The sequence below is a fragment of the Halorhodospira neutriphila genome (assembly GCF_016584055.1).
Lineage (GTDB): Bacteria > Pseudomonadota > Gammaproteobacteria > Nitrococcales > Halorhodospiraceae > Halorhodospira > Halorhodospira neutriphila.
The window spans coordinates 1-54,713 of record NZ_NRSH01000001.1 but is presented as its reverse complement, the minus strand read 5'-3'; the positions used below and the strand labels follow the sequence as shown (position 1 = coordinate 54,713).

At 62.9% G+C, this 54,713-nt stretch carries 54 protein-coding genes, 3 tRNA genes and 3 pseudogenes; 35 read left to right on the top strand and 25 right to left on the bottom strand.

Annotated features, from left to right (window positions below):
* The 4 genes from holA to CKO13_RS00290 all read right to left on the bottom strand — a co-directional run.
* Positions 1-755: DNA polymerase III subunit delta (gene holA / locus CKO13_RS00305; RefSeq protein WP_200255694.1), on the bottom strand; the 755-nt coding region annotated here is incomplete at its 3' end.
* A gap of 2 nt (positions 756-757) precedes the next feature.
* Complete coding sequence (locus CKO13_RS00300; RefSeq protein WP_200255693.1) at positions 758-1,252, bottom strand: LPS-assembly lipoprotein LptE; 495 nt, start codon at positions 1,250-1,252, stop codon at positions 758-760.
* Positions 1,249-3,711, bottom strand: a complete 2,463-nt coding sequence (gene leuS, locus CKO13_RS00295) for a leucine--tRNA ligase (protein WP_200255692.1) — start codon at positions 3,709-3,711, stop codon at positions 1,249-1,251. Before leuS ends, CKO13_RS00300 begins: the two co-directional genes overlap by 4 nt.
* Positions 3,712-3,891: 180 nt before the next feature.
* Positions 3,892-4,464, bottom strand: coding sequence for a coiled-coil domain-containing protein (locus CKO13_RS00290; protein WP_200255691.1), 573 nt, complete (start codon positions 4,462-4,464; stop codon positions 3,892-3,894).
* Positions 4,465-4,828: 364 nt separating this feature from the next.
* Between CKO13_RS00290 and CKO13_RS00285 the strand changes: the two genes are divergently transcribed.
* Together CKO13_RS00285 and CKO13_RS00280 are read left to right on the top strand one after the other, a co-directional pair.
* The gene (locus CKO13_RS00285) at positions 4,829-5,614 is read left to right on the top strand and encodes a DUF1194 domain-containing protein (RefSeq protein ID WP_200255690.1); all 786 of its coding nucleotides are present in this window, start codon (positions 4,829-4,831) and stop codon (positions 5,612-5,614) included.
* Between the two features lie 127 nt (positions 5,615-5,741).
* A tRNA-Gly gene (locus CKO13_RS00280) sits at positions 5,742-5,816 on the top strand.
* 123 nt (positions 5,817-5,939) lie between these two features.
* Here CKO13_RS00280 and CKO13_RS00275 read toward each other — a convergent pair.
* The 4 genes from CKO13_RS00275 to CKO13_RS00260 are packed head-to-tail and all read right to left on the bottom strand — an operon-like array spanning position 5,940 to position 12,240.
* Complete coding sequence (locus CKO13_RS00275; protein ID WP_200255689.1) at positions 5,940-9,041, bottom strand: efflux RND transporter permease subunit; 3,102 nt, start codon at positions 9,039-9,041, stop codon at positions 5,940-5,942.
* Complete coding sequence (locus tag CKO13_RS00270; RefSeq protein WP_200255688.1) at positions 9,034-10,281, bottom strand: efflux RND transporter periplasmic adaptor subunit; 1,248 nt, start codon at positions 10,279-10,281, stop codon at positions 9,034-9,036. The genes CKO13_RS00275 and CKO13_RS00270 overlap by 8 nt, the downstream gene beginning before the upstream one ends.
* On the bottom strand, positions 10,278-11,660 hold the full coding sequence (locus CKO13_RS00265; protein WP_200255687.1) for an efflux transporter outer membrane subunit: 1,383 nt from the start codon (positions 11,658-11,660) through the stop codon (positions 10,278-10,280). Before CKO13_RS00265 ends, CKO13_RS00270 begins: the two co-directional genes overlap by 4 nt.
* 13 nt (positions 11,661-11,673) lie before the next feature.
* Positions 11,674-12,240, bottom strand: coding sequence for a zinc ribbon-containing protein (locus CKO13_RS00260; RefSeq protein WP_200255686.1), 567 nt, complete (start codon positions 12,238-12,240; stop codon positions 11,674-11,676).
* A gap of 241 nt (positions 12,241-12,481) precedes the next feature.
* Here CKO13_RS00260 and parS point away from each other — a divergent pair, with 241 nt between their 5' ends.
* From parS to CKO13_RS00205, 11 genes are all read left to right on the top strand, one after another.
* A complete protein-coding gene (parS, locus tag CKO13_RS00255; protein ID WP_200255685.1) occupies positions 12,482-12,934 on the top strand; it encodes a type II RES/Xre toxin-antitoxin system antitoxin in 453 nt (150 codons plus the stop codon).
* Positions 12,935-12,937: 3 nt separating this feature from the next.
* Positions 12,938-13,417 carry a type II RES/Xre toxin-antitoxin system toxin gene (locus CKO13_RS00250; RefSeq protein WP_200255684.1) on the top strand — a complete coding sequence of 160 codons (480 nt, stop codon included), beginning with the start codon at positions 12,938-12,940 and terminating at the stop codon, positions 13,415-13,417.
* Positions 13,418-13,609: 192 nt separating this feature from the next.
* Positions 13,610-13,858: a FitA-like ribbon-helix-helix domain-containing protein gene (locus CKO13_RS00245; RefSeq protein ID WP_200255683.1), complete on the top strand. Its 249-nt coding sequence runs from the start codon at positions 13,610-13,612 to the stop codon at positions 13,856-13,858.
* The gene (locus CKO13_RS00240) at positions 13,855-14,283 is read left to right on the top strand and encodes a type II toxin-antitoxin system VapC family toxin (RefSeq protein ID WP_200255682.1); all 429 of its coding nucleotides are present in this window, start codon (positions 13,855-13,857) and stop codon (positions 14,281-14,283) included. Before CKO13_RS00245 ends, CKO13_RS00240 begins: the two co-directional genes overlap by 4 nt.
* A gap of 198 nt (positions 14,284-14,481) precedes the next feature.
* Positions 14,482-14,727, top strand: a complete 246-nt coding sequence (locus CKO13_RS00235) for a DUF6364 family protein (RefSeq protein WP_200255681.1) — start codon at positions 14,482-14,484, stop codon at positions 14,725-14,727.
* Positions 14,728-15,062: 335 nt separating this feature from the next.
* On the top strand, positions 15,063-15,554 hold the full coding sequence (locus tag CKO13_RS00230) for a hypothetical protein (RefSeq protein ID WP_200255680.1): 492 nt from the start codon (positions 15,063-15,065) through the stop codon (positions 15,552-15,554).
* The gene (locus tag CKO13_RS00225; RefSeq protein ID WP_200255679.1) at positions 15,545-15,880 is read left to right on the top strand and encodes a nucleotidyltransferase family protein; all 336 of its coding nucleotides are present in this window, start codon (positions 15,545-15,547) and stop codon (positions 15,878-15,880) included. The genes CKO13_RS00230 and CKO13_RS00225 overlap by 10 nt, the downstream gene beginning before the upstream one ends.
* Before the next feature lie 119 nt (positions 15,881-15,999).
* Positions 16,000-16,437 (top strand): type VII toxin-antitoxin system MntA family adenylyltransferase antitoxin, encoded by a 438-nt coding sequence (mntA, locus tag CKO13_RS00220; protein WP_200255678.1) that lies wholly within the window; start codon positions 16,000-16,002, stop codon positions 16,435-16,437.
* On the top strand, positions 16,403-16,816 hold the full coding sequence (gene hepT, locus CKO13_RS00215; RefSeq protein WP_200255677.1) for a type VII toxin-antitoxin system HepT family RNase toxin: 414 nt from the start codon (positions 16,403-16,405) through the stop codon (positions 16,814-16,816). Before mntA ends, hepT begins: the two co-directional genes overlap by 35 nt.
* Before the next feature lie 168 nt (positions 16,817-16,984).
* On the top strand, positions 16,985-17,389 hold the full coding sequence (locus CKO13_RS00210) for a MarR family EPS-associated transcriptional regulator (protein ID WP_200255676.1): 405 nt from the start codon (positions 16,985-16,987) through the stop codon (positions 17,387-17,389).
* Positions 17,390-17,434: 45 nt separating this feature from the next.
* The gene (locus CKO13_RS00205; RefSeq protein WP_242467806.1) at positions 17,435-19,237 is read left to right on the top strand and encodes an ABC transporter ATP-binding protein; all 1,803 of its coding nucleotides are present in this window, start codon (positions 17,435-17,437) and stop codon (positions 19,235-19,237) included.
* 8 nt (positions 19,238-19,245) lie between these two features.
* Here the strand turns inward: CKO13_RS00205 and CKO13_RS00200 are convergent, their stop codons facing one another.
* Positions 19,246-20,223, bottom strand: a complete 978-nt coding sequence (locus CKO13_RS00200) for an IS481 family transposase (RefSeq protein WP_200255675.1) — start codon at positions 20,221-20,223, stop codon at positions 19,246-19,248.
* A gap of 232 nt (positions 20,224-20,455) precedes the next feature.
* On the opposite strand from CKO13_RS00200, the gene rfbF reads away from it, so the two are divergent.
* The 19 genes from rfbF (at position 20,456) to CKO13_RS00105 (ending at position 38,153) form a co-directional block, all read left to right on the top strand.
* Complete coding sequence (rfbF, locus tag CKO13_RS00195; protein WP_200255674.1) at positions 20,456-21,226, top strand: glucose-1-phosphate cytidylyltransferase; 771 nt, start codon at positions 20,456-20,458, stop codon at positions 21,224-21,226.
* 80 nt (positions 21,227-21,306) lie between these two features.
* Positions 21,307-23,331, top strand: a complete 2,025-nt coding sequence (locus tag CKO13_RS00190; protein WP_200255673.1) for an FAD-dependent oxidoreductase — start codon at positions 21,307-21,309, stop codon at positions 23,329-23,331.
* Positions 23,324-24,325, top strand: a complete 1,002-nt coding sequence (locus tag CKO13_RS00185; RefSeq protein ID WP_200255672.1) for a glycosyltransferase family 2 protein — start codon at positions 23,324-23,326, stop codon at positions 24,323-24,325. The genes CKO13_RS00190 and CKO13_RS00185 overlap by 8 nt, the downstream gene beginning before the upstream one ends.
* A 171-nt stretch (positions 24,326-24,496) precedes the next feature.
* Positions 24,497-24,682 (top strand): hypothetical protein, encoded by a 186-nt coding sequence (locus CKO13_RS00180; protein ID WP_200255671.1) that lies wholly within the window; start codon positions 24,497-24,499, stop codon positions 24,680-24,682.
* The gene (locus CKO13_RS00175) at positions 24,679-25,083 is read left to right on the top strand and encodes a polysaccharide biosynthesis C-terminal domain-containing protein (protein ID WP_200255670.1); all 405 of its coding nucleotides are present in this window, start codon (positions 24,679-24,681) and stop codon (positions 25,081-25,083) included. The genes CKO13_RS00180 and CKO13_RS00175 overlap by 4 nt, the downstream gene beginning before the upstream one ends.
* Before the next feature lie 10 nt (positions 25,084-25,093).
* Positions 25,094-26,095 (top strand): UDP-N-acetylglucosamine 4,6-dehydratase (inverting), encoded by a 1,002-nt coding sequence (gene pseB, locus CKO13_RS00170; RefSeq protein WP_200255669.1) that lies wholly within the window; start codon positions 25,094-25,096, stop codon positions 26,093-26,095.
* On the top strand, positions 26,092-27,249 hold the full coding sequence (pseC, locus tag CKO13_RS00165; RefSeq protein WP_200255668.1) for a UDP-4-amino-4,6-dideoxy-N-acetyl-beta-L-altrosamine transaminase: 1,158 nt from the start codon (positions 26,092-26,094) through the stop codon (positions 27,247-27,249). Before pseB ends, pseC begins: the two co-directional genes overlap by 4 nt.
* On the top strand, positions 27,237-28,109 hold the full coding sequence (locus CKO13_RS00160; RefSeq protein ID WP_200255667.1) for an aldo/keto reductase: 873 nt from the start codon (positions 27,237-27,239) through the stop codon (positions 28,107-28,109). The genes pseC and CKO13_RS00160 overlap by 13 nt, the downstream gene beginning before the upstream one ends.
* The gene (locus tag CKO13_RS00155; RefSeq protein ID WP_200255666.1) at positions 28,106-29,008 is read left to right on the top strand and encodes a Gfo/Idh/MocA family oxidoreductase; all 903 of its coding nucleotides are present in this window, start codon (positions 28,106-28,108) and stop codon (positions 29,006-29,008) included. Before CKO13_RS00160 ends, CKO13_RS00155 begins: the two co-directional genes overlap by 4 nt.
* Entirely contained in the window at positions 29,005-29,763 is a 759-nt protein-coding gene (locus CKO13_RS00150) for an SDR family oxidoreductase (protein WP_200255665.1), read from the top strand. The genes CKO13_RS00155 and CKO13_RS00150 overlap by 4 nt, the downstream gene beginning before the upstream one ends.
* A complete protein-coding gene (locus tag CKO13_RS00145) occupies positions 29,757-30,593 on the top strand; it encodes a cytidylyltransferase domain-containing protein (protein WP_242467810.1) in 837 nt (278 codons plus the stop codon). Before CKO13_RS00150 ends, CKO13_RS00145 begins: the two co-directional genes overlap by 7 nt.
* The gene (locus tag CKO13_RS00140; RefSeq protein WP_200255663.1) at positions 30,580-31,557 is read left to right on the top strand and encodes an N-acetylneuraminate synthase family protein; all 978 of its coding nucleotides are present in this window, start codon (positions 30,580-30,582) and stop codon (positions 31,555-31,557) included. Before CKO13_RS00145 ends, CKO13_RS00140 begins: the two co-directional genes overlap by 14 nt.
* Entirely contained in the window at positions 31,557-32,249 is a 693-nt protein-coding gene (locus tag CKO13_RS00135) for a PIG-L deacetylase family protein (protein ID WP_200255662.1), read from the top strand. The genes CKO13_RS00140 and CKO13_RS00135 overlap by 1 nt, the downstream gene beginning before the upstream one ends.
* Positions 32,246-33,340 (top strand): UDP-2,4-diacetamido-2,4,6-trideoxy-beta-L-altropyranose hydrolase, encoded by a 1,095-nt coding sequence (gene pseG / locus CKO13_RS00130; protein WP_200255661.1) that lies wholly within the window; start codon positions 32,246-32,248, stop codon positions 33,338-33,340. Before CKO13_RS00135 ends, pseG begins: the two co-directional genes overlap by 4 nt.
* Positions 33,341-33,946: a UDP-4-amino-4,6-dideoxy-N-acetyl-beta-L-altrosamine N-acetyltransferase gene (gene pseH / locus CKO13_RS00125; protein ID WP_200255660.1), complete on the top strand. Its 606-nt coding sequence runs from the start codon at positions 33,341-33,343 to the stop codon at positions 33,944-33,946.
* Positions 33,909-34,574 carry a formyltransferase family protein gene (locus tag CKO13_RS00120; protein ID WP_200255659.1) on the top strand — a complete coding sequence of 222 codons (666 nt, stop codon included), beginning with the start codon at positions 33,909-33,911 and terminating at the stop codon, positions 34,572-34,574. The genes pseH and CKO13_RS00120 overlap by 38 nt, the downstream gene beginning before the upstream one ends.
* 12 nt (positions 34,575-34,586) lie before the next feature.
* On the top strand, positions 34,587-35,648 hold the full coding sequence (locus CKO13_RS00115) for a GNAT family N-acetyltransferase (RefSeq protein WP_200255658.1): 1,062 nt from the start codon (positions 34,587-34,589) through the stop codon (positions 35,646-35,648).
* A gap of 7 nt (positions 35,649-35,655) precedes the next feature.
* A complete protein-coding gene (gene pseI / locus CKO13_RS00110) occupies positions 35,656-36,741 on the top strand; it encodes a pseudaminic acid synthase (protein WP_200255657.1) in 1,086 nt (361 codons plus the stop codon).
* Entirely contained in the window at positions 36,738-38,153 is a 1,416-nt protein-coding gene (locus tag CKO13_RS00105; RefSeq protein ID WP_200255656.1) for a glycosyltransferase family protein, read from the top strand. The genes pseI and CKO13_RS00105 overlap by 4 nt, the downstream gene beginning before the upstream one ends.
* A 281-nt stretch (positions 38,154-38,434) precedes the next feature.
* On the opposite strand, the gene CKO13_RS00100 is transcribed toward CKO13_RS00105, so the two are convergent.
* From CKO13_RS00100 to CKO13_RS00075, 6 genes are all read right to left on the bottom strand, one after another.
* The gene (locus CKO13_RS00100; RefSeq protein WP_200255655.1) at positions 38,435-39,412 is read right to left on the bottom strand and encodes an IS1380 family transposase; all 978 of its coding nucleotides are present in this window, start codon (positions 39,410-39,412) and stop codon (positions 38,435-38,437) included.
* 87 nt (positions 39,413-39,499) lie between these two features.
* Positions 39,500-41,188, bottom strand: a complete 1,689-nt coding sequence (locus tag CKO13_RS00095; RefSeq protein WP_200255654.1) for an IS1634 family transposase — start codon at positions 41,186-41,188, stop codon at positions 39,500-39,502.
* Positions 41,189-41,322: 134 nt separating this feature from the next.
* Entirely contained in the window at positions 41,323-41,736 is a 414-nt protein-coding gene (locus tag CKO13_RS00090) for a transposase (protein WP_200255653.1), read from the bottom strand.
* 324 nt (positions 41,737-42,060) lie between these two features.
* Positions 42,061-42,507: a hypothetical protein gene (locus CKO13_RS00085; RefSeq protein WP_200255652.1), complete on the bottom strand. Its 447-nt coding sequence runs from the start codon at positions 42,505-42,507 to the stop codon at positions 42,061-42,063.
* A gap of 96 nt (positions 42,508-42,603) precedes the next feature.
* Complete coding sequence (locus tag CKO13_RS00080) at positions 42,604-43,893, bottom strand: helix-turn-helix domain-containing protein (protein WP_200255651.1); 1,290 nt, start codon at positions 43,891-43,893, stop codon at positions 42,604-42,606.
* 419 nt (positions 43,894-44,312) lie between these two features.
* Positions 44,313-45,080, bottom strand: coding sequence for a hypothetical protein (locus tag CKO13_RS00075; protein ID WP_200255650.1), 768 nt, complete (start codon positions 45,078-45,080; stop codon positions 44,313-44,315).
* A 580-nt stretch (positions 45,081-45,660) separates the two neighbouring features.
* Between CKO13_RS00075 and CKO13_RS00070 the strand changes: the two genes are divergently transcribed.
* The 3 genes from CKO13_RS00070 (at position 45,661) to CKO13_RS00060 (ending at position 46,741) form a co-directional block, all read left to right on the top strand.
* Complete coding sequence (locus tag CKO13_RS00070; RefSeq protein ID WP_200255649.1) at positions 45,661-45,891, top strand: hypothetical protein; 231 nt, start codon at positions 45,661-45,663, stop codon at positions 45,889-45,891.
* Positions 45,892-45,934: 43 nt separating this feature from the next.
* Positions 45,935-46,054 (top strand): hypothetical protein, encoded by a 120-nt coding sequence (locus CKO13_RS13035; protein WP_420827047.1) that lies wholly within the window; start codon positions 45,935-45,937, stop codon positions 46,052-46,054.
* A 93-nt stretch (positions 46,055-46,147) separates the two neighbouring features.
* Positions 46,148-46,741 carry a tyrosine-type recombinase/integrase gene (locus tag CKO13_RS00060; protein WP_200255648.1) on the top strand — a complete coding sequence of 198 codons (594 nt, stop codon included), beginning with the start codon at positions 46,148-46,150 and terminating at the stop codon, positions 46,739-46,741.
* A 177-nt stretch (positions 46,742-46,918) separates the two neighbouring features.
* On the opposite strand, the gene CKO13_RS00055 is transcribed toward CKO13_RS00060, so the two are convergent.
* From CKO13_RS00055 to thpR, 10 genes and pseudogenes are all read right to left on the bottom strand, one after another.
* Positions 46,919-46,995, bottom strand: a tRNA-Arg gene (locus tag CKO13_RS00055).
* A 48-nt stretch (positions 46,996-47,043) separates the two neighbouring features.
* A tRNA-Ser gene (locus tag CKO13_RS00050) sits at positions 47,044-47,133 on the bottom strand.
* A gap of 44 nt (positions 47,134-47,177) precedes the next feature.
* On the bottom strand, positions 47,178-47,405 hold the full coding sequence (gene csrA / locus CKO13_RS00045; RefSeq protein WP_200255647.1) for a carbon storage regulator CsrA: 228 nt from the start codon (positions 47,403-47,405) through the stop codon (positions 47,178-47,180).
* A gap of 46 nt (positions 47,406-47,451) precedes the next feature.
* On the bottom strand, positions 47,452-48,705 hold the full coding sequence (locus tag CKO13_RS00040; protein ID WP_200255646.1) for an aspartate kinase: 1,254 nt from the start codon (positions 48,703-48,705) through the stop codon (positions 47,452-47,454).
* 63 nt (positions 48,706-48,768) lie between these two features.
* On the bottom strand, positions 48,769-51,363 hold the full coding sequence (gene alaS, locus CKO13_RS00035; protein WP_200255696.1) for an alanine--tRNA ligase: 2,595 nt from the start codon (positions 51,361-51,363) through the stop codon (positions 48,769-48,771).
* Entirely contained in the window at positions 51,360-51,854 is a 495-nt protein-coding gene (locus CKO13_RS00030; RefSeq protein WP_338034546.1) for a regulatory protein RecX, read from the bottom strand. The genes alaS and CKO13_RS00030 overlap by 4 nt, the downstream gene beginning before the upstream one ends.
* Positions 51,851-52,279: pseudogene (locus tag CKO13_RS12870) on the bottom strand (recombinase RecA family protein); the annotation flags it as partial. The gene CKO13_RS00030 and the pseudogene CKO13_RS12870, both read right to left, overlap by 4 nt.
* Positions 52,280-52,303: 24 nt before the next feature.
* Positions 52,304-53,395: pseudogene (locus CKO13_RS12865) on the bottom strand (hypothetical protein); the annotation flags it as partial.
* Positions 53,387-54,001: pseudogene (gene recA / locus CKO13_RS12860) on the bottom strand (recombinase RecA); the annotation flags it as partial. The pseudogenes recA and CKO13_RS12865, both read right to left, overlap by 9 nt.
* Positions 54,002-54,173: 172 nt before the next feature.
* The coding region (gene thpR / locus CKO13_RS00005; protein WP_200255645.1) for an RNA 2',3'-cyclic phosphodiesterase at positions 54,174-54,713 on the bottom strand (540 nt) is incomplete at its 5' end.

Below are 54,713 nucleotides of genomic sequence, written 5' to 3'. Positions count from 1 at the left end.
GCCAGGGCCCAGAGGATCAGCGGCGGCTGCACCCCCTCCTCCTCCAGGGCGGCGAGGATGCGCAGCGCCCGCGCCAGCTCGCCGTCGAGGGCGGCGTCGGCCAGGTCGTCGACCCCGTAGCGGGCGCTGTCGGCGAGGGCCTGCTCGGCCTCCCCGACCCCCACCGCGCCGGCGCCGACGAGCAGCCGCAGCTTCTCCACCGCCTGATCGGCGGCGAGGAGGTTGCCCTCGGCGCGCTCGGCGATGAGCTCGACGGCCTCGCGCTCCGGCGCTAGCCCGCCCCGGCGCAGGCGCTGCTCGACCCAGCGCGGCATCTGCTCCGCCGGCACCGGCCAGCAGTAGACGAAGACCCCCGCCTCGGCCAGCGCCCGCGCCCAGGCCGACTCCCGGCCCGAGCGCTCGAGCCGGTTGCAGGTGACCAGCAGCACCGTATCCGGCGGCACCGCCCGACAGTACGCCTGCAGCGCCTCGGCGCCCTCGCGGCCCGGCTTGCCCGCGGGCATGCGCAGCTCCAGCAGCCGCCGGTCGCCGAACAGCGAGGGCGTCCCCGCCGCCTCGGTGAGCCGGGACCAGTCGAAGCCGGCCTCAACGTCGAGGACCTCGCGCTCGGTATAGCCGGCCTCCCGGGCCGCACGGCGCACCCCGTCCGCCGCCTCGCGCTGGAGCAGCGGCTCCTCGCCGGCGATCAGGCACACCCGGGGCAGCTCGCCGGCCTCGAGGCGGCGGTGGAGGGCCTCCGGGCGCTCGGCGGCCATCCCTACAGCGCCTGGAGCCGCAGCATCAGCATCTGGACCGCCTCGTCGCGCAGCTCCGCGGCCAGCTCCGCCTCCCGGGAGCGGCGCTGATCCGCCCCGCCCGCCGGGTCCGTGAAGCGCCGCTCGGCACCCGCCGTCTCCCGGGCGATCAGCGCCTCGCCGCCGGGCTCGCGGACGCTGTAGTCGATCCGGTAGCGCAGCCGGTACTCCCGCTCCCCCTCGCTGACGCCCACCGAGACCGCCTCCCGGCTCGAGCCCTGGCCGTGGAGCGTCAGCACCAGGTCGGCAGCCTCCGGGCCCGAAGCCAGGCGCCCGCCGGCCCCCTCGACGCCGCTGCGCACGGCCCGGCGCAGCGCCGCGCTGCCGGCTTCGTCCACCACCTGGACCGCCTGCCCGTCGAGGGAGAGCCCGCCGGAGCCGCCGCGCAGCTGCCAGCCGCAGGCGCTGAGCGCCCCGGCGAGGAGGGCGACCAGGGCCAGGCGCCCCAGACGCCTCAAGAGCCGACCACCACGTTGACGAGCTTGCCGGGCACGAAGACGACCTTCTTGAGCTCTTTGCCCTCGACGAAGCGCTGGACGTTCGGCTCGGCCAGGGCCGCCTCGCGGGCCTGGTCCTCGCCGGCGTCGGCCGGCAGCGTCACCCGGCCGCGCAGCTTGCCGTTGACCTGGACCACCAGCTCCACCGCGTCGCGCTCGAGGGCCTGCGGGTCGGCCTGGGGCCAGGCGGCGTCGACCACCGGCGTCTCGTGGCCGAGGGCGTGCCAGAGGTGGTGGCACAGGTGCGGGGTGATCGGCGCGAGCAGGAGCACCGCCGTCTCCAGGCCCTCCTGCATCACCGCGCGGCCGGCGTCGCTGGCGTCCCCCTGCGCCTTGCCCAGGGCGTTGGAGAGCTCCATGACCGCGGCGATGGCGGTGTTGAAGGTGAAGCGCTTGCCGATGTCGTCGGAGGCCTTGGCGATGGTCTCGTGGACCTTGCGGCGCAGGGCGCGCTGCTCGTCGCTCAGCGCCGCCGGCTCGAGCGCCGGCGCCGGGCCGCCGGCGAGGTGGTCGCGGACCAGGCCGTGGAGCCGGCGCAGGAAGCGGTGGGCCCCGGCGACGCCGGAGTCGGACCACTCCAGGAACTGGTCCGGCGGCGCGGCGAACATGGTGAACAGCCGCACCGTGTCCGCCCCGAAGCGGTCGACGAGCGCCTGCGGGTCGACGATGTTGCCCTTGGACTTGGACATCTTCGCCCCGTCCTTGAGCACCATCCCCTGGGTAAGCAGCCGCGTGAAGGGCTCGTCGGAGCCGACCAGGCCCTCATCGCGCAGCAGCTTGTGGAAGAAGCGGGCGTAGAGGAGGTGGAGCACGGCGTGCTCGATGCCGCCGATGTACTGGTCCACCGGCGTCCACTGGTCCGCCCGCCCGTCGAGCATGGCCCCCTCCTGGCCGGCGCAGGCGAAGCGCAGGAAGTACCAGGAGGAGTCCATGAAGGTGTCGAAGGTGTCCGTCTCGCGCTGCGCCGGCGCCCCGCACGCGGGGCAGGTGGTCTCGTAGAAGGCGGGCATGCGCTTGAGCGGCGAGCCGCCGCCCGGGGTGATCTCGACGTCCTCGGGCAGGGTCACGGGCAGGTCCTCGTCGGGGACCGGCACGGCGCCGCAGTGCTCGCAGTGGACCATGGGGATCGGCGCGCCCCAGTAGCGCTGCCGGGAGACCCCCCAGTCGCGCAGCCGGTACTGCGTCCGCCGCCGGCCGCGGCCCTCGGCCTCGAGGCGCTCGGCGATGGCCGTGAAGGCGCGCTCCGAGGGCATGCCGGTGAACGGCCCGGAGCCGACGAGCACGCCGTAGTCGCTGAAGGCGCCCTCGCCGAGGTCCAGCTCGCTGCCGTCGGCCGGGTGGACCACGTCGCGGATGGGCAGCCCGTAGGCGTGGGCGAACTCCCAGTCGCGCTGGTCGTGGGCGGGGACGGCCATCACCGCGCCGGAGCCGTACTCCATGAGCACGAAGTTCGCCACCCAGACGGGGATGCGCTCGCCGGTGAGCGGGTGGAGCGCCGCCAGGCCGGTGGGCGCGCCCCGCTTCTCGCGGGTGGCCAGCTCGGCCTCGGAGGTGCCGCCGGTGCGCGCCTCCTCGACCAGCGCCGCGATGGCCGGGTCCTGCTCGGCCAGCTCGAGGCTGATCGGGTGCTCGGGGGCCAGCCCCATGTAGGTGACGCCGTAGAGGGTATCCGGCCGGGTGGTGAAGACGCTCAGCCGCTCGTCGCGGCCGGCCAGCTCGAAGGTCAGCTCGACCCCCTCGGAGCGGCCGATCCAGTTGCGCTGCATGGTGCGCACCTGCTCCGGCCAGCCCGCCAGGCCGTCGAGGGCGTCGACGAGCTCGTCGGCGTAGTCGGTGATGCGCAGGAACCACTGCGGGATCTCGCGGTGCTCGATCACCGCCCCGGAGCGCCAGCCGCAGCCGTCGATGACCTGCTCGTTGGCGAGCACCGTCTGGTCCACCGGGTCCCAGTTGACGACGGCGGTGTCGCGGTAGACCAGCCCCTTGCGGTAGAGCCGGGTGAAGAGCCACTGCTCCCAGCGGTAGTACTCGGGGTCGCAGGTGGCCAGCTCCCGGGACCAGTCGTAGCCGAAGCCCAGCCCCTTGAGCTGCTCGCGCATGGCGGCGATGTTCTCGCGGGTCCACGCCGCCGGCGGCACGCCGCGCTCCATGGCGGCGTTCTCGGCGGGCAGGCCGAAGGCGTCCCAGCCCATGGGCTGCAGGACGTGGTAGCCCTGCATGCGCTTGTAGCGGCTGACCACATCGCCGATGGTGTAGTTGCGGACGTGGCCCATGTGCAGCCGCCCGCTCGGGTAGGGGAACATCGACAGGCAGTAGTACTTCGGCCGCGGGTCGTCCTCCCGCGCCGCGAAGCTGTCGTGCTCCTGCCAGTACGCCTGCGCCTCGGCCTCGATCTGCTGCGGTCGATACTGCTCGTCCATACCTTCCGGCTGCTCGCTCCGTTGTGTCGTGGCGCCCCCGCGGCAAGGCGGCCCCTGGCGGGCCGGACGGGGCTGCGGATAAGGCGACTATCTTGTGGCAACAGGGCACGCTCGTCCAGGCGCGCGGCGCGGGCCCCGTGCCGCCCGGGGCCGGGCCCCGGCGTCGACGCTGGAGGCCGCTCAGGGCACCAGGAGCTTGACCAAGGCGCCGAAGAGGCCGAGCTGGACCGCCAGCATCCCGGCGGTCCACTTGAGGACCTCCACCTTGGTGTGGGCGAGCTCGGCGCGGACCTGCTCGATCTCCTTGGTCAGCCGCCCATCCATGGCGTGCATCTCGCTGCGCAGCTGCGCGATCTCCTTGGTCAGCCGGCCGTCCATGGCGTGCATCTCGGTGCGCAGCTGCTCGAGCTCCTTCCGCAGCTGGCCGTCCGCCTCGTGCATCTCGCCGCGCAGGCGCTCGATGTCCGTCTTGAGATCCGCCCGGACCTGCTCGATCTCCTTCTGCAGCTGCCCGTCCGCCTCGTGCATCTCGCCGCGCAGGCGCTCGATATCCGTCTTGAGCTCCGCCCGGACCTGCTCGATCTCCTTCTGCAGGCGCAGCTCGCTCTCGCGGACGTGGCTGGCGGTGGCCAGGTCCGTGATCTCCGGGTAGCGCTCCTCCATCTGCTCGAAGGCCTCGGCGATCAGCCGGGCGCGGGTCTGATCGTCGGGGGCGGAGCGCAGCTTCTCGTAGAGCTCAACAGCCGAGCCCATAGGGCCTCCTCGCCAAGGGCGTTGCCGGTGGGCGGGGTACCGCCCCCGCCGCGATTATCGCCCGACCGGCGAGGCGAGGTCGACGCCGGGCGGGTACCCGCCTCCGTCGACTCCCCTTACAGCTGTAGCCCCAGGGAACGCCGAACGGCCCGCCCCCAGGCCGGAAGTGTCAAGCCTTCCGACGCCTGTCCGCCCTCCTCCGTCGACCCTGTTTACACATCCCGGCTCAGCGCCTCCACCCGCTCCGCAAAAGATCCCGTGAAATCAACGCTTAATGTATAGCGGCACGACACTTGCAATGCCCGCCACGCCCCCCTCTAAAGAGGTCCACAAGGAGCAAGGACAAGGATCAGGAGCAATCACCATGAGACGGACAAACCTTTCGCTGATCGGCGGCGCGATCGCCTTCGCCATCACCATTCCCACGCAGGCCTGGGCCCAGCCGATCCCGGTCGACCACGAGCTCGTCCTGGGGGTCGACGTCTCGGGCAGCATCAACAACCCCCGCTACGAGACCCAGAAGGACGGGTACGCGGCGGCGTTCCGCAACCCGCAGGTGCACGACGCCATCACCAACGGGGCGCTGGGGAGCATCGCCGTGACCTACATGGAGTGGTCCAGCGCAAACCAGCAGTCCCCGCAGGTCGGGTGGACACAGATCTCCTCGCCCACCGAGGCGAACAGCTTCGCCGACGCCATCGACGCCGCGTCGCGCTCCTCCAGCGGTCTTACGGGGATCTCCCAGGCGATCGACTGGTCTATTAACGCCATCCAGACCAACGACTTCGTCGCCCAGGAGCGGCAGGTCATCGACATCTCAGGCGATGGCACCGACAACACCTTGGGCGAGCCTGCCGACGCCCGCGACCGGGCGATCGCTGAGGGCATGATCATCAACGGCCTCCCCATCGAGGAGAACACCGGTATCAGCCTCACCGACTACTACCGGAACAACGTCATCGGCGCCCCGGCGGGCAGTGACAGCGCCGTCTTCACCGCCGAGACGTTCGAGGACTTCGAGAACGCCGTGGTGGAGAAGATCAGCACAGAGGTCAACAACGTCCCCCTCCCCGGCACGGCCTCGATCCTCGGGCTGGGCCTGGCGACCCTGGCGGCCGGCCCGCTGCGCCGCCGCCGGGCGAGCACCTAGGCCGTAGCGCCTGGGCCCATGTAGCAACCCGCCTGGGTGGTGGACCACCACCCGGGCGGACCGCTCTTGCGCAGGAGGTGTTGACGCCGGCGCCACACTCTGTAGAATGCACACCTGTAGCGACACAGCGGGTGTAGCTCAGTGGTAGAGCACAACCTTGCCAAGGTTGGGGTCGTGGGTTCGAATCCCATCACCCGCTCCAGCTTCCCCTCCCTTTCCCGCTAAGCACTCTCGCAAGCGCCCCTTACAATGCCCCTCTAGCGGCACGAGTTCGTTCCGCGAGCGCCGGCAACCACGTTCGGCTACCCTGCTGCCCTACACCGCCCTACGCAGGACCGCCGCGCAGATCCTCCAGCGCCAGGTAGAGGCTCGGCACCACCACCAGCGTGACCGCCGTGGCGAAGACGATCCCGAAGCCCAGGGAGACCGCCATGGGGATCAGGTAGGTGGCCTGCCGCGAGGTCTCGAGGATGATGGGCGCCAGGCCGCCGAAGGTGGTCAGCGTGGTCAGGAGGATGGGCCGGAAGCGCCGGCTTCCGGCCTCCTCGATGGCCGCGAAGGCGTCGAGGGCGCCGCGCCGGCGGTTGGCGTAGACGGTCATGATCAGCGAGCCGTTGACCACCACCCCGGAGAGGGCCACGGCGCCCATGAGGCTGACCAGGGACAGGTCGTAGCCGAGCAGGATGTGGCCGAGCACCGCCCCGGCGAGGCCGAAGGGGATCGCCGCCATGACGATCAGCGGCTGGCTGTAGCTGCCGAAGGCGACGGCGAGCAGGGCGTAGACGGCCACCATGGCCAAGGCGAAGCCGCCCCAGAGGGCCTGGGTGGAGTCGCGCATCTCGGCCTGGCTGCCCTGGAAGCTCCAGGTCAGCCCCGGGTAGTCGGCGCGCAGCTGCGGCAGGACCTCCGTCTTCAGGGCGCCGAGGACCCGGCCGATCTCGGGCTTGGGCTCGACATCCATCCCCACCGTGACCACCCGCCGCCCGTTGCGCCGGTCGATGGCGCTGTAGGCCTGGCCGCGCTCCACGCGGGCGACGTCGAGCAGCGGCACCTCCGTGCCCGCCGGCGTGCGGATCACCAGGTCCTCGAGGTGCTCGCGCCCGCGGCGCTCGGCCTCCGGGCGCTTGACCCGCACCTCCACCTCGTTCGTCCCGCGCAGGTAGCGCAGGGCCACGGCGCCGTAGAAGGCGTTGCGCACCTGCTCGCCCACCGCCTCCGGAGTCAGCCCCAGGGCGTAGCCCTCGGGGGTCAGGGTGAAGTCGAGCTGCGCCTTGCCCTTGCGGTAGCTGTCCTGGACGTCGCGGGTGGCGGTGAAGGCCTCGGCCTGGCGGCGGAACGCCTGGCTCGCCGCGGCCAGGGTCTCGACGTCGGCGTGGCTGAGGTCGACGCTGATATCGTCGCGCCAGCCACCGGGGCCGCGCTCGGCCTCGAAGGTGATCTGGTCCACCCCCTCGATATCGCCGATGGAGTCGCGCCACAGGGCGATGACCTCGCCGGCGGTCATCTCCCGCTCGGTGGGCGGGCGCATGACGATCTCCACGTCGATGAAGTCCTGGCCGCGGACGTTGGTCTTGATCCCCTCGGCGACCTGGCCGAGGCCGTGGGCCTCGTACATCCGGCGCGTCGCCGCGGTGAGCGCCTCGGCGGTACGCGCCGCCTGCTCGTCGGTGGTGCCCACCGGCAGGGAGACGCCGGCCTCGATCTCGTCGGCGGCGACCTCCGGCATCATGATCATCCCCATGTGGTCGCTGTAGGCGTAGCCGCCGACGACGAGCAGCCCGGCGAGCGCCCCGCTCAGGGTGAGGTAGCGGTTGCGCAGGCAGGCGCGCAGCAGGGGGCGGTAGTAGCGCTCTACGCCGGCGCTGAAGCCCTCGGCGAAGGCGCGCTGCCCGCGGTGGAGCCACCCGCCGGCGCGGCGCCCCAGCCCGCCGCCGCGGCTGTGGCCGAGGTGGGCCGGGAGGATGAACAGCGCCTCGAGCAGCGACAGGGCGAGGACGGTGATCACCACCACCGGCAGGGGCCACCAGAACTTCCCCGTCGTCCCCGGCAGGAAGAGCAGCGGCAGGAAGGCGACGATGTTGGTCAGCACGGCGAAGGTCACCGGCGCGGCCATCTCCCGCGCCCCCTCGGCGGCCGCCGCCAGGGGGCCGAGGCCGGCCTGGCGGCGCTCGTAGACGTTCTCGCCGACGACGATGGCGTCGTCGACGACGATCCCCAGCGCCACCAGGAAGCCGAACATCGAGATCATGTTGATGCTCACGCCCAGCCACGGCAGCAGGGCCACCCCCGCCACGAAGGCGAGGGTCATGCCGGTCATGATCCAGAAGGCCAGGCGCAGCTCGAGGAACAGGGCGAGGATGCCGAGGACGATGACCAAGGCCAGGGCGCCGTTCTCGAGCAGCAGGGAGAGGCGCTCGTGGAAGTCCTCGGCGCGGTTGCTGTCGATGCGCGCCTCGACCCCGGCGGGCAGCTCCGCCTCCAGCTCGGCGAGCACCGACTGCACCGCCGCCTCGACGGCCAGCGGCGACTGCGTGCCGGTGCGGAAGACCTCCAGCTCCACCGACGGGTGGCCATTGAACTGCGAGTGGAAGCCGGCCTCCTCGAAGCCGTCCTCGATCTCGGCGATCTCGCCGAGGGTCACCACGGCGCCGGACTCGCCGGTGACCACCGGGATCCGGGCGAGCTCCTCGGCCCACTGCTTGCGCGCCGCCAGGCGCAGCAGGATCTCCCCCTCGCTGGTGTCGATGGCGCCGGCCGGGGTGTCGCGGCTGGCCCGGGCGATGGTCTCCGCCACCTCGCCGAGGGTGAGGTCGTGGGCGCGCAGCCGCTGCTGCGGGATGGAGATGTGGGTGACGTAGCCGGGGACGTAGCCGAGCTCGGCCTGGGTGATGGCCGGCTCGCTGAGCAGCCGGTCGCGGACCCGCTCGGCGAGCTGGCGCAGCGACCAGGTATCCACCCCGCCGTAGAGGCCGATCTCGACGACGCTGCGCTGGCGCGACTGCAGCTCCACCTCCGGGCGCTCGGCCTCGTCGGGGAAGGTGCGGATGGTGCCCACCGCCTGGTCGACGTCCTGGAGGGCCTTCATCCGGTCGGTCCCGGCGACGAGCTCGAGCTGGACCCGCCCCCAGCCCTCCCGGGCGGTGGAGGTCACCTCGCGGACGCCGGAGATGCCGCGCACCGCCTCCTCGACGGGCAGCAGGATCCCCTGCTCCACCTCCGCCGGCGAGGCGCCCGGGTAGCTGACCCGCACCTCCACCACGTCGAGCTGGAACTGCGGGAAGACCTCCTTCTGCATCTGCAGCGCCGTCCAGACGCCGCCGGCGAGGAGCAGGACCGTCAGCAGGTGGGCGGCGATGGGGTTGCGGACCATCCAGCCGATGACGCCGCCGAGCCCCTCCTCCGGACCGCCGCCCCGCGGCTCAGCCACGGCCGCCGCCCTCCTCTGCCGGCGCCTCGTCCGCCGCCGCGCCCTTCAGGCGCAGCGCCGCGCCCTCGCGCACCGCCGCCAGGTCGCTGGTGACCACCCGCTCGCCGCCGCTCAGCCCGTAGCGGATATAGGCGTACTCGGCGTCGCGCACGGCGATCGCCACCTCGCGGATGGCCAGCTCGCCGTCGTCGTAGACCCAGACGGTCTCGTCCTCGCGCAGGTGCTCGCGCTCGAGGCGGACGACGCCGTCCAGGGGCCGGCCCCGGATGCGGCACTCGAGGTAGGCGCCGAGCAGCAGCCGCGGCCGCTCCGCCGCCCCCTCGCCGCGGGCCAGCGGGTCGTCGACGGCGATCAGCGCCCGGGCCAAGCGGGTCCGCTCGCCGAGCTCGCCGATGAGCCGCTCGAGCCGCCCCGTGCGCGCGGCGTCCGCCGGCCAGGCGCTGCGGTCGCGCAGGCGGACCCGGGCGCCCTCCCCCGCCCCCTCGGCAACGAAGGCCAGCCAGCGCAGCCGGTCCACGGGGAGCGTGGCCTCCACCCAGTAGGTCTCGGTGCCCACCAGCCGCGCCAGCGCATCGCCCGGCGCCGCCTGGGAGCCGACGCTCACCTCGCGGCTGAGCACCTGGGCGTCGAAGGGCGCGCGCAGCGTGGTCCGCGCCAGGGCCAGCTCCGCCTGCTCCACGGCGGCCCGGGCCGCCTCGACCCGGGCGCGGGCCGCCTCGAGCTGCGGCTCGCGCAGCACCAGGGCGCGGTTACCGGGGGTGAGCTCCTGCTCGAGGAGCTCGTACTCCGCCTCGGCGACGCGCTGCTGGCCCCGCTCCAGGCGCAGCTCCGAGCGCGCCTGGGCGAGCTCGCTGCGCCGCTCGCGCAGGCGGCTCTCGTAGTCGGCCGGATCGAGGCGCAGCAGCGTCTGCCCCTGCTCGACGACCCCGCCGGGGTCGAGGGCCGGGGCGCGCTCGACCACCTCGCCCTCCACCCGCGGGCGGAGGATTACCTCCCGGGCCGGGCGCACCGTGCCGGTGGCGGTAAAGCGCGGCCGGAAGGTCCCCTCGCGCGCCTCGGTGACCTCGACGAGCATGGCCGTCTCCTTGCGCGCCGACTCCCGGGTGGCCGTGGGCTCGGTATTGAGGATGACCGCCACCACCGCCGCCCCGGCGCCGATCAGCCCGGCGGCGGCCAGCAGCGTCGCCCGCCGGCCGAGCCCGCCGCGGCGCGCCTGGCCGGCCTCGCCCCCTGCGCTCAAGACGCCGCCTCCCGCTCCGTCGCGAAGCCCCCGGCCAGGGCCCGGTAGAGGGCGATGCGGGACTCGAGGCGCTGCAGCCGCGCCGCGAGCAGGTCCCGGCGCAGCTGCTGCTCCTGGGTGCGGGCGCTGAGCACGTCGAGATAGCTCGCCGTGCCGTTGCGGTGCTGGCGCTGCAGCGCCTCGTGGGCCTGGGCCGCGTCGGCGACCTGGCGGCGCAGGCTGCGGACCTGCTCGCCCTGCTTGCGCTCCTGGATCAAGGCGTCCTCCACTTCCTGGAAGGCGGTAAGCACGGCCTGGCCGTACTCGGCGAGGCGCTGGCGCTCCACGGCCCGCGCCTCCTCGACCTGGGCCCGGCGCTCGCCGGCGTCGAATAGCGGCGCCACCAGCCCGGCGGTAAGGGTGCGGGCCCAGTCCTCGTAGAGGGCGCTGGCGCCCTCGTCGGAGGCCGCCGCCTCGGCGGTGAGGGTCAGGCGCGGGAACTGGCGGCTCACGGCGGCGGCCACGTCGCGGTCGGCGGCCTGGAGCCGGTGGAAGGCGGCGCGCACGTCGGGGCGGCGCTGGACGAGCTCGGCGGGCAGCCCCGTCTCCGGCAGGGCGGGCAGCGCCGGCAGCGCCGCGGGGAGCGCCTCGGCGTCGAGCCCCTCCTGGGGCGGGCGGCCGAGGAGCACCGCCAGCTGGTGCTCGAGGGTGCGGATCTGCGCCTGCACGGCGTAGCGCCGCTCCCGGGTCGCCTCGAGGAGCTGGCGCTGGCGCAGGGTGTCGGCGCGGCGGGCCTGGCCGTTGGCCACCTGGACCCGCACCAGGCGCAGCTGCTGGGCGTTGGTCTCGATCTGCTCCTCGAGCAGCGCCAGCCGCGCCCGCGCCTCGGCGAGCCGGTACCACCCCCGGGTGACCTCCGCCGCCAGGGAGAGCGCCGCGGCCCGGTAGTCGGCGCGCAGGGCCCGGGCGCGGCGGCGCTCGGCCTCGACCCCGGCGCGGATCCGGCCCCACAGGTCCACCTCGTACTCGGCGCTCAGCCCCAGGCGCAGGGTCTCGTCGCCGCGCGGCTCCGGATCGCGCTCCCGGGCCTGGGCCGAGCCCTCCAGGCTGGGGAAGAGCCCGGCGGACTCGCGGTCGAGCACCGCCCGCGCCGCCTCCAGGCGCTCCCAGGTACTACGCAGGTCGAGGTTGCCGCGCAGGGCCGTGGCCACCTGGTCGTTGAGCCGCTCATCGCTGAAGGCCTGCCACCAGCGCTCAGGCACCTGCGCCGAGCCGGAGCGGGAGAAGGCCGACGCCAGGTCCACCGGCGGCTCCCGCTCCGGGGGCGCGCTCGCGCAGCCGGCGAGCAGCGCCGCCGCCAGGGCCAGCGGGATCAGGCCGCGCGCGGCGTCCACGGACATCCGGCGGGGTCGCCTACTCCTCGGGCTGGTCGCCGGACTCCCCGGCCTGTGTCGGCCGGACGAACTGGGTGTGGTGGCAGCCCGGGCACGGCGGGATGTGGGCCGGGCGGGCGAAGGTCACCTCACGGCCGCACGCCATGCAGACCAGCGTCCCCGGGCCGGCGATCTCGCCGGTGTGGTAGACGCTCGGCTCGCCGGTGGTGGTGAAGCCGCGCAGCTCCAGCTCCGTGCGGTCCGCCACCGAGGAGAAGGCCTCCCAGAGCCAGCTCTCGAGCATCTGCAGGTCCATGCGCAGCCAGTCGCCGAGGTGCTGGTCGCGGCCCCGGGCGGCGAGCCAGCCGCCGGCCTCCTCGACGTCGCGGCGCAGGTACTCGCCGACGTGCTCGGCCTCCTCCCGGGTCATCTCGCCGAGGGCCACGGCCCGCTCCTTGACGTGCTCCAGCGCCTCGCGCAGCCGCGGGGCGTGCTGCTGGCCCTCGCCGTGGGCGAAGCGCTCGCGCAGGCGCTCGAGCATGCGCTCGTAGCCGCGCAGGAGGTGGTGCGACTCGCCGCGCTTGCTCGGGTCTTGCTCCTCGCTCATGGGGTCTCTCGCTCCAGTGCTGCCGGGCGGTCAGCGGACGGGGCCGCTGCCTGGTTGGTCCTCTATTAACCGTACCATGTTCCCTGGCTGTGTATCCCTGCCTCAGGTGGTTTCCCCCCTCGGCCACGCCGCGTTGACGTCGGCGTGCATCCGGCAACTATCGACCTACGGTGACCAGACATCGACAGCCGTGCCATCATGACGTGGTGGCGTGACACGATGGCAGAGAAGGCAAGGCCCAATGGAGGCAACCGCGCAACCCGATTACGAAGGGATTCTCGAAAGCCTCGGCCGCTCGGCAGCAGTCAGAGCCGACGTCCAATCGGCTCTCGACGTCCATCGACTGCTCGCCAAGGGCATCGAGGGCAAAGCGATTCGCCGATTCGCAGCCTACTACGATCTCTCCAGCGAGGATCTGACACAGCTCCTCGGGATCAAAAAACGCACGCTGCAACGCCGCGAGCAGACCGAGGCGCGCTTGTCACCCGGCGAGACGGACCGACTGTGGCGGGCGGCAGTCATACTGTGCGAGGCGACCGAGGTGCTCGGCTCCCGCGCGAAAGCGGCGAGCTGGCTACATCGGGAGAACCGTACGCTCGGCGGGGCACGCCCGCTGGATCTGATCGCCACCGAGGCCGGCTACGAGGAAGTCCGCAACGTCCTCGGACGAATCGACTGGGGTGTCTGGAGCTAATCGGTGCGGTTGTGGCGCGTAGTGCTACCGCGTCGTGCTGAACAGGCGCTCTCCGGCGAAGGGGCTCGGCGCTTCGGCGGACGCTGGAATCATCCAGGGCAAGCGGCCGTGTACACATCGACGACGCTGTCTCTCGCCGTCCTCGAATGGCTCGCGCATGTTGACCCAGGCGATGCGCCGCCAGAGCTGGTCGCGATCGCCTACGAGCTCCCAGCCGATGAACCGATAACCCGGCTCGAGCTTGGCGATCTCCCAGAGAACTGGCGTACGTACCCTGTCGCCGAGACCGTGCGGCGACTCGGCGCGGATTGGCTCAACACCGGCGAGACCGTGGCCCTAGTCGCACCTTCGGCCATCATTCCAGTAGCCGAGGAACGGAACATCGTACTGAACCCTGAACACACCAGCATGACCCGTTTGTCGCAAGTCTGGCACGAGCGCATCACGGTCGACCCGCGACTGGTCGGAGCCGAAAAGCCGTGAGCAATGACAGCATCTCCAGCTCATGGACGATGAGATGAGCGGGCGGCCCTTCCTCAGGCGTCACCGTCCCGGCGGTAGCGTGCCTCAACGCCCTACTCTGGCGCCCACACTCCCGAGACTAGCGACTGCCCGACACATGATATCGTGATATCGTGCATGGCAGGCATGTACAGGTTGAGCGGGAGGTACGCCGTGGCCCAGGTCATCGTTCGGAACCTTGAGGACGACATCAAAGAGGCTCTCAAGCATCGCGCAAGACAACACGGATGGAGCACGGAAGAGGAAATCCGCCAGATCCTGCGCCGGGCCGTCAATGAGACGCCTACCGCCCCGGTCGAGCTTGGCTCACGCATAGCCGCACGCTTTACGGGCACAGGCCTCGACGAGCCACTGCCAGAGCTGCGGGGCGATGAGGCAGATCCGATGCCCTTCGACACATGATCATCATCGACACCAACGTGCTCTCGGCACTGATGCAGCGCCGCCCCGACGCCAGGGTCGTGGAGTGGCTGGACAGCCAGCCGGCCGAAGCTGTCTGGATCAGCAGCATCACACTGTTCGAGGCGCGGTATGGGCTTGAGCTGCTCGACGAAGGACGGCGGAAAGCCCTACTGCAGGAGCGCTTTGAGGAGGTTGTCCGCTATGACCTTGCCAACCGGATCGCCGTCCTCGACGTGCGTGCCGCCAATCAGGCCGCCCAGCTAGCGGCGGAGCGTAAGCTCCGCGGACGCCCCGTCGATACGCGGGATACCCTCATTGCCGGCATCGCTATCGTTCACAGCGCCACCCTGGCCACTCGCAACATCAAACATTTCAACGACCTACCCACGCCCGTGATAAGCCCGTGGGATGAGCGCGAGCAGTGAGAACGGAGCGCGCCCGAACGCCCGCCCATAGCCGCGACCCCCAAGACCAGCAACTGCCCCATGAAGGAGCGCCGTGACATCGAGCAGGCACCGGTCGACCTGGTGCACCGCATCCTGCGTGATGGGATCCTGGGCTTCCCTCGCCCCGCAGGGTGCCGTACACTTTAAACAATTAAGCCGTACACCAGAGGCCTCTGGATGGAGCAGGAAACCACGAAAATCACCATCCGGCTACCGAAGCAGGACGTCGAGTTCGCGAAGGCGTACGCCAAGGCGCACGGCATCAGCATGACCGAGGTCATCGACCGTCACCTGCGCCAGCTCAGGGCGCTCGAGCGACATACGCCGAGCGCCGAGCTGGACGCCATCACCGGGCTGCTGCCGGCCGATCTCGATGCCGAGCAGGCATACCGCGATCATCTAGCTGAGAAGCACCGCTCGTGATCATGCTCGATCTCAACGTCCTGCTGGACGTCCTCCAAAGGACTTTAAAGGCTCGCCCGTACCCGCGCTGACGCCCCAGGAGTTCCTGCTTCGCGGATAGCGCCGAGCGCGCTCAGCACCCGGCGGTTGCCCCCTCACTCTACCTGTGCTTCCATGCTCGCTCACAAACTGAACTATCCTCCCCGGGCGGGCCTCCCTCAGGCGCCACCGTCCCAGCGGTAGCGTGCCCGAACGCCCTACCCCGGCCGCCCGAAGCCCTGAGACCAGCGACCGCCCCATGCACCGCGGATGCTCGCTTTCCGGAACGTCTGCGCCTATCTGAGTCAGTCTGTAACATGGCCAACACCACGGCTCTAGCCCATCAGCTGCGGGCGACCCAACGCCTTGCATACCGCCTCGAGCAGGCCATCGAGGTGCTGCGCCCGCACTTCCCCCTTGACCCCGAGCAGTTCGACCCGGACATGCTGCCCGTGGAGGTGGCGATGGGCCTAGACGCATTCCGTACGCGGTTCGCTGACCTCCAGGACATGCTCGGACGCACGACCTTCCGCAGCCTGGCGATGGCGGATGAGGACGAGACCTCCGGGCAGGAGCTGACCACCCGCGAGCGGATCGCGCTGATGGAACGTCGTGGCATCCTCGACGCCGCGCAGTGGCGACAGATCCGGGAGGTCCGCAACCAGTTCGCCCACGAGTACCCAGACGATCATGGTGAGAAGGCGGCAAACCTGAACGCCGCTTGGCAGCTGACGCCCCCCTTGCTGAGCGTTGCACAGCGATGTGCCCAGTACGCCCAAGACAAGCATGGAGTAACGTCGTGCGATTAACACCCGCCGAGCAAGCCACGATCCGCTCCGTTTGCCACAGTCACCTGCCGGCCGACCTCATATGGCGCTTGCGCGTCTTCGGCTCCTGCCTTGATGAGCAGGCCCGGGGCGGCGATGTGGACCTCTATCTGGAGCTCGAGGGCGCGGATGCCACACAGCGGGCTGCCGTAGCGCGCGATCTTCGACCAAGCCTTGAGGAGGCCCTCGACCGGCCCGTGGACCTGGTCGTTCAGGATCCGGCACACCCCCTGAAAGCCGTCGCCGCCATCGCACGGGAGCAGGGCATACCCATCGCCCAGTCCGACTCCTGCGAGCAGGTGAGCTGACGGGACTCGCCCCGCCCCCGCTGACGCCCCAAGAGTGCCTGCTCCACGGATAGAGCCCCGGCGGTTGCCTCCCTCACACCAGCTGCGCGTTCATGCGCACTGCGCGTTACCATGACGTCATGACACAAGATCGCATCGAGGCCATCCAGCAGGCCGTCCAGCCCGTCCTGGAGGCCTTCCCGGACGTGCAGGCCGCCTTCCTATTCGGGTCCCACGCGACGGGGCGCGCTCGGGCCGACAGTGACATCGACCTGGGCCTCGCCGGGCCGCCGGAGCGCCTCGAGGCGCAACGCCTGGACCTTCTGACGGAGCTAACCCGCGCCGGCCTCGAGCGCATCGACCTGGTCCTCCTGGATCGTGCCGATCCGGCCCTGCAGTTCGAGGCCGTCCGCCACAACTGCCTGATCTATGCGCGGCCCGACTTCCAGCGCGGGACCTACTTCTCCCGCATCGTCCGCGAATACTGGGACCTCGAGCCGTATCTACGCGTCCAGCGCGCCGCCCTGAAACGGAGGCTCCAGCGTGGTGCAAGCCGAGATCATCCGCCGGCGTCTTGATGCGCTGACCGAGCATCTGAGCGTCCTCGAGCGCCTCGCGACTTACAGCGAGACCACCTTCCTTGAGGAGCCCGAGCGGTACGGCGCAGCCGAGCGCTTCTTGCAGCTCTCGCTCGAGGCCTTCCTGGACCTGGGCAACCACGTCATCGCGGACCTTGGGCTCGGCCCGGTGGACAAGAGCCGGGACATCCCCGCGATCCTGCAGCAGCAGGGCTACCTGGATGCCGAGCTCGCGGAGACCTGGCTGCGGATGATCGGCTTCCGGAACATCCTGGTCCACGCCTATCTGGACCTGGATCGGCACCAGGTCTACGAGATCCTCCAGCATCACCTGGACGATCTGCGGGCGCTGCAGGCGGTCTTTGCGGAGTTCCTCTGAGGTCGGGAGAGTGCGCTTGCCCCCTCGCCCCACCTGTGATTCCATATTCGCTCACAATCCGAACACCCCTCGCCGGGCGGGCCTTCCTCAGGCGTCACCGTCCCGGCGGTAGCGTGCCCGAACGCCCGATCCCGGCCGCCCGCGGCCCCCGAGATTAGCGACGACCCCATGGACCCCGAAGAGCTCCAGCTGCGCGTCCTGCGCCTGCTCGGCGACAACCCCCAGCTCAGCCAGCGCCAGCTCGCCCGCGAGCTGGGCCTGTCCGTCGGCAAGACCCACTACGCCGTGCGCTCGGTGCTCGAGCGCGGCTGGATCAAGCTCGAGAACTTCTCCCACGCGAGCGACAAGCGCCGCTACCTCTACCAGCTCACCCCCGCCGGCGTGCGCGAGAAGACGCGCCTGGCCTACCGCCACCTGCAGCGCAAGCGCGCCGAGCACGAGCGGCTGATGGCGGAGATCGACGCGCTGCGCGCGGAGGTGGAGGCCGCCGAGCCCGGCGGCGAGCCGGCCGCCGACGAGGCCGGGGACGAGGCGGAAAGGCCCGGCACGCCCCCGACGCCGCCGGGCCCATAGCCCTCGCCCACGGCCCGAACCCGACCCCCGCCGAAGGGAGCCCCTTTGCTCAAGAAACTCCTCAGCCTGCTCAGCCGCCAGGAGAAGCGCCGCGGCGCCGTAGTCCTCGGCATGGTCGTCGTCATGGCCCTGCTCGAGACCGCCGGCGTCGCCTCGGTGATGCCGTTCCTCAGCGTCCTCGGCAACCCGGAGACGGTGACCACCAACCCCCTCCTCAGCCGGGCCTACGAGGGGCTCGGCTTCGCGTCGGTGGACCAGTTCCTCCTCGCCCTCGGCGCCGGCGCCTTCGCGCTGATTGTCTTCTCCGCCGCCTTCCGCTCCGTGACCATCTACGCCATGAACCGCTGGGCGATGATGCGCATGCACAGCCTCAGCGAGCGGCTGCTGGAGACCTACCTGCGCCAGCCCTACGCCTTCTTCCTCAACCGCCACAGCGGCGACATGTCGAAGAACATCCTCACGGAGACGCAGCAGCTTTTAGGGCAGGTCATCAGGCCTGGACTCAATGCCGTGGCCTACGGCGTGGTGCTGATCGCCATCGTCACCCTACTGGTGGCCATCGATCCGGTCCTCGCCGCCGGCGCGGCGGCGGTCCTCGGCGGGATGTACGCCCTCATCTACTGGACGATCCGCGGCTTCCTGGACCGCATCGGCCGCGACCGGGTGCGGGCCAACCAGGAGCGCTTCCAGGCCGCCGGCGAGGCCCTGGGCGGGATCAAGGACATCAAGCTCCTCGGCCGCGAGCACGCCTACCTGTCGCGCTTCCGCGGCCCGTCGACCCGCTTCGCCAGGCACCAGGCTACCAGCCAGACGCTCGCCGAGGTGCCCAAGTTCGTCATCGAGGCGGTGGCCTTCGGCGGCATCATCGCCCTGACCCTGGTGCTCATGGCTACCCACGGCGGCGCCACCGGCGGCGCGCTGGGCGAGGTCCTGCCGGTGCTCGGGCTCTACGCCTTCGCCGGCTACCGCATGCTCCCCGCCGCACAGCGACTCTACCAGGGCGCGGCTCAACTACGCTTCGGCGGTGCAGCGATGGACAGCGTCCACGACGACCTGCACCGGCGCGAGGAGCTCGCCGAGATCCGCAAGCGCGCCCCAGCGCCGCTGATCCCGCAGCGGGCGGTGGCGCTGGACGGGGTGACCTACACCTACCCCAACGCCCCGGCCCCGGCGCTGGACGGCATCGACCTGCACATCCCCGTGGGCAGCGCCGTGGGGCTGGTGGGCAGCACCGGTGCCGGCAAGACCACCCTGGTGGACGTCATCCTGGGGCTGCTACGCCCCACCCAGGGCGCCATCACCGTGGACGGCGAGCCGGTGACGGACGCGAGCCTTCGCGCCTATCAGCAGGCGCTAGGGTACGTACCGCAGGAGATCTTCCTCACCGACGCCTCGGTGGCCGAGAACATCGCCCTGGGCGTGCCGCCCGAGCAGATCGACCACGCGCAGGTCGAGCGCTGCGCGCGCATGGCGCAGCTCCACGACTTCGTCATGCAGGAGATGCCGCAGCAGTACGAGACGATCGTCGGCGAGCGCGGCGTGCGCCTGTCCGGCGGCCAGCGCCAGCGCATCGGCATCGCCCGCGCCCTCTACCACGACCCCAGCGTGCTGGTCTTCGACGAGGCCACCAGCGCCCTCGACACGGTCACCGAGAAGGCCGTGATGGAGGCTATCGATGCCCTGCACTACCAGAAGACCATCATCCTCATCGCTCACCGCCTGAGCACCGTGCGTAACTGCGACCAGGTGGTGCTGCTGGAGAAGGGGCAGATTACGGCTGCGGGCGGATTCGAGGAGCTGCAGGGGCGGAGTGAGCGGTTTCGGGCGATGGCGGTGGGAACAGTATAGCCGACTCCCTAGATGTCAAGACCTGACTGGTCATATACCAGCTTACGAAATAACTCGGGTTGCTCCTCGTACCACCGCTTGAGCTTTTGGACGGGGGTGATGTGCCCGAGTGCGCGCTGGGGAATGTGGTGATTGTAGAGCCGGCGATAGTGCCAGAGCATCGAGTCGAGATCGGCGGCCGAGTCGAAGTGGGTCGTGCGCAGGATCTCGTTGATCCGGCCGTTGAAGCGCTCCACCAGCCCGTTGGTCTGGGGGCTGCGCGGCGGCGTGAGGCGGTGCTCTATACGGTAGCGGGCGCACAGCGCGTCGAAGGCGTGTCGCCCCGAGGGGCGTCGGTCCTTCTGGGTGAAGCGGTCCGTAAAGGCCAGGTCGTTGTCCGTGAGCAGGGTGTGGATCCGAAACGCCGCCTGCTCGTGGAGCCGCTTGAGAAAGCGCACGGCCGACTTGCGCGACTTCGCGCGGTGGCGCTCCAGGTAGACCCAGCGGCTGGCTCGGTCGATGGCCACGAACAGGTACGTGCGCCCCTGCTCGTCGGCCATCTCCGGCAGGTACTTGATATCGACGTGCACGTAGCCCGGCTGGTAGTCCTTGAACGTCTTCGGCGGCTGCGCCTCGCCCTCCGGGCGCGGGATCAGCTCCTTGAGCTGCGAGACCCCGTGGCGGACCAGCAGCCGCTGCAGCGCCGAGCGAACCATGTCCGCCTTGATGAACTCACGCACGACCACCAGCAGGTCGTCGGTGGCGAGCAGCAGCGTCCGGCGCAGCTCCACCACGATGGCCTCCTGCGCCGGGGTGAGCGCCGTGTGCAGTCGGTGCGGACGATGGCTCCGGTCCTCGCTCGTCTCCCGGTACTTCCACTTGCGCACCGTCGCGCGGCTGATGTTGTACTTCTCCGCAAGGGCCCGCTCCGACAGCGGCGAGTTGCGGATCTCCTCGCGCAGCTGCGGCGTCGTGCGGGATTGCTTGTGGATGGTCGCTCCGCCCATGTCACCGACCTCGTCTTTCCGCCTTCAGGCTCTCGCCCAGCTCTTGCAACGCCAACCGGGCTTGGAAGAGAGCATAACTCCTCGGCGGTATATGATCACGCAGGTCGCAACACCTAGACCAAAAACTACGATCTCAGAAAAAGACAAAAACCGCAGTTCTGAGCTTAAATACCCCATGCTTAAAAAGCTCTCACATTTGCAAACCTAAATCTATTCCAAAGGTAATAATACAATGAAAGCCGTTATCCTAGCAGGTGGGTTTGGGACCCGAATATCCGAGGAAACCCACCTTAAACCTAAACCTATGATTGAGATCGGGGGGAAACCGCTTCTCTGGCACATCATGAAATTGTACTCCGCTCATGGCATCAACGAATTTTTAATATGTTGCGGATACAAAGGCTACGTAATAAAAGAATATTTCGCCAATTATTTTCTGCACATGTCCGATGTCACCTTTGACATGAGCAGTAATAACATGGAAGTTCACGAACGAAAAGCTGAACCATGGCGTGTGACTTTAATTGATACTGGCGAGAAAACCGAAACTGGAGGTCGTTTAAAGCGAATTCGCGACTACTTGGGAGAAGAAGACTTTTGTTTTACCTATGGCGACGGCCTAAGCGACGTTGATATCACAAGACTTACACAATTTCATAGAGAACATGGAAAAATAGCCACCCTTACTGCAACACAGCCACCGGGCCGTTTTGGCGCTTTAAATCTAGATGGCGATGAAATAACTGGATTTCAAGAAAAACCAGAAGGTGAGAGCGGTTGGATTAATGGTGGGTTCTTTGTCCTTTCTCCGAAAGCAATTGATTATATCGACGGTGACGAAACCATTTGGGAACGTGGCCCGATGGAAAAAATGACTCAAGATCGTCAGATGGTTGCATATCGGCATAGCGGTTTTTGGCAACCACTCGACACTTTAAGAGACAAAATTCACCTAGAAAATCTATGGCAATGTAGCAAACCTCCTTGGGCAACTTGGATATAACCCCCTCTCAAAAAAACCCAAAACTCCACTCAAAAAATTTTTATCCTTGTTCCACCTGTTTGTGAATATATCCTAAGCTTATGCATACTCCCCCCTTCCACCCCAAAAACATTACACTTATCGGCTGTGGATCTTTTGGAATAAAGATTTACAACGAACTCTCCAAGCTCGAAAAACAAAACCTGATAAGAATCTCAAAAATACTAACCAAAAGCGGCTCCCCTGTAAGTGACGTACCTGAAGAATTAATCGACAGAGAAGACGAATATACGACTTATGATGCAACCCAGGTGGATGCAGTTATTATTGCAACTCCAAAAGAAACACACGCAAAGCTGATTAAAAAATATCTCCCATACACAAACGTCCTAGCAGAAAAGCCAATTGCTACAACCGAATGCGAAACAAGAAATTTGGAGCAACTAATACAAAAAGAAAGCAATCATCTATTTGCTCCTGGACATATATTTCGCTTTCATCCAGTCACTGAAAAGGCAAAAACTCTAATAAAAACATACAATTCCACGCCTATCCAAATAAAAGGAGAATTCCTTAACCCAGAAAACAATCGAGAAAGCTTCGAATCTCCAGAACTCGAGATGATCCACCTTTTAGATATTTGCGATTATTTTTATGGGTCAACACCAATTCACACGTGGAAAGAACCTTTCAGAAATTCTGCTCATCTTTTTGTGGCATACCAAAACGGCGCCACCGGAGAATTCACGCTTGGGTGGCACACAGAAAACACTAAAAAAAGATGGCTAGAAATATTCTATGATTCCGCATCACTCCACCTAGATTTCATAAATAATGAAGTTGCACTTAAGAAAAACTCAGACAAATTCGAGAAGTTCTGCCTAAAAAAAGAACAAACCTCAATACGAGATCAGATTCTCAACTTCATCAACGCCATCGATCAACGCGAATCATTAAGAACTACATTCAATAACGCAAAAACTGTTTTAAAAGCAACAGGTATCGATAAAAAAATAAACAAAACAAAAAAACACAAACCACGAGTAGCTGTAATCGGTGGGGGGGTTTTTGGTGCGACAAGTGCCATAGAACTCGCTAAGTTCTGTGATGTCGACTTAATAGAAAAAAACAAAAGCCTTATGAATGAATCGTCATATTTAAACCAATGGCGCCATCATTCGGGTTTTCATTACCCATTATCTTTTGAGACAGCACAGGAAATAAAAGAAACAAAAAAAGAATTTGAAAGTATTTTCCAGGAAGCTATCAAATATTCTTATACCTCATACTACCTAGTTTCGTCATATGCTAGAGAAATCCCAGCTGAGCGTTACCTCTCTGCATGTAATTTATATAATCTTAACTATAGAATAACACCCCCGCCACGCCACTTAAAAGATGGATCTACTTCCGTATGTTTAGAAACAGATGAAGGCATCTATGACATCCCAAAAATGCAAGAAATCATAGAAAAAAACATCCAAAAAAATTGTAATATCAGGAAACTTCTTAGCACTGAAGTCACGTCAGGCAAAATAAAAAAAGACTCAACAAAAACCATTTACTTACAAAACAGCCATAGCTGCTGGAAAAATGATTACGACTTCGTAATTAACTGCACCTACGCAAATCTGGGACTTATCATTGATTATCTTTCTTTGCCACAAATCGATCTGCGAATCGAAGAAGTCGAATTACTTGAGATTGAGGCAGATATTGACGATATTTGTTTAACCATCATTGATGGACCATTTATTTCTTTAACTAGTATGGGACATGAAAACAAATTTTTACTGTCGCATCGCGACCACTCAGTAAGGCGCCGATTAAAAACCCATGACTTAACTTCTCCGGTCTCTGGTTACGTAACAAAAACAGATTCTTATTCAAACATACTATCAGCTGCAAAAGAATACATACCAGCTCTAGCTGAAGCCAAATATATACAATCCTGGATTTCCTATAAAGCAATACAAAATCAAACAAACAACTTTTGGAACCGTCCCACCCTTATACATAATCATGGTTTTGGTGTTTGGTCACTGTTAGGCGGAAAAATATTAACTTCTGTCACAAATGCTAAAGAAGTTGCCGAACATATCAAAAGGAGCAAATTGAATGTCTAACAAAAAACAAGTGCAAGAAGAGGCACACCCAGCAGATGACCATTTGTTAACATTAGCTATTCCCACTTATAACAGAGCTGAAATAGTCACAAAAAACCTGAAAGATATAATAAGTAAAGAATTAAATCACTACGCCCGCATTTTAATAATCGACAATCACTCTGAAGACGGAACCTATGAAAAACTTTTAGAAGTAGCTGATGGACAAAAAAATATTGAAATCCTGCGCCAAAATAAGAACGTGCAACTATTCGGAAACGTCCTCTCATTGTTCGAATTTTGCAACAGTCAGTACATACTAATTAACAGCGATGAAGATCAATTCGAAAAACAAGGGGTTTTGTGGGCACTTGACTATATTAAGAATAATGACGTATCTTTTGTCTCTGGAGCTGTTCGCTTTTATGGCCACAAACTATATCGATCAGGTGACAAAAAAATAACCGCTAACAATATAAGGCCATCTTCAAACTACGGATCAGGTTTACTTTACAATGCCCAGCACGCAAAAAAGATAATTCCTTTTATAAAGGATAACGAAGATAATGAAATTGTTTGGCTCTATCCGATGTTTGGCTTCGCATTAGCCGTTTACCTCTACGATCAAAACTGTTTCAAAACCAATGTAGTGTTAAGCAATAAGCAATATCAAGTTGAAACTCAAATTCAAGACACACACGGCGGAAAATATTATCACTTAGAATCTCGCATATCTCAATTGAGATCTTTGAGGCCATTAGCTGAAAATTTGACGAATTACTTCGGATCAAAAAGATCATCACTTATAGAGTCGTGGATTGAGTATGAGTTTAGCAAAACGTTCTCTAAGATTAGAGCAGCGCTTTTGAAAGAAGACGACTATAAATTGCTTATCAGCTTTGACCAGGGAGCAAAAAAATATTACTACAAATACCCTTTCAAAAAAGTTTTATCAAAGGGTTGGAGTATAATGCCTGATTACATAAAAAACCGAATCCGCACAACTAGAACGTAAATTCATTTGCACTTCGCATTACCCATCCACTTGTTTCAATTTAAACTCCTTAGCTTCTTGGACTCAGACCCCTCATGTTCAACGACGCCTCCTTCCTCATCACCGGCAGCACCGGCAGCACCGGCAGCTTCGGCAAGCGCTACACGCGCACCATACGGTAAGAAGGCGGTCATGGAGGCCATCGACGCCCTCCACCACCAGAAGACCATCATCCTCATCGCCCACCGCCTGAGCACCGTGCGCAACTGCGATCAGATGGTGCTGCTGGAGAAGGGGCGGATTACAGCTGCAGGCGGGTTCGAGGAGCTACAGGGGCGGAGTGAGCGGTTTCGGGCGATGGCAGTGGGCGTGGAATGAGCGCCTGGATCGAGATCGAGCCACTCCCCATCACCGAGGAGTTCCGCCGCCAGAAGCGCCTCATCCAGCCCCGCGGCGAACTGGCGCTGATTGAGGATGGCGAGTCCTTTGAGCACCTCGGCTACTTCTCCCTGCTCGCCGGCCAGGGCTACCGCGGCGGGCACTACCACCAGCGCAAGACCGAGCGCTTCTACGTCATCAGCGGCCACCTGCGCATCGAACTCTGCCAGGTCGCCAGCGGGGAGCGGGACACGCTGGAGGTCGAGGCCGGCACCAAGGTCGCTATTCCGCCGGGCATCGCCCATCGCTTCGAGGCGCTCGCGGACGCGCAGGTTATCGAGTACTACGCCGGCACCTTCGACCCCGACGACGACTTTCCCTTCAGCTTCACGGACGGATAACCCTTAGGCCATGTTCAACGACGCTTCCATCCTCATCACCGGCGGCACCGGCAGCTTCGGCAAGCGCTACACGCGCACGATCCTCGAGCGCTACGCGCCGCGCCGCTTGATCATCTTCTCCCGCGACGAGCTCAAGCAGTTCGAGATGGCGCAGGAGTACAACCAGTCCTGCATGCGCTACTTCCTCGGCGACGTGCGCGACGGCGAGCGGCTCAAGCAGGCGATGCGCGGCGTGGACTACGTCATCCACGCCGCGGCCCTCAAGCAGGTGCCGGCGGCCGAGTACAACCCCATGGAGGCGGTCAAGACGAACGTCCACGGCGCCGAGAACGTCGTCCGCGCGGCCCTGGAGAACGAGGTCCAGAAGGTCATCGCGCTGTCCACGGACAAGGCGGCGAACCCCATCAACCTCTACGGCGCCACCAAGCTCGCCTCGGACAAGATCTTCATCGCCGCCAACAACATCGCCGGCGGCCACGCGACCCGCTTCTCGGTGGTGCGCTATGGGAACGTCATTGGCTCCCGGGGCTCCGTGGTGCCCTTCTTCAAGCGGCTCATCGAGCAAGGCGCCGAAGAAATCCCGATCACCGACGAGCGCATGACCCGCTTCTGGATCACCCTGCAGCAAGGCGTCGATTTCGTCCTCAAGAACTTCGAGCGGATGCAGGGCGGCGAGCTCTTCGTGCCGAAGATCCCTTCGGTACGGGTCACCGACCTAGCCAAAGCTATGGCGCCGGAAATCCCGCAGAAGTTCATCGGTATCCGCCCCGGTGAAAAGCTCCACGAGGTCATGTGCCCCGCGGACGACTCGCACCTGACCATCGAGTTCGACGACCACTTCGTCATCCAGCCAACGATCAACTTCACGAACAAGAATGCCAACTTCCATGTTAATGCCCTCGGCGAACACGGCATGGACGTCGCCCAGGGCTTCGAGTACAACTCCGGGGCCAACCCCCACTTCCTGGACGTTGAGGGCATCCAGGCCATGAATCATCTGGCGGGCGTATGATCCCCTACGGCCGACAGGAGATCACCGAGGACGACATCGAGGCGGTCGTCCAGGTCCTGCGCTCCGATCTCATCACCCAGGGGCCGGTCGTCCCGCGCTTCGAGCAGGCAGTAGCGGATTACTGCGGCGCCGGATACGGCGTGGCCGTGAACAGCGGCACCTCTGCCCTACACCTCGCCTGCCTGGCGCTAGGCCTCGGCCCCGGCGACTGGCTGTGGACCAGCCCCATCACCTTCGTCGCCTCGGCCAACTGCGGCCTCTATTGCGGCGCCAGCGTAGACTTCGTGGACATCGATCCGCACACCTACAACATGAGTCCTGAGGCCCTGGCGGAAAAGCTGGCGGTGGCCGAGCAGGAGGGGCGTTTACCCAAGGTTGTGGTCCCCGTGCACCTGTGCGGACAGTCCTGCGATATGGCGGCCATTCGGGCCTTAAGCGATCGCTACGGCTTCCACATCATCGAGGATGCCTCCCACGCCATCGGCGGGCGCTACAAGGGCGAGCCGGTCGGGTGCGGGCGCTACAGCGACATCACCGTCTTCAGCTTCCACCCGGTCAAGATCATCACCACCGCCGAGGGCGGCATGGCGGTCACGAACGACGCCGAGCTCGCCGAGCGCATGGACCGACTGCGCTCCCACGGCATCACCCGCGACCCGGAGCAGATGACCCGGGAGCCCGACGGGCCGTGGTATTACCAGCAGATCGAGCTGGGCTTCAACTACCGGATGACCGAGCTGCAGGCGGCGCTCGGCCTGAGCCAGCTGCAGCGTCTAGATGATTATATCGCGCAGCGCCAGGCGTTGGCCGAGCGATATGATGCAGCCTTGTCGTCGCTGCCCGTGGTGACGCCTTGGCAGCACCCAGAAACGGAGTCTGCCTGGCATCTTTATGTGGTCCGCTTCAGTGTGCAACAAGACTCACATACACGCCGAAAAGTCTTTGAGGATCTCCGCAGTACTGGCGTGGGAACCAACGTACACTACATCCCTGTACACACTCAGCCCCACTACCAGAACCTCGGTTTCTCCCATAGTGATTTCCCAATTGCCGAGGAATTTTATTCCAATGTACTGACCCTTCCTCTGTTCCCGACCATGAAAGAGGATCAGCAGGAGTACATCATCACGGCCCTTTCGGAATGTCTAGCCTAAAGCTCGCGCTCGGTACCGCACAGTTTGGTCTCGACTACGGAGTCGCCAATCAACGGGGCAAGCTACGCCACTCCGAAGTACGAAACATTCTAGACCTTGCTCGTCATCATGACGTCCGGGTACTTGACACCGCACCAGCTTATGGTGACAGCGAAAAAATACTGGGAAGGCTAGTTGTATCTGATTTCCAGGTAATCTCTAAGCTCCCCCCCCTACCCGAACATATTACCAATATCGACGGATGGGTCTTCGATACTGTTACGACAACACTAAACGACCTAAAACTACCTAACCTGCATGCTCTGCTCTTTCATCGCCCGCTTGATATTGCTAGCCCGTCTGGCGAAAAACTGGTAAGCGCAGTCACACGACTCAAGGAACAAGGCTTAATCCGTTCGGTCGGCCTCTCTATCTACTCCCCGACAGACTTGGAAATGACTACACCTTACCTTGAGCCGGACATCGTCCAAGCTCCACTGAACATCTTCGACCGTCGGCTGATCACGTCAGGCTGGCTCTCCGCGCTAGCCAACCGAGGCATTGAAGTCCACGCTCGTTCCGTTTTTATGCAAGGTCTTTTACTCATGGCTCCCAATAAGCGCCCACGCTATTTTGATCAATGGAGCCAGCTCCTAAGCCGTTATGATGCATGGTTGCAAGAGCGCCAGATCTCTGCCGTTGAGGCAAGTATTGGATATATCAACGGACTCCAAGATATCAACCAAATCGTCGTTGGCGTAGATAGTGCCGCACATCTTCAGCAGATTACTACCGCCTTGACTGTCGGTCCCGTAGATCCACCTATCTCGCTCGCTATCGAAGACGAGCAGCTTGTGAACCCTTCTAGGTGGAATTTATGACGATCAAGCTCGGCATAATCGGAATTTCAGAAGGCAATGGCCATCCATACTCTTGGAGCGCTATCTTCAATGGATACGACGCACAAGTAATGGAAGACTGTGGGTTTCCCGTAATCCCGCGATACCTAGAGCAGCAAAGATGGCCCGAAGCGCAGATCTCTAACGCTGAAGTCGTTGCTGTCTGGACACAAAGCCTCATTGAATCGGATCGGATTGCTCGCGCAACCAAAATCCCTCTTGTTTGTAATAGCGTTGAGGAGTTACTCGATAATGTAGATGCTGTCCTCCTTGCTCGGGATGATGCGGAAAACCATTGGGATTTCGCTAGGCCAGCACTAGAGCTAGGGAAGCCAATATACATTGACAAACCAGCAGCTTTAACCGTCCGAGATTTAGAACACCTCTATAGCGCCGAACGTTATCCGGGCCAGATCTTTACCTGCTCAGCACTGCGCTATGCTCATGAGCTGCAGATCACAAGTGACACAGCAGCCTCGCTAGGTCGCCTCAAGGCCATATTGGCGACAACACCAAAGAGCTGGTCAAAATATGCGATTCATATAATCGAGCCAACGCTTGCTTTGCTGGATAACACCGACAAACTAGAAAAATTGACCCCATATACCTCATTTTCCCACCACGATGGCGCTGCGAGCTTACTGGTCACCTGGGAAAGTGGGATACAAACCATTTTTCATACGTTGGGTTCAGCTGCTGCACCTCTGACATTACGACTACATGGAGAAAAAAGCTGGCTTGAACTTCAATTTAAAGACAGCTTTAGTGCATTCCGAGCTGCCCTTCAAGACTTTATTGATGGCATAACAACAGAAACAACTCGCTCTCCATATCATTTTAACCAAAAAGCAATCAGTTTAGTGGAGGCCGGACAAAGTTGACACTCCCTACCATCCTCATAACTGGGGGCACAGGCAAATTCGGCAAACAATATATACGCCATTTTTTAGAAAAAGAATGGCAAGTTGTTTTTACGAGCACCTCGGCCGCACGCGCTCAAGAACTCGAAAAAAATAACCAATGCGGTCGCAGTTGTGTAGGCATTCAATGCGACTTCACTAAAACCGATTCCATTAAGCAGTTGACGGACGAACTACGGACCAGAGATATAAAAATTAACCATTTGGTTAACAACGCCCGAAGCCTCTCTTTTTTAAAAGTAGAAGAAGACGGCACTACCAAACGAGAAGACTTCATCAATGAGTACCTCTTGGACGTAGTCGTCCCTTACGAGTTGTCGGTTGCATTATGGAAAGAACAACCAGAAGAGCTTGAAACAATTGTTAATGTGAGTTCGCAATACGGCGTTGTCGCTGGCAATCCCAATGTTCATGGTGATCGGCATCACCAGTCACCTATTCAATACGGTACTGCGAAAGCCGCTATTAACCATTTAACACGCGAGATGGCTGTACGAATGGCGCCCGATGGTATCCGGGTTAATGCGGTGGCGTATGGCGGTGTCGAAGGGAGAACCAACGAAAAATTCAAAGAGCGTTACGGCCAGATGGTCCCGAACGGGCGGATGTTGAATGATTCTGAAATTCCGGGTCCCGTTGAGTTTTTAACATCAGAAGCAAGCAGCGCCGTAACTGGGCATATTATCGCTGCAGATGGGGGGTGGACAATATGGTAAATTCTACAATTCGAGCCATTACCTGTATTGTAGCCAGGACAAAATCAACAAGGCTACCTAAAAAAGTCCTAAAATCTGTCTACGGGCAAAGCATGATAGAGCATATCATCGATCGCTTGGCCATGACTCAGGACTTACAAAATATATACATTGCTACCTCAGTATCGCAAGAAGACAAAATACTTTGCGATATCGCTAAGGCTAAATCTATCAATTGCTATCAGGGTAGCGAAGACGCCGTTATAGATCGACTCCTAGACATTGCCTCGATTGAAAGTGCAGATTACATCGTTCGAGTCACTGGAGATAACATTTTTACCGACCCACACCTTTTAGACATATTAATCAAGAAATCAAAAGAGGTAGGCGCAGACTATGCAAGAGTTGAAGGTGCTCCTCTTGGCGTAACACCAGAAGTAATTAGGGTGGAGGCATTAAAAGACTGCTTATCCCGGGTTCCCCGATATTTAACTGAGTACCTGATGTTTTTTCTTTTTGACCCCAGTCTATACAATACGCTCGTTATCGATATTTCTGAGTGGACCCCCAAAAGATCTACTTTAACTGTAGACACACCTGAAGATTGGAAGCGGACAGAATATATTTACGACACTCTTGCACCAAAAAACCAACCTTACCTTCATGAGATACTGCACCTAAACAAGATATCAGCGATTCCCTTTTTATCCATAAAAGGTGACACCCCCATAAATACCCCTAAGGGAAAAATGAAATGGCTGGAATTTGAAAAGGACATGGAAGCGAGAAAAAACAAGAGCCAATTCATAATCAACCTTACAGAACGGGATTACGTAAATGGACAAAATTAAAACGATCGCAGAAACAGCATTCACCCATGAGGGTAACTCCGAATACCTTGAAAGGCTAGTAGAATCAGCACTTGAGACCGATGTCGATATCGTCAAATTTCAAGTATTAATATCTTTAGAATACGCTGACAGCCATCCAATGGCAAGTAAGGCCGAATCCTTAACCTTTGATAAGGACTTTTGGAAAAATCAATTCCAAAAAGTAAAGGCTTCTGGAAAAAGCTTGCTCGTTCTCCCTTTGGACTGGCAAGCTTTAAAATGGGTGCTTGAAGAGCAAATAGCAGACATTATTGAAATACACGCTGTAAATCTTTTCAGGCGAGATTTTTATGATTGCCTAGCATCGCATAAAAATCCGCTCGATCTCGTTCTTGCGATATCAGGCTACACACTTGAAGAAATTCAATTTGCGGTCAAAAAATATTCTAGTCTTAAAAACACATCAGTCACTCTCATGCTTGGTTTTCAGTCATTTCCTACCCAGTCAGAAGATATCGGCCTTAACCGAATCCGCCAGCTACAGCAAAAATTCAGTTTACCAATTGGTTATGCTGACCACACCCATCATTCCGAAAATGCTGATTTTATATACTCGGCTTCCGTAGCCCTTGGAATTTCAATGCTAGAGAAACATATTATATTACAAAGAGAAGAGGAAAGGATAGACTGTGAAAGTGCGGTCGAATGTTCTGAGCTAGATAGGATCATATCTCTAGTCCGTAAAACCGAAGCCGCTTTAGGGACAACCGAAAAGTATGCGCTTTCCAGAGAAGAAAACACCTATCGAGAGCGGCGGCTCAAGCTTGTGGCGGTCAAACCGATAGCGCAGGGCGATTATATAAACTTTGATAACGCTAAATACATGTGGATTCATAAAAGCCCGAATAAGTCAGCGGAACTCACGTTTACTTTGCCTTTCTCTCATGCAGATCGCTGTTATGAGGTAGGAGACGTTCTAAGCTGATGGCTTATCAAGAAATTTCAAAACTTTTCATCGCCGCTCACCCCGACGACGAGGCTCTAGGCTGCGGCGGCACCATCGCCCGCTGGTCCGATCAAGGCGTTGCCGTTCACCTCGCCTTCCTGGCCGACGGCATCGGCTCTCGCAACCCCGATTCCGATGCCGAGCACAAGGCGCTAGAGCAGCGCCACTCGGCTGCGGAGGCGGCGGCGCGGATTCTTGGAGCTAGCTCCGTACAGTACGATGACCTACCGGATAACCAGCTCGATACCATCCCGCTATTGCAGATCACTCAGCGCGTCGAAGCACTGATCGAAACCTACCGTCCGGATACGGTAGTGACGCACCACGCCGGCGACCTGAACATCGACCACCGTCGCGTCCATCAGGCGGTAATGACGGCGTGCCGTCCGCAGCTTGGCCATCCGGTACGGACCATCCTCTGCTTTGAGGTGGCCTCGAGCACCGAGTGGCAGCCGCCGGGCTCCGGCGTGCCGTTCACGCCGAACTGGTTCGAGGACATCAGCACCACCCTGCCCCGCAAGCTCGAGGCACTAGACGCCTACGCCGCGGAGATGCGCGATTGGCCGCATCCGCGCTCCCGCGAGGCGGTCGAGCACCTGGCGCGCTGGCGGGGCGCGACCGTCGGCTGCGAAGCCGCTGAGGCCTTCTTCCTGGCTCGCCACCTCCGATGAGAGTCGCCATCCGCGTTGATGCGTCGGCGGCCGCCGGCACCGGGCACCTCATCCGCTGCCGAACGCTGGCGCAGGCGCTACGCAAGCACGGGGCGGCCGTGACGTTCATCTGCCGCGCCCACGAGGGCCACGGCATGGCGATGCTGCGAGACGAGGGTTTCGCCGTCTGCAGCTTGCCCGCGCCGGACGTGGCCGACACGCCTTCGGCCGAGGATGAGAACTACGCACGGTGGCTCGGTGTATCCCAGCCCCAGGATGCCGAGGAGACCATCGCCGCCCTGCCCGACCAACCCGATTGGCTGGTAGTAGATCACTACGGTCTCGACGCCGAGTGGGAACGCCGACTGCGGCCCCATGTCGAGCGCATCCTGGCGATTGATGACCTGGCCAACCGCGACCACGACTGCGACGCCCTGCTCGACCAGAACTACAGCCGGGATGCCGAGGCCCGCTACCGCGATCGACTACCGCCACACGCCACACGCCTGCTAGGTCCGGATTACGCCCTCTTGCGGCCGGAGTACGCGCAGTACCGCAACGCCTTAGGGCCACACAGCGGCCGCCTCGAGCGGGTCTTCGTCTTCTTCGGCGGCACCGATCCGGACAACCTCACCGGCCGCGCGTTGGAGGCCTTGAGCGAACCGGCCTTCCGTGGTGTGGCCATCGATGTGGTGGTCGGCCCCAATAACCCGCACCGCGAGGCGCTAGCGGCCCAAGCCGAGGCGCGCCCAGGCACCACGCTCCACGCCCCGCGCCCCCACCTCGGCGACCTGATGGCCGCCGCCGACCTGGCCATCGGGGCCGGCGGTACCACCACCTGGGAGCGCTGTTGCCTAGGGCTGCCGAGCCTGGTGGTGAGCATCGCCGACAACCAGCGGCCGGCTTGCGAAGCCATGGCCGACGACGGGGTCATCGAGTGGGTGGGCAACGGCCACGAGGTGAGCGCCGCCGATCTAGCGGCAACACTCCACAGCCTTCGCCAGCGGCCTGAGCACCTACAGAGGCTCGCCGAGGCGAGCAAGCGGACTGTTGATGGCGCTGGGACGGAACGTGCTGCCAACTACCTGATGGCGCCTGAAAAGACCGAATAGATGAGCGGCTCCCTACAGCCACTGACCGAGACCGACCGCGATCTCATCCTGCCCTGGCGCAACGCCCCCGAGGTGCGCCGGCAGATGTACACCCAGCACGAGATCACGCCGGAGGAGCACCGCGCCTGGTTCGAGCGCATGCAGGCCGATCCGAGCGCCCGCTGGTACCTCTACCGCGACGCCAACGATGAGCCCACGGGTGTGGTCTACTTCACCGATATCGATCCGGCCCATCAGACAGCGTTCTGGGGGTTCTACACGCGGTCAGGGGCGCCCCAAGGAATGGGGACCCGCATCCTCTACGCCGCCCTGGAGCACGGCTTCGGCGAGCTGGGCCTCCAGAAGCTCAATGGCGAGGCGCTGGCCAGCAATACCGCCTCGGTCCATCTGCATAAGAAGTGCGGGTTCACCGAGGAGGGCCGCTTCCGCGAGCAGTTCTTCGACGGCGAGCAGCGGGTCGATATCGTCCGCCTGGGCATGCTCGCCCCCGAGTGGCCGGAACACCGCGAGCGCCTGCGCGAGCGCATCGAGCAGATGGACGCCCTGGCAGCACGTCGGGACAGCGAGGATGCCCCCCCCCCGGCGGATCGTGATCCTCTCGGATGAGGGGAGCTGGATCAACGAGCACCTGCTGGAGCTGGTCGAGGACTGGGAGGAGCTGGCCCACCGCGTCCAGTGGACCCACGAGCCGAGCGAGGCGCAGGCGGGGGACTTCTGCTTCTGCCTCAGCTTCGGCCGCATCCTTCCCGAGGCCGTGCGCGCCCAGTACCGCCACACGCTTGTGGTCCACGAGAGCGACCTGCCCCACGGCAAGGGCTGGTCGCCGCTGACCTGGCAGATCCTAGAGGGCAAGAGCCGCATCCCCGTCACCCTCCTTGAGGCTGCCGAGCAGGTGGATAGCGGCACGATCTACGACCAGCGCTGGATCGCCTTCGAGGGCCACGAGCTGATCGAGGAGTTGCGCGGGGCCCAGGCCGAGGCCACACGGACGCTCTGCCGCGCATTTGTCGACGATTTCCCCGCCAGCGCCGCGCAGGGACACGAGCAAAGCGGCGAGGAGAGCTTCTACCCGCGCCGGCGGCCCGAGGATAGCCGCCTCGATCCGCAGCGCAGCCTTGCCGAGCAGTTCGAGCTGCTGCGGGTCGTCGACAACGAGCGCTATCCCGTCTTCTTCGACTGGCGCGGCCAGCGGTACATCTTGCGGATCACCAAGGCGCAGGGCGCTCACGCCTGAGCAGAGAGCCCCATGGATTACGTCATCGCCACCTCCCGCCCGTGGAACGAGGTCATGGCCCAGCGCCTGGCCGAGCGGACCGGGCATACGTTCCACCTCATCACGCGGAAGGAGGAGCTCACGCCCGAGCGCCTGGAACAGATCGGACCGCGCTACGTCTTCTTCCCGCACTGGTCGTACCTCGTGCCGGAGACGATTCACCAAGCCTACGAGTGCGTCATCTTCCACATGACCGACCTGCCCTACGGGCGCGGCGGAAGCCCGCTGCAGAACCTGATCCAGCGCGGTCACCACGAGACGAAGCTCACGGCGCTGCGCTGCGTGCAGGAGATGGACGCCGGGCCCGTCTACCTCAAGCGCCCACTCTGCCTGGAAGGGTCCGCCTCGGAGATCTTCCTGCGGGCAGCCAGTGAGATCGAGGCGATGATCGAGGCCATCATCCAGGATGAGCCCGAGCCGCACCCCCAGGAGGGAGAGCCGGTGGTCTTCCGGCGCCGCAAGCCGGAGGAGAGCGACTTGGCCGAGGCATCGGTCCAAGACCTCAACGACTTCTTCGACTTCATCCGCATGCTCGACGCCGAGGGGTACCCGCGCGCCTTCCTCGACGTGCATGGGCACCGGATGGAGCTTTCCCGGGTCCAGATGGAATCGGATCGGCTCGTCGGGACGTTTACCATCTACCGGCAGCACCATATCCCACACAACGGGGGGGGTCTTAAGGCCTTGCTCGACCGCTGCTACCCCAAGCCGCCGCGCGACGTCTTCGACCGGATGTGCGCGCTCTACCGGCCCGGCGATCCGCTCTACACCGTGGAACAGGATGACGCCATCGTCGGCACGGTCTACTGCGCGCGGCACAGCAAGGGTGGGCACCTGGAGAGCCTGGCCGTCGACCCGGATTGCCGCGGGATCGGGCTTGGCGAGCGGCTCGTCGAGACCCTGCTCGCCGACAACCCCGGCGTCATCAGCCTGACGACGCGCATACCAAACTTCTTCGAGCGCCTCGGCTTCCGCACGGTCGCGGAACTAGCAGACGGCGCCCAATACATGATCCACGACCCATCAGCAAGGTAGCGGGCCCATGACCCAGACCGCATCACCCCATTTCGAGCTCGAGGGCCGGCCCATCGGCTCGGGCCATCCGCCCTACATCATCGCTGAGCTGTCAGCGAACCATAACGGCAGCCTGGAGCAGGCGCTGGCCATCATCGACGCCATCGCCGAGACCGGCGCCGATGCGGTGAAGCTCCAGACGTACACCGCCGACACCATGACCCTCGACTCCGACCGGCCGGACTTCCAGCTCACTGAAGGCCCGTGGGCCGGCCGCAGCCTCTATGAGCTCTACGAATGGGCGCACACGCCGTGGGAGTGGCACGAGGCGCTCTTTCAGCGTGGCCGTGAGCGCGGACTGACAGTCTTCTCCTCGCCCTTCGACGCAACGGCGGTGGACTTCCTCGAGGACTTCGAGCCGGCCGCCTACAAGATCGCCTCCTTCGAGCTCGTCGACCTGCCGCTGATCGAGTACGCCGCCAGCAAGGGGCGCCCCCTGATCATGTCCACGGGGATGGCAACCCGCACCGAGGTGATGGAGGCCGTGGCTACCGCCCGCCGTGCCGGCTGCGAGGAGATCTGCTTGCTCCACTGCACCTCCGGCTATCCCACTCCACCCGAGGAGGCGGACCTGCGCACCCTCCCCGTCCTCGGCGAACGCTACGGCGTGGTGCCGGGCCTTTCCGACCACACCCTGGAGATGGCCGTGCCGGTGGCGGCCACCGCGCTGGGTGCCTGCGTGATCGAGAAGCACGTCACCATGCGCCGCGCCGATGGCGGGCCTGATGCGGCATTCTCGTTGGAGCCGGAGGAGTTGCGCGATCTGGTGGAGCAGACGCGTACTGCTTGGCAAGCGCTGGGCTGCGTGCGCGAGGGGCCGCGGGAGAGTGAGGCAACGCAGCGGCCATTACGACGGTCATTGTACGTGGCGAAAGACATGAAGGCCGGAGAGGTTTTTACGTCGGAGAATGTGAAATCGGTGCGGCCGGGGTATGGGTTGGAGCCAAAATACTATGAAGCTCTATTGGGTGCCTATGCAATCGCTAATATAGATTTCGGATCCCCCGTCAAAATTCAATTAATACAATCGCCTACAAATAGAGACAAAATATGACTCACTCTTCTTTACCAACTAACTTTCAAGAATCTTTACAAGAATTTGAAAAAATAGAAAAAGAACTAAGTCTGCCAGACTGGAAAATTGAAGGCATTCACATATGGAAAGTTCTGCGCTTTAACTTATTCAATGAATACCGTGACCAACTAGATCTATTAAAAAACATAAATCAAGAACTCCCCAAATCTTCAAAAATAAGAAAATACACAGAATCATGGAAATTGTTATCATTTAGAAACCCCTTTTTTTTCAAGAAATCTAAAACTAAACGTATTATCATATCAGGAATTCGAAAAACAAGCCACAAGGGAGAAAAAATTCACCCAATCGCTTCTCAGTTATGGGATCCTTCACAGAAAGAAAAATCATTAATCTTGGAAAAGAACTCTCTTGACAAACCAAACTCATTCTATGGCCCCCCTTCACTTACTGCGCTCAGACTACTAGGATCTATCTTAGGCACTACGATGCAAGTTAGATTAACAAAAAAAGACAAACAAAAAATAAAAGGAATTGAAGAAAAAATTTTTATTGGCAACACAAAATCCTATCAACAGCTCGAAAATTTGGTATATAACACAGTAAAGAACTTCAAAGGAAATAAATACATATACTCCGCTTTTTTGGATCGAGCAAAACCAGAGTATTTATATACAGGTTGCTCATACGGACTAGAGGAACTGATAGCAGCAGCTAAAGAGCTAGATATAAAAACAATTGAATTTCAACACGGCGCTTTTGGGCGCGGCCACCTTGGTTACGACTATAGCGACTGGAGTCATGTTCCTTATTTTCCGGATGAGTTTTTAGCTTTTGGCCCAGAGTGGTTCAAACACGTCAGCTTTCCAAGAGCTTGCAAAGTTCATATAGTAGGGTATAAACGACTCGAGGAGTCAATAGCCGAACAAAACGAAACACACCTAAAAAGACCCAAGCAACTCCTTATTTTATCGCAACCGTTGTTCACTTCAATTATTATAGAGGTTGCGTCAGATTTTTCCCAAAAAAGGCCAGACTGGGAAATCATAATACGCCCACACCCCAAAGAAAATAGTTCCTTGCTACACAAAAAAATGAAGGAAAGAACTTGCGAAAAAAACTGGCGCATTGAAAAAAACACAAAATTAGAAAAACATCTAATAACTTCATCGGTCGCCTTAGGGCTTAGCTCAACTGCATTAATTGAATCACTCCTTGCCGGATGCCGTGCTGTAATTATCGATAACCCAAAAAACCCAGGATACTTCAATGATTCCAATAATAAAGACAACATCACAAAAGTAAAAAACGGAGAAGAACTCTCGAAAATTATTGACGATATACCACTAAAAAGCCCGCGTGGCTTTTACGCCACCCCGTCCGAAAATATTCTTCAAACGATTGAAGAAAGACATAGCAGAACAAAATAAAGCGTGGCTGAACACTATTCCTGCCGTATTCACGAGAAGGCCGTGAGCCTGCCGTATTCACGAGAAGGCCGTAAGAGCCAAGATGCGGCCTTGTTGATGGCGGTGGTTGGTCAGTTCGTAGCCAGCAGTTGGGCCGCTCACGGCTGCAGGGGCGTTCTCCAGGTGCTCTCTCGGGCCGGTTTCCCGTTCCCCGAAGGCTGCACGGCGGCATGAGGCCATAACGGCCCACCGCCGGGCACGCCAGCGGCCTGACGCGGCCGGCTTGTACCTCACGCTGCAAGCTATCCAGGGGCCGGGTAGACCCTGGGCAGGCGCCGGAGCAAGGCGCGCCAGTGGGAGGCGGCCCGCCGCTCCAGGATGACGTGTAGCCGCCGGGCATGGCGCTGGACGCGCACCGCGCTCTTGAGCACCTGCTCGCGCAGCCGGCGCAGGCTCCAGCCGTCGCCGGTGCCGCGCTCCAGGCTGTCGCGCAGCACATGGAGGAGCTGGTAGGCGAGCGCCCGGAGGGTGAGCAGCGCCTGGCTGCGGGCGAACGCCTGCGCCTCCGTCGCTCGGCCTCGGCGGGTGCAGGGCAGGGACTCGCCCATGACGTCTTTATACTCACCGAAGTGCGCCTCGGCCTTACCGCGCTGCTGGTAGTGGCGCCGGACGAAGCGCTGGCTGCCCTGGATATTGGTGACCAGGTAGAACGCGTCCCGGAAGAGCTCGCCCGGGCGCTCACGGATGACCATGACCACGCGGCGGGGCCGCTCCCAGGTGCCCGCCTGGTACGCGAACGCCTCGGTCCACTCCCGTTCCCGCTTGGCGGGGCGTCCCCGGCGGTAGCGGTGCGGCTCGAAGCGGCGCTCGAGCGCCGCGTTGCGTGGCAGCCGGGCGATGTAGCCGATGCCGTGCGCATCCAGGGCGGCGAGCGTGGCGGCATCCGCGAAGCCCGCGTCCAGCCGGACCCGCACCTGGCGGGCAACGTGCGCACGCAGGTACTCGACCAGCTTCGGGATCCACGCCGCCGCCTGGCTCGCCGGCCCGGCGTTGCCCGGGCGCAGCAGCACCCCGATCAGGTCGCCGGTCTCGGCGCAGAGGGCGAACAGCGGGTCATGCTGGCGCTGCCCAGTGTGCCCATTGAACGCGCTGCCGGGCTGCTGGCCGTGGGCCTGCAGCGGGACACCATCGATGTCGATGGTCATCGTCCGCGTCCGAGCGCCTTGGCTGCGGGCGCGGACGCGCTGCTCAACGAGCTTGAGCAGCGCCTCGTCGAGCACCGCCTGGTTCTCCCGAGTTCGGCAGTTATGCGCCTAACTTATTGATATGCGGGTATCGCTAACCCGCAATTTGTCACAACACGGCTCTCAAGCGGGGCTCTGAGGCACCTCCACGCCGAGTTGCTGGAACAGCTCGAGCTGCTCCCCATCGGGCCGAGTCACCCCCTCGTAGCTCCGGCCTGCGATCTTGACCCGATGCTGCTGAACGCGACGAAGGACCCGCAGTGCGTGCTGCGGGGAGTGCTCACTGCCGGAAGCCTTGAGGCGCTGCCTCAGCACCCGGTGCAGGACCAAGGCGAGGAAGCAGATCAGCGCATGGGCCCGGATCCGTTCCGGCAGGCGGTGGTAAACGGGGGCGATCTCGATATCGCTCTTCAGTACCCGGAAGCCGCGCTCGATATCCGCCAGGGCCCGGTAGCGCGCGGTGATCTCGGTCGGCTCGTAGGCCTCCAGGCTCGTGACCAGCAGCAGCTTGCCGTCCATGCGCTCGGCGGCCGCCCAGGCCGCCTCGTCGATGTCGTAGCGGAAGGTCTCGGCGCCGAGATCCGCCTGGACGATGCTGCTCATCTGCTGGCGGAGCACCATCTGGTGGAAGCGCCGATGGGCGCTGCGATCCGTTGAGCGCCGTCCGCGCCCCGGACGGCCGGCGTCCTGGTTGTCCAGCCGCTCCGCCAGGGCTTGGCCGAGCTGCTCAAGGCGCTCGACCTTGCGCCGCCGGGCGCGGGTCTGCTCGGCGGCGCGCTCCGGATTGTGCGCCACCACAAGCCGCCGGCCCTGCCAGGCGGTCTCGGTGACCGACTCCGCCCCGGTCTGCTCGGATGCCTCGGCGAGCTGCGGATGCAGCTCGGCCATGATGTCCGTGAATTCCGCGTAGCGTCGCCCCGGCACGGCGAGGATATAGTCGACGGCCAGCCCCTCCTGCTCGGCCAGGGCCTCCAGGGTGTCGACGTTGTCGAGGCTGAGCAGGCCGCGATCGGCGACTACGACGACCCGCTTCAGCGGGTAGCGATCCAGCAGCCGGCGGAGCATCGGCGCCAGCGTGCGCGTCTCGGCGACGTTGCCCTCGAAGACCTCGTGGGCGATGGGTAGCCCGTCGGCGGTCTGCACGACCCCGAGGGCGAACTGTCGGCTGATACCGCCGGTATCCTTGCTCATCCCGTGCTGGCGCAGATCGCCAGCGACCTCGCGATCCCCGTGGATGCGCACCGTGGTGAGATCCCAGAACACGACGCTGAGATCCTGGTCGAGCAGCGGCTTGAGCTGCGCGGCGATGGCCTGCTCGACCCGCTCCGAGTGGCTCATCAGCGCGTCCATGGCCCGCAGGAGCTGGTCGTGGCGAAGCTGCTCAGACCGCAGCCCCGGGATCCGGACATCCTCCTGCAGCCACTCCAGGACCCCACGCTTGCTGCGCGGTGCGGCCAGACGATTAAAGACCATGGCGCGGATCAGCCCCTCGGCATCGAAGGCACGCCGGGAAGAGCGAAGCGCGCGGCGCAGGGCCTCATCCAGGCCCAGCTCCTGCCAGATCTGGTGCAAGGCCCAGAGATCGCCGTAGGCGCGGGCACGCTCGAATTGCGGCGTCTCCGGGTCGGGCTCCGATCGGCCTACAGCCCGCTGCAAGCTGCGGATGAGGCTATCGATTTCCTCCTCGCCGATCTGGTCGAGCCGCCCGAGATTAGCGACGACCCGCTGCTTCACCTTGCCCTCGGTGTCGCGGTAGCCCTCGACGAGGCGGAGGTAACGCCGGGGGCCGGACTTGGTCACGCGCACGAACATAGCACAACACTAACAATTCAATACGCATGACATGAAGATGCCATGTCCTACGTGCGTGTCACAACAGGACGCCTCCGGCGCACCTCGCCTTATCTAAGCAATCTCAGCCGGTTAAAGCATCTGAGAAGGGCAACTCACAGAGTGAACTGCCGAACTCGGGGGTTCTGCTCGTCGGCGAGGAGGTCGAGCAGCCGCGAGAGCGTCGGTTGCGAGGCGAGCTGCCGATCGACGACCTGCTCACCGCGCCGGTTGCTGCCGCAGGCGGCGAGCATCGGGTCGTCCCGGAGGGCCTCGGCATCCCCCTGGCTGTCCCAGCCCTGGCCGATCATCGTGAGGCTGTCGCGCAGCAGCGTACTGAGCGGATGCCAGACGCGGAGCGGATCGCGTGGGTCCTGGAGACGCTGGGTCATCCACTCGATGAGGCCCGTGCGCTCCAGGGCCTCGCGCTGCAGGAGCACCCCGGCGTCGGAGCTCAGCCGCTCGGGGCGAGCCTCGACCCGAAGGGCCTTGTTGAACGATGGCTGGAAGAGCGGTAGCGTTTCACCCATGGCGTGGCGTCGGCTCTGGTCCGTGGACTTTCCATCTTCATGATTGTCCAGAGCTTTCGGCGTCACGCCAACCTATTTGGCCGCCTGCCGTGAATAATCCGGGTTGCGGGCATCACCTGACATTGTCGGCGCCATTCCGGATTGTGTGGTTGACTGATTCATCAGATCAGGCAGCAGCTAGCCTACATGTTATGTGTAGGGTGACGCCGGCAGATGGGTAAGCTTGCCGCCAATCAGATAGCAAACGGTGATCAAGTTGGGCGTGTTGCGCTTGAAGGTTGAGCCTACGGCCTATCACTTCTCCATCCGATAGTTATGTGCTCTTCACGTAAGACTCAATTGTGGCCCACGTGTTATGCCACTCTGGTGGAAGATCTCGGGCTTCAAAGCGACGTCCCAATTTGATGTTCCGTGGGCCGGGTGCTGCCTGCAAGCCACTCCTACCTCATGCTTTCGGGCGACCCAATACTGCGGGGACTCATTCTTTCCCGGCGCCCCAAGCCACACAAAGACAAAGAACTGATTCTCCGGCGCTTCCTCCCATTGCTCCTGGGCGGCACGTAGAATAAATGACTTTGACCTCTCAGGATGGCACGATTTCACCTGGATAAAGCACAGCTGCATCTCATCCTTGCCACCGGCCATAATATCGTCGTCCGAGAAGTTCTCAGGCAACAGGGCGTTCGGAACCCCACGCTTCGACAGCTCCGCCGCAACATAGAGTTCTCCTGCATGCCCTCCGAGCTTTTTGACCCATTGCGGTGTTGACATATTCGCACTCCGAGTATGACACCTACAGCACAAAACGGCAGCTTAAAACGCAGTGACGAAGGAGCCGGACCTTAAGCTGCCCCGGTTGATAGTTTTTTATGCCCTCCGCATCCCTTCCTGTACCAACCATCCTTTAGGTGTGACCTGTATTGTTTTACGGCGCTTATCACCTTCATCTTGCGTGCTTACCACAAGCCCTGCCGCTTCAAGATCTCTCACATGAGGCCGGAAAGCAGCAACACTATTGAATCGAAAATCCTCATAATCGCTAGGACTAAAGGAGCCATCAATAGCAATGGCATCTTCAAAAACCTCCCAAGCACGCGGCTTCAATTGAGAATTTGCTGATTCATATGCACTTTGACAGGCTTCGCGGAGCCATTCCTCAAACCATCGTGCCTTCTCGTCCTCGGAAATAGGCGGTTGTTCGGAGGCTTCTGCCACCCATTGACAGTACGAATCAATGTGCCCTAATAAGCTTCGAAGGTTATAAAAAAGAATCCTATAAAGCCTTTGGAAATCATTTGGCATTATTGGGATATAGAAATGCTCGCTCTCCCTGAAAGTCTCAATTCGTGAATTGAAGACCTCGGTGACACGTTCGCTTTCAACTCCGCCAACTTCAATTGGTGGCTCTAACACTCCCTCAAGCCTTGGTGAAGCCGCTACGCCCAACACTATCCCTAATGCACCACACAAGACCCATCTAAGGCCGTGAACACTGAGAAGCTCATCTCTCAACGCCTCTAATTGCTCCCTTGCCTTTTCGGACGTTTGTAGTAATTCTAAGTTATCAATTACACAAACGACGGCACCTTCTTGAGGAGTGGGAAAAATTTCCTCTAGCCAGCCTCTAGCGGCACGAATAAATCCACTCCGGCTAAACCCGTCGCTAAGGTTAGCTATCGTTCCATACCCAAACGAAGCCCCCGCCCCACCGGCATTGAAGGTATGGTAAAGGGGTGAGTTTAGCCATCTATCCAGTTTTTCTTTCGCGGGATCAACCTCAATATGCCCACCCTCTATATAAGACGCCTGCTCTATCAGAGTTTGCACGACCTCATGATAAACATCACTTACAAATACTTCCAAGTCTACCTGAGGGTTTAGTTGAAACAACTTCCGACATGGGAGAAGCATTGGCTTTTCAGGGTCTCTCAAGAATGCTTCATAACAATCAAAGGACGCCACATTAACTAGACTGCTTTTTCCGACGCCATTGAGCCCTTCTATAGTTGGAAGCCTCGGTGGGTTTTCTAGCTTCTTTCTAAGTCTAAACCACTCATTTTCTCGCCCCACCAAAAGGCTTCGTCCTAATTCACTGGGTGGCAAAACATTCGTCTGGAACGGGTTGTCACTGAACCCCCATTCTCTATAAATGCTCATCGCTTAGTTACTCCCCACCTTCTTTTTGGCTCCCGAGACATAACGCTAGCGTAATTGGCCGGTTTGCAGAAAGTACCAGAACAAACCAACCCCATTGACGCGATTGTTAAGTATTCCAGTTTAGTTATAAATATGGTCTCAAAAATCAAGCGCAACAGCCTTCGATAAAGCTTGAAGCTCTTCGGTCATGGCCTCCTCGGGCGTTCTGAACTCCAGCGCCTACTGCTGTCTCGACAACGCTTACTCAAGATGACGGCGCGCTCCTGGTATTGAGGTGCTGGTATCGGTTGCTCATCGCTACATCCTACCCCGCACTGGCGTGGGTGTTGCGCTTGGAGGTTGAGCTACACAAGCCATAAACTCCTTGGCATTATATAATTACGCAGGTCGCAACAACCAATCTCTAGGAACTATACCCATCATAAATGCTTAGGGCATACATCATTTATATAACACTCTTCGCAATTAGGGTTTGTTATTCCGCACCAGCTTCTCCCAATTTCCCATGCTGAAGGATCAAGCAAAGCAGGAAAATCTGGCGATAAACGCCGAGCAGCTAGTATTGCAGCCTCATGGTCTTCTACGTCGTCTATTAGGCCGGCACGAGAAAAAACTTTCCTCAGTTGATTATCCGGCTTGACGTCTAGGTCAGGCAGTCTCTCTTGACCCCCCATGAGGCCATAATTTCGAACAAGTATAAGAACTGCCATACGAGACAATGCGTCTCCGATCCCCGGAAATTCTTCAAGAAGAGACCGGACATATTCTACATCTCTTTGGCTATTCCATATTTTTCTTGGATCCCCATCATAATTCTCAATAAGCAATCTTGCCATTTCTCTGAGATTTTTCGCGAATTCTTTCCAAAACCTATGGAAAGGCTGACCCCCGTATCCATACCGCACAAAGCCTTTCAGTTTTTTTAGATCAAGCGAATATATATTGTTCCACAAAACTGAAGGATCGGAATTGTCTCCCAAAATCAAAGATATCCATTCACCCGCCTCCCACGCAGACTCAGCTTCTATTTTACGATCAAACAAAACCCCAATCAGGAAGCTATTGGCACCGTGCGCACTAAGGCGTCGAATTTTTTCTGTAGGTTGCGCCCAATCTTCCATGTTCTCGGTGTATTCAATTAGCCTTTCGGCTACTCGTTTTTGTGTTTTTTTGCTCGCTTTTGCCATTTACATCTCCATCCACACAAAAAGAACATCTCGATGCGGACAGTTATCCCTTTGACGAAGTCATCAAAAATGGCACAAAGAAAATCCTAGAAGATGCCTTACCAAAGGGCCTTGATGATCAGCGCTAACCGCTCGAAAACCTCCAGGCCACAACGCCAATATCGACTGTAAAGAGGGAAGATAAATCAAGCAAAAAGGCTAGAAAATGCATAGCTCCTCCTTTGAGCGCAATTCATGCCAATCTTCCCCAAACATCCCCCACTGCGCAATACCCCACGCTCTGTGAAGGCTTGTAGTTTGGATAGTCGCTAACACCTCGGCCTACAACCTGCTAGTGCAGTCTGTCAACGACGGTCATCCCCGCGCAAACCCTGGAATCGATGTCGCAACGGGTCACGGCGTCTGCCGCCGAGCTTTTCCGCCGGCAGCAGTGCGCCGGGACGACCGCCAATATCATCCGCGCTGCCCACAACGATCTGCATGACCTCGGCACGTTCCGCTACGCCCGCCCTACGTCGTAGTCCCCATTGGCCGAGGCGTAGCGTGCGTCACGCAGTCATCGGCAAAAGGAGGGAGATCGATGTACGAGATCCAGAGTGACGTCCCCGCACCGGCCGCCCGTGCCATGCGCTACCCCCTCGATCAGCTCGAGGTCGGGCAGTCGCTCGTGCTCCGCCAGTACGAGGACCGCAGCCGGGCGCTGCGGAACCTGCGCGGGGCGGTGACGCGCCTGCGCCGGAGCCCCCCGGAGATGCGCTTCACCACCCGCATCGACCAGGACGGCAACCCGCGCACCTGGCGCGTCGAGTAGCCCGCCACGCGCCCGGCGGCTACTCCGCCAGGGGCGGGCGCGGGTGGTCCGCCGTGAGCCGTTCGTCATCCGGCTGCTGGACCGGGTGCGGGCGGCCTCGACAGTGCAGCCACGGCACTGCGCTTCGACCCCGGCGCCACGACCACGGGCATCGCCTTGGTGAGTTCGGGTCAGCGCGGTGACCGCGATCTCGAGGGCGCCGCCTACTAGCAAGGCACGCTCGCCAGCTGGGAACTTCGGGAGTACCTGCTACGCCGTGTTCAACCGCGCCCGCGACCGCGAGCTGGTGCACCACAACCCGTGCGAGGGCGTGCGGTACAACAAGGAGGGGAAGCGCACGCGCTACGTCACGGACGAGGAGTTCCTGCGCGTCAAGGCGCTGGCGAACGAGCACATGCAGGCGATCCTGGACCTGGCGCTGCTCATCGGCCAGCGCCGGGGCGACCTGCTCGCGATCCGCCAGGGCGATATCGACGCCGAGGGCATCTACCTGCGCCAGTCGAAGACCGGCCACCCCCAGATCATCCGCATGACCGAGGCGGTGCGCGACGTCGTCGACCGGCTGCTCAAGGACCGGCCCCGTGGGGGCGCCTACCCGCTGGTGTGCAAGCCGGACGGCTCGGGGTACACCGTGAACGGCTTCAACACGAACTGGCAGCGGCTGATGAACCGGGCGGTCAAGGAGGGGGCGGTGGAGCGCTTTCGCTTCCACGATATCCGGGCGAAGGCGGCTACCGACCTGCAGCGGGCCGGCCACGATCCCCAGGCCCTACTCGGCCACGCCAGCTGGACGACCACGGAGATCTACCTGCGCGACCGGGCTGGGCAGCTCGTCGAGCCGCTGCGCTAGGTGCGACGTTTTACCGCACCTCGAACGACGAACGGCGCGGCCAAGGGCCGCGCCGTCGAGCGCTGTGCTAGGGACAGCGAGCGGGCTTACGGAGGGCTTGCGGCTGGCGTTTTGTGCCAGATTGCAATTTTGTGCCAGATCCGCGAGGTGCTTTTTGGCGTAAGCCCTTGATTTGTTTGGCGCGCCGGGGAGGATTCGAACCCCCAACCTTCTGATCCGTAGTCAGATGCTCTATCCAGTTGAGCTACCGGCGCGTAAAGATCTCTATTATAGCGTTTTTACGATGCTAGTCAATAAAGATATGGCGGAGAGAGAGGGATTCGAACCCTCGAAGGGCTTTCGCCCTTACTCCCTTAGCAGGGGAGCGCCTTCGACCGCTCGGCCATCTCTCCAGCACGCATTACTCTAAGGGATACCCCCCGGCGAGGTAAACCCGTCACTCGATCTTGGAGCCGGAACTGTCCTCCGGAGGGGTGGGAGGGGGCGTACCCTCCTCGCTGCTCTCGTGGCGGATGCGCTCGTAGATCTCCTCGCGGTGGACGGAGACGTCGCGCGGCGCATTCACCCCGATGCGGACCTGGTTGCCCTTGACCCCGAGCACGGTGACGCTGATTTCATCGCCAATCATCAGCGTCTCACCTACCCGCCGTGTGAGTATCAGCATCGATTCGTACTCCTCAAGACTCTTACGGTGCGGTTTCCTAGACAGTCTAGCTCTCCGAGAGGCCTTCAAGCTCAGCCACCGGCGTGACGTTCTCCAGCTCGAAGGCCTTGTGCAGGGCCCGCACCCCGAGCTCGAGGTACTTGTCGTCGACGACCACCGAGATCTTGATCTCGGAGGTGGAGATCATCTGGATGTTGATGCCCTCGTCGGAGAGCGCCTTGAACATGGTATTGGCCACGCCGGCGTGGGAGCGCATGCCGACCCCGACCAGGGAGATCTTGACGATCTTGTCGTCGCCGACCACCTGCCGGGCCCCGAGCTCCTCCGCCTTGCGCTGGACGAGGTCGAGGGTGGTCTCGTAGTCGCGCTTGTGGACGGTGAAGGTGAAGTCGGTCAGCCCCTGCTGGCCGATATTCTGGATGATCATGTCCACTTCGATGTTGGCGCCGGCCACGGAGCCGAGCAGATCGGCGGCGATGCCGGGGGTGTCGGGCACGCCGATGACCGCCACCTTGGCCTCGTCCCGGTTGAACGCAATGCCGGAGATCAGCGGCTCTTCCATCTCGTTGTCCTCGTAGGTGATCAGTGTCCCCGGGCCCGGCTCGAAGCTCGAGAGCACCCGCAGCGGGACCCGGTACTTACCCGCGAACTCGACGGCGCGGATCTGGAGCACCTTGGAGCCGAGGCTCGAGAGCTCGAGCATCTCGTCGACGGTGATCGAGTCGAGGCGCCGCGCCTCGGGGACCACGCGCGGGTCGGTGGTGTAGACGCCGTCGACGTCGGTGTAGATCTGGCACTCGTCGGCCTCCAGGGCGGCCGCCAGGGCCACGGCGGTGGTGTCGGAGCCGCCCCGGCCGAGGGTGGTCAGCGCGCCCTCCTCGTCCACCCCCTGGAAGCCGGCCACCACCACGACGCGCCCCTCCTGGAGGTCGTCGCGCAGCACCTCGGCGTCGATGTCGAGGATCCGCGCCCGGCTGAAGGAGCTGTCGGTGAGGATCCGCACCTGGGCACCGGTGTAGCAGCGCGCCGGGCAGCCGATCTGCTCGAGGGCCATCGTCAGCAGCGCGATGGTCACCTGCTCGCCCGTCGACAGGAGGACGTCGAGCTCGCGGGCCGGCGGATCGGCGTGGACGGCCTCGGCGAGCTCGAGCAGGCGGTTGGTCTCGCCGCTCATCGCCGAGACGACGACCACCACGTCGTCGCCGTCCTCCCGGCTCGCCTTGACCTTGTCGGCGACGGCCTGGATGCGCTCCGTCGTCCCGACGGAGGTACCCCCGAACTTCTGTACGATCAGGCCCATAGGATCCTCAGGCTCCGAAAGGGCGCCTATTAAACACAATCGCTGGCGATTGTGAAAGGCGTACTATTCATCGATTTGCGCCTCGACCCACGCCGGCACCGAGCGCAGCGCCTCGTCGAGCTTCTCCGGCTCCTTGCCGCCGGCCTGGGCGAAGTCCGCCCGGCCGCCGCCGCGGCCACCGACCTGGATGGCGACGTGGTTGACCAGGTCGCCGGCGGCGAGCCGGCCGGTCAGGTCCTTGGTCACGCCGGCGACGAGCTGCACCTTCTCGCCCTCGACGGCGGCGAGCAGGATCACGCCGCTGCCGAGCTGGTTCTTGAGCTGGTCGAGGGTCTCGCGCAGCCCCTTGCCGCTGCCCTCGACGCGGGCGGCGAGGACCCGGACGCCGGCGACCTCCTGGGCCTCGTCGGCCAGGGAGCGCCCCGCCTGGGTGGCGAGCTTCTGCTTGAGCCGCTCGATCTCCTTGTCTTGCTCGCGGGTGCGCTCGGCGAGCTGCTCGGCCTTGACCTCGAGGTTCTCGGGGCTGACGCGCAGCAGCTCGCCGAGCCGGCGCAGCCGGCCGTCGACCTCCTGCGCCCAGTTGACGGCGCGCTCGCCGGTGATCGCCTCGATCCGGCGCACGCCGCCGGCCACGCCGGTCTCCTCGACGATCTTGAACAGCCCGATGTCGCCGCTGCGGCGCACGTGGGTGCCGCCGCAGAGCTCGCGGGAGTAGTCGCCGAGGGAGACCACCCGCACGGTGTCCCCGTACTTCTCGCCGAACAGCGCCATGGCGCCGGTCTGCACGGCCTCGTCGAAGGCCATGTGCTCGGCCTCGGCCGGGAGGTTGGCGAGGATCTGGGCGTTGACGCGGCGCTCGATCTGCTCGAGCTGCTCCCGCGAGGGCGCCTCGTAGTGGGCGAAGTCGAAGCGCAGCCGGTCCGGCGCCACCAGCGAGCCCTTCTGCTGGACGTGGTCGCCGAGCAGCTCGCGCAGCGCCTTGTGGAGCAGGTGGGTGGCCGAGTGGTTGCGGACGGTGGCCTCGCGGGTGCCCTCGTCGACCTGGGCGTGGACCTGGTCGCCGACGCCGAGGCGGCCCTGCTCGAGCCGGCCGAGGTGGCCGTGGGCCTCGCCCTGCTTGACGGTGTCCTCGACCCGGAAGCGCACGCCGTTGGCCACGATCACCCCCTGGTCGCCGACCTGGCCGCCGGACTCGGCGTAGAACGGCGTCCGGTCGAGGACCACCATGCCCTCCTCGCCCGGCTCGAGGTGCTGGACGGACTCGCCGTCGCGGTAGAGGGCGGTGACCTCGCCGGTGTCCTCGAGGGTCTCGTGGCCGGTGAAGCGGCTCTCGCCGGCGTCGACCACCTCCTGGCGCGGCCCGCCGAAGCGGCTCGCCGCCCGGGCGCGCTCGCGCTGCTCGGCCATGCGCCGCTCGAAGCCGTCGTGGTCCACCGCCAGCCCCCGCTCCCGGGCGATGTCGGCGGTCAGGTCGACGGGGAAGCCGTAGGTGTCGTAGAGCTTGAAGACCACGTCGCCGTCGATGACCTCGCCGCTGGCCTGCGCCAGGTGGTCGTCGAGCAGGGCGAGGCCGTGCTCGAGGGTCTCGCGGAAGCTGCGCTCCTCCTGGTGGAGGATCTTCTCGACGAGCTCGCGGCGCTCGGCGAGCTCCGGGTGGGCCTCGCCCATGACCCGCTCGAGGGGGTCGACGAGGCGGTAGAAGAACGGCTCCTCGATGCCGAGCTGATAGCCGTGGCGCACGGCGCGGCGGATGATCCGGCGCAGGACGTAGCCGCGCCCGTCGGTGGCGGGCAGGACGCCGTCGGCGAGCAGGAAGGCGCAGGCCCGGATGTGGTCGGCGATGACCTTCAGCGAGGCGTTGCCGCGGTCGCTGACCCCGGCGATCTCGCCGGCGGCGTCGATCAGCGGCACGAACAGGTCGGTCTCGAAGTTGCTGTGCACGCCCTCGATCACGGCGGCGAGGCGCTCGAGGCCCATGCCGGTGTCGACGCAGGGGCTCGGCAGGGGGTGGAGGTTGCCCTCGGCGTCGCGGTCGTACTGCATGAACACGAGGTTCCAGACCTCGATGTAGCGGTCGCCGTCCTGGTCCTCGGAGCCCGGCGGCCCGCCCGGCACCTCGGGGCCGTGGTCGTAGAAGATCTCCGAGCACGGCCCGCACGGGCCGGTATCGCCCATGGACCAGAAGTTGTCGTGGGCGCCGATGCGCCGGAAGCGCGCCGGATCGATGCCGATCTCCTCGAGCCAGATCCGCGCCGCCTCGTCGTCGTCCTCGTAGACCGTCGCCCAGAGGCGCTCGGCGGGCAGGCCGATGACCTCGGTGAGGAAGGTCCAGGCGTACTCGATGGCCTCGCGCTTGAAGTAGTCGCCGAAGGAGAAGTTGCCCAGCATCTCGAAGAAGGTGTGGTGCCGGGCCGTGTAGCCGACGTTCTCCAGGTCGTTGTGCTTGCCGCCGGCGCGCACGCAGCGCTGGCTGGTAGCCGCGCGGCTGTAGCCGCGCTGCTCGCGGCCGAGGAAGACCTCCTTAAAGGGGACCATCCCGGCGTTGGTGAACAGCAGCGTCGGGTCGTTGGCCGGCACCAGCGGCGCGCTCGGCACCACCGTGTGGCCCCGGCGCTCGAAGAACTCCAGGAATGAGGCGCGCAGCTGCGCCGATGTCATCTCTCCGCCCATACGGGTCCCTTCTCGTCGTCGTCTTCCGCGCCGAGCGTGGCGGCCCGCGCCTGCTCAGCCGTAAATCCGCGTCGCTGCAGGAACTGCGCCTGGCGCTGGACCTCGCGCCGCCCCGCCGGGGGCTGCGCGCCGAAGCGCTGGGCGCGCACCGCCCGGGCCTGCGCCTGCCAGTCCACCTCGGCGGCGGCGAGGGCCTCGTCGGCGAGCGCCCCCGGCAGGCCGCGCCGGCGCATCTCCTGCTCGATGCGCACCGGCCCGTGGCCGCGCTGGATCCGGCTGCGCACGAACGCCTCGGCGAAGCGGGCCTCGTCGAGCAGCCCCTCCTCGGCGAGGGCATCGAGCGCCGGCGCGGCCTGCGCCTCGGCGAAGCCGCGCTGGGCGAGCTTGTCGAGCAGCTCCCGGCGGGTGTGCTCGCGCCGGGCGAGCAGCCGCAGGGCGGCGGCGCGGGCCGCCGGCTCGTCGCCCGGCTCCTCGCTCACGCCTCGTCCCCGGTGCCCTCTTCCTCGGAGGCGGAGGCCTCGCCGGGGGCGCCGAGGACCTGCTCGCGGATCTTCTGCTCGATCTCGGCGGCCACCTGCGGGTTGTTGCGCAGGTACTGCCGGGCGTTGTCCTTGCCCTGGCCGATGCGCTCGCCGTTGTAGCTGTACCAGGCGCCGGACTTGTCCACGATCCCCTGGCTGACGCCCATGTCGATGATCTCGCCCTCGCGGGATATCCCCTCGCCGTAGAGGATCTCGAAGTCCGCCTGCTTGAACGGCGGCGCCATCTTGTTCTTGACGACCTTCACGCGGGTCTCGTTGCCGAGGACCTCGTCGCCCTTCTTGATCCCGCCCACCCGGCGGATGTCGAGGCGCACCGTCGAGTAGAACTTGAGGGCGTTGCCGCCCGTCGTCGTCTCCGGCGAGTTGCTGACGAGGCAGCCGTCGACGAAGTAGTTGTGATTATCGGCCACGCTGATATCGAAGCGCCGCCGGCTAATGCGCTGGCCATCCCGGTAGGGCACCCGCGTCCGGATCTCCTTGACGCGCATCGGCCGTAGGACCGGGCTTGTCTCGCTCGGGCCCTCCTCGCCTGAGCGGCGATGGTAGCGGCCACGGTACTCGGCGGGCAGCTTGTACTCCATCGGCCCGGGCACGAAGGGCGCGATCAGCTCAAACAGCCTCTGCGACTCGGCGACACTAAAGGTGATGACCCGATGCTCGCCGCACTGGCGCCAGCTCGTCTGGATACCGAACCGCGCAAAGATACGGTCAATACGCTCCTGGCTCTCGGCGTCCGTGAACCCGTTCACGTAGAGGCTCGCGACAGGGCGTCGCTGATAGGCCTTACCGCGCCAGTACGAGGTACCGGCTTGGAGCGAGCCGTCACCGCAGTACCAGTGGGCGATAGCCCGGGGCGTGATGTGCTCGACGATGGACTCGGGCACGACCTTCTGCGCTTGCTCAGGGTAGAAAAGCCCGCCCAGATCGCCAAGGCGCAGCAGGTGCCGGGTCTCTACGACGGTTGTGCCGCGAGGCGTCGTAGCGACGTTCGAGACGATATCCCCGAGCTCCTCGGCGAGACACTCCGCGTACTCAGCCTGACGGGGGCCGTGCTCTTCCCGGAAGTAGGCCGTCTGCTCGCTCCGCTGGGTGATGTTCCCGTCACCGAGCAGCGCGCCGATCACGACCTGCTCTTGATGGTCCGTAAGCGCCACCTCCTCGGTGCAGGCCGAGATCTCGTCGCCTGGCTGCAGCGCCTTGGCAGGACGCCAGCCGTAGGGCGTGTAGATCTTGTGATCCGGCGTACAGGAGAACCCGCGACGGCCGTTCCCCGTGGGGTTCTGCACGAAGAACTGCAGGAATGCGTCCGTCTCTCCGTTGACGTGCCAGTCCGTGACGGGCTTCGCCTCGAACGACTTGTGCTCGAAGTTGTAGGAGAGCACTTCGGCGGGCTGCTGCTGGTTGACGAGCTTGCCGATCTTCTCCCGGCTACCGTCGGCCAGCAGCACCTGGGAGTCGTAGGAGAAGCAACCGAACATCACCCCGATCTTCATGCGGATCTGGTTGATGAAGACCACCAGCGTGTTGGAGCGCTTGATGTTGGAGGTGAGCTTGCGCAGGGCCTGGGACATCAGCCGCGCCTGCAGGCCGACGTGGGAGTCGCCCATCTCGCCCTCGATCTCGGCCTTGGGCGTGAGCGCGGCCACCGAGTCGACCACCAGCACGTCGACGCCGCCGGAGCGCACGAGCATGTCGGCGATCTCCAGCGCCTGCTCGCCGGTATCCGGCTGCGAGACGAGCAGGTCGTTGATGTCCACCCCCACCGCCTCGGCGTAGTCCGGGTCCAGGGCGTGCTCGGCATCGACGAACGCCGCCGTGCCGCCGGCCTTCTGCGCCTCGGCGATGATGTGCAGGGTCAGCGTCGTCTTGCCCGAGGACTCGGGGCCGTAGATCTCGGCCACGCGGCCGCGGGGCAGCCCGCCGATGCCGAGCGCCACGTCGAGCGCCAGCGAGCCCGAGGAGATGGCCGCGACGTCGCCGCGCACCGCGCGGGCGTCGCCCATGCGCATGACGGCCCCCTTGCCGAACTGCTTCTCGATCTGGCCCAGCGCGGCGCCGAGCGCCTTCTTGCGATCCTCATCCATTGCCTTGCTCACCTGCTTCGCCTAGTGGCCCTACGCACGGGCGGGGAGGAGCTGAAGCGCCTCTACCGGACAGCCTCCCTGCCGCCGGCCCGCGCCCCGCTTTGAGAACGAGCAATTATCCCATACTCGGGCGGGGGCATCACCCGGGCGCCGCCCCCGGCCGAGCTTGATCCTATTCTAACAGGGTCCCGCCGCCTGCCCCATCCGCGCCCCCGCCGAGGGGCCAGGCCGCCTCGACCCGGTAGCTCGCCCCCTGCACGCCGCGCTCGGAGGCGACCAGGGTCAGCCGCTCCACCGGCCACTCCAGGGGCGTCTCCAGGGCGCCGCGCGGCGGCGGCGCGGCCTTGCGGAAGAGGGTGATGTGGGGGTGGAGGCGCTTGCCGTCGAAGGGCTGGTCGCGGCGGCGCAGCTCCCGGCGCAGGGCCCGGTGGAGATCGGCCAGCGGCGCCGGCGCCGCCTCCGCCCCCGCCCAGGCGACCCGGGCGCGGGCGAAGTAGCCGAGCCGGTCGATCACCAGCCGGAAGGCCGAGGCCTCCCGCGCCGCCGCGGCCCCCGCCGCGGCGGCCGCCGGCGGCTGCGCAGCGCCGAGGAAGAGAACGGTCAGGTGCATCTGCTCGGCGCTGACGGGCCGGCCCCGCCCGGGGTGCTCGCGCTGGAGCGCGGCCAGGGCCTCGCGCAGCCACGGCGGCGGCCAGAGGGCGAAAAACAGCCG

What these genes read in the sequence shown, in the direction of transcription:
- CKO13_RS00075 (WP_200255650.1), bottom strand. Translation starts at nt 45,080, where the DNA reads ATGGCAAAAGCGAGCAAAAAAACACAAAAACGAGTAGCCGAAAGGCTA.
- CKO13_RS00230 (WP_200255680.1), top strand. Translation starts at nt 15,063, where the DNA reads ATGGCCAACACCACGGCTCTAGCCCATCAGCTGCGGGCGACCCAACGC.
- pseB (WP_200255669.1), top strand. Translation starts at nt 25,094, where the DNA reads ATGTTCAACGACGCTTCCATCCTCATCACCGGCGGCACCGGCAGCTTC.
- csrA (WP_200255647.1), bottom strand. Translation starts at nt 47,405, where the DNA reads ATGCTGATACTCACACGGCGGGTAGGTGAGACGCTGATGATTGGCGAT.
- pseH (WP_200255660.1), top strand. Translation starts at nt 33,341, where the DNA reads ATGAGCGGCTCCCTACAGCCACTGACCGAGACCGACCGCGATCTCATC.
- alaS (WP_200255696.1), bottom strand. Translation starts at nt 51,363, where the DNA reads ATGACATCGGCGCAGCTGCGCGCCTCATTCCTGGAGTTCTTCGAGCGC.
- CKO13_RS00140 (WP_200255663.1), top strand. Translation starts at nt 30,580, where the DNA reads ATGGACAAAATTAAAACGATCGCAGAAACAGCATTCACCCATGAGGGT.
- CKO13_RS00235 (WP_200255681.1), top strand. Translation starts at nt 14,482, where the DNA reads ATGGAGCAGGAAACCACGAAAATCACCATCCGGCTACCGAAGCAGGAC.
- CKO13_RS00115 (WP_200255658.1), top strand. Translation starts at nt 34,587, where the DNA reads ATGGATTACGTCATCGCCACCTCCCGCCCGTGGAACGAGGTCATGGCC.
- CKO13_RS00210 (WP_200255676.1), top strand. Translation starts at nt 16,985, where the DNA reads ATGGACCCCGAAGAGCTCCAGCTGCGCGTCCTGCGCCTGCTCGGCGAC.
- CKO13_RS00175 (WP_200255670.1), top strand. Translation starts at nt 24,679, where the DNA reads ATGAGCGCCTGGATCGAGATCGAGCCACTCCCCATCACCGAGGAGTTC.
- CKO13_RS00135 (WP_200255662.1), top strand. Translation starts at nt 31,557, where the DNA reads ATGGCTTATCAAGAAATTTCAAAACTTTTCATCGCCGCTCACCCCGAC.
- CKO13_RS00200 (WP_200255675.1), bottom strand. Translation starts at nt 20,223, where the DNA reads ATGGGCGGAGCGACCATCCACAAGCAATCCCGCACGACGCCGCAGCTG.
- CKO13_RS00180 (WP_200255671.1), top strand. Translation starts at nt 24,497, where the DNA reads ATGGAGGCCATCGACGCCCTCCACCACCAGAAGACCATCATCCTCATC.
- parS (WP_200255685.1), top strand. Translation starts at nt 12,482, where the DNA reads ATGGAGGCAACCGCGCAACCCGATTACGAAGGGATTCTCGAAAGCCTC.
- CKO13_RS00145 (WP_242467810.1), top strand. Translation starts at nt 29,757, where the DNA reads ATGGTAAATTCTACAATTCGAGCCATTACCTGTATTGTAGCCAGGACA.
- CKO13_RS00090 (WP_200255653.1), bottom strand. Translation starts at nt 41,736, where the DNA reads ATGGGTGAAACGCTACCGCTCTTCCAGCCATCGTTCAACAAGGCCCTT.
- rfbF (WP_200255674.1), top strand. Translation starts at nt 20,456, where the DNA reads ATGAAAGCCGTTATCCTAGCAGGTGGGTTTGGGACCCGAATATCCGAG.
- CKO13_RS00190 (WP_200255673.1), top strand. Translation starts at nt 21,307, where the DNA reads ATGCATACTCCCCCCTTCCACCCCAAAAACATTACACTTATCGGCTGT.
- CKO13_RS00240 (WP_200255682.1), top strand. Translation starts at nt 13,855, where the DNA reads ATGATCATCATCGACACCAACGTGCTCTCGGCACTGATGCAGCGCCGC.
- CKO13_RS00260 (WP_200255686.1), bottom strand. Translation starts at nt 12,240, where the DNA reads ATGAGCGAGGAGCAAGACCCGAGCAAGCGCGGCGAGTCGCACCACCTC.
- CKO13_RS00080 (WP_200255651.1), bottom strand. Translation starts at nt 43,893, where the DNA reads ATGAGCATTTATAGAGAATGGGGGTTCAGTGACAACCCGTTCCAGACG.
- CKO13_RS00265 (WP_200255687.1), bottom strand. Translation starts at nt 11,660, where the DNA reads ATGTCCGTGGACGCCGCGCGCGGCCTGATCCCGCTGGCCCTGGCGGCG.
- pseI (WP_200255657.1), top strand. Translation starts at nt 35,656, where the DNA reads ATGACCCAGACCGCATCACCCCATTTCGAGCTCGAGGGCCGGCCCATC.
- CKO13_RS00120 (WP_200255659.1), top strand. Translation starts at nt 33,909, where the DNA reads ATGCCCCCCCCCCGGCGGATCGTGATCCTCTCGGATGAGGGGAGCTGG.
- CKO13_RS00160 (WP_200255667.1), top strand. Translation starts at nt 27,237, where the DNA reads ATGTCTAGCCTAAAGCTCGCGCTCGGTACCGCACAGTTTGGTCTCGAC.
- CKO13_RS00040 (WP_200255646.1), bottom strand. Translation starts at nt 48,705, where the DNA reads ATGGGCCTGATCGTACAGAAGTTCGGGGGTACCTCCGTCGGGACGACG.
- pseG (WP_200255661.1), top strand. Translation starts at nt 32,246, where the DNA reads ATGAGAGTCGCCATCCGCGTTGATGCGTCGGCGGCCGCCGGCACCGGG.
- CKO13_RS00085 (WP_200255652.1), bottom strand. Translation starts at nt 42,507, where the DNA reads ATGTCAACACCGCAATGGGTCAAAAAGCTCGGAGGGCATGCAGGAGAA.
- CKO13_RS00155 (WP_200255666.1), top strand. Translation starts at nt 28,106, where the DNA reads ATGACGATCAAGCTCGGCATAATCGGAATTTCAGAAGGCAATGGCCAT.
- CKO13_RS00185 (WP_200255672.1), top strand. Translation starts at nt 23,324, where the DNA reads ATGTCTAACAAAAAACAAGTGCAAGAAGAGGCACACCCAGCAGATGAC.
- leuS (WP_200255692.1), bottom strand. Translation starts at nt 3,711, where the DNA reads ATGGACGAGCAGTATCGACCGCAGCAGATCGAGGCCGAGGCGCAGGCG.
- CKO13_RS00070 (WP_200255649.1), top strand. Translation starts at nt 45,661, where the DNA reads ATGTACGAGATCCAGAGTGACGTCCCCGCACCGGCCGCCCGTGCCATG.
- CKO13_RS00095 (WP_200255654.1), bottom strand. Translation starts at nt 41,188, where the DNA reads ATGTTCGTGCGCGTGACCAAGTCCGGCCCCCGGCGTTACCTCCGCCTC.
- pseC (WP_200255668.1), top strand. Translation starts at nt 26,092, where the DNA reads ATGATCCCCTACGGCCGACAGGAGATCACCGAGGACGACATCGAGGCG.
- mntA (WP_200255678.1), top strand. Translation starts at nt 16,000, where the DNA reads ATGACACAAGATCGCATCGAGGCCATCCAGCAGGCCGTCCAGCCCGTC.
- CKO13_RS00105 (WP_200255656.1), top strand. Translation starts at nt 36,738, where the DNA reads ATGACTCACTCTTCTTTACCAACTAACTTTCAAGAATCTTTACAAGAA.
- CKO13_RS00285 (WP_200255690.1), top strand. Translation starts at nt 4,829, where the DNA reads ATGAGACGGACAAACCTTTCGCTGATCGGCGGCGCGATCGCCTTCGCC.
- CKO13_RS00290 (WP_200255691.1), bottom strand. Translation starts at nt 4,464, where the DNA reads ATGGGCTCGGCTGTTGAGCTCTACGAGAAGCTGCGCTCCGCCCCCGAC.